We start from the raw sequence: 56389 nt of genomic DNA on the forward strand, positions 1-56389 counted from the left end.
CTAGCACGCTGCCCTCTCACGGCAGTAGCGCCGGTTCGAATCCGGTCGGGGGTACTGGTCCCGCAAGGGACCGCCTGGAAAGCCCCCGTTGTGTAGCGGCCTAGCACGCTGCCCTCTCACGGCAGTAGCGCCGGTTCGAATCCGGTCGGGGGTACTGGTCCCGCAAGGGACCGCCTGGAAAGCCCCCGTTGTGTAGCGGCCTAGCACGCTGCCCTCTCACGGCAGTAGCGCCGGTTCGAATCCGGTCGGGGGTACTGATTCCGCAAGGAATCGCCTGGAAAGCCCCCGTTGTGTAGCGGCCTAGCACGCTGCCCTCTCACGGCAGTAGCGCCGGTTCGAATCCGGTCGGGGGTACTGAAGCAGGAAGCCGATGGGCTCGCTCATCGGCTGATTGCTTTGTTGGGGTATGGTGTAATTGGCAGCACGAGTGATTCTGGTTCATTTAGTCTAGGTTCGAGTCCTGGTACCCCAGCCAGAAATTGAAGGCCCCGGTTCCCGGGGTCTTTTTTGATTTCCCGGTCCGGGAATCCCCGCGCCGCCCCGAGGGCTCCGGACGTCCGAAGGCCCCGCTCTCCGACGAGCGGGGCCTTCACGGTTTTCGGGTGGGGGAGTGGGGTGCGGGTGGGGATTGCGGGTGGGGTGGGGGAACGGGGGATTTCAGCTGCGGCGCAGGGCCTCGGTGAGGCGGTTGGCCGCCTCGATGATCGCCTGGGCGTGGAGCCGGCCGGGGTGGCGGGTCAGGCGCTCGATCGGGCCGGAGACCGAGACGGCGGCCACGACGCGGTTGGAGGGGCCGCGCACCGGCGCGGAGACCGACGCGACGCCCGGCTCCCGCTCGCCGATCGACTGGGCCCAGCCGCGCCGCCGGACGCCGCTGAGCGCGGTGGCGGTGAAGCGGGCGCCCTGGAGGCCGCGGTGGAGCCGCTCGGGCTCCTCCCAGGCCAGCAGGACCTGGGCGGCCGAGCCGGCCTTCATCGGCAGGGTGCTGCCGACCGGGACGGTGTCCCGCAGGCCGGAGAGCCGCTCGGCGGCGGCGACGCAGATCCGCATCTCGCCCTGCCGGCGGTAGAGCTGTGCGCTCTCGCCGGTGACGTCGCGCAGGTGGGTCAGGACCGGGCCCGCGGTGGCGAGCAGCCGGTCCTCGCCCGCCGCGGCGGAGAGTTCGGAGAGACGGGGGCCGAGGATGAAGCGGCCCTGCATGTCCCTGGTGACCAGACGGTGGTGTTCGAGTGCGACGGCGAGTCTGTGGGCCGTGGGGCGCGCCAGACCGGTGGCGGCGACCAGCCCCGCCAACGTGGCGGGGCCCGACTCCAGTGCGCTGAGCACCAGAGCGGCCTTGTCGAGCACGCCGACGCCGCTAGAGTTGTCCATGCCCTAAGACTGCAGTCTCATTCCGCGAGACGCAAGTTCAATCTTCGGCGAAAAGCGCCACTCTGGATGCAGCAGCCCGGGAGACATCCAGGATGCGACCCCGCCAAGGTGTTCGCATCGTGGACACCGATCCGGCGTGCAGGTCTCGCGACGCGTGCCGCACAGGGCCGCGACAGCTTTGACCTCGACGACACGAGAAGGCCGGCAACGCGGCCGGCTGGAGGGAATCCGATGGGACGGACACTCGCAGAGAAGGTCTGGGACGACCACGTCGTGCGGCGCGCGGAGGGCGAGCCCGACCTGCTCTACATCGACCTGCACCTGCTCCACGAGGTGACCAGCCCGCAGGCCTTCGACGGCCTCCGGCTGGCCGGACGCACGGTCCGCCGCACCGATCTCACGATCGCCACCGAGGACCACAACACCCCCACCCTCGACATCGACAAGCCGATCGCCGACCCGGTCTCCAGGGTCCAGTTGGAGACCCTGCGCAGGAACGCGGCCGAGTTCGGCGTGCGGATCCACTCCCTCGGCGACGTCGAGCAGGGCGTCGTGCACGTCGTCGGCCCGCAGTTGGGCCTTACCCAGCCCGGTACGACCGTGGTCTGTGGCGATTCCCACACCTCCACCCACGGCGCGTTCGGCGCGCTGGCGTTCGGCATCGGCACCAGCCAGGTCGAGCACGTGCTGGCCACCCAGACGCTGCCGCTGGCCCCGTTCCGGACCATGGCGATCACCGTCGAGGGCGAGCTGCCCGAGGGCGTCACCGCCAAGGACCTGATCCTGGCGATCATCACGCGGATCGGCACCGGCGGCGGCCAGGGCTACGTCCTGGAGTACCGCGGTTCGGCGATCCGCGGCCTCTCCATGGAGGCCCGGATGACCGTCTGCAACATGTCCATCGAGGCGGGTGCCCGGGCCGGCATGATCGCCCCGGACGAGACCACCTTCGCCTACCTGAAGGACCGCCCGCACGCCCCGCAGGGCGAGGACTGGGACGCCGCCGTCGCGTACTGGCGGACCCTGGGCACCGACGAGGACGCGGTCTTCGACCACGAGATCTTCATCGACGCCGCCGAGCTGACCCCGTTCGTCACCTGGGGCACCAACCCCGGCCAGGGCGCCCCGATCGGCGCCTCGGTGCCGGACCCGGCCTCCTTCGCCGACCCGCAGGAGCGGACCGCCGCCGAGAACGCCCTCACGTACATGGGCCTGGAGGCCGGCACCCCGCTGCGCGAGGTGAAGGTCGACGCGGTCTTCGTCGGCTCCTGCACCAACGGCCGGATCGAGGACCTGCGCGCCGCCGCCGACCTGCTGCGCGGCCGCCGGATCGCCGACGGCGTGCGGATGCTGGTCGTCCCCGGCTCCGTCCGGGTCGCCCTGCAGGCCGTCGAGGAGGGCCTGGACAAGGTGTTCACCGCGGCCGGCGCCGAGTGGCGGCACGCGGGCTGCTCGATGTGCCTGGGCATGAACCCCGACCAGCTCGCCCCCGGCGAGCGCTGCGCCTCGACCTCGAACCGCAACTTCGAGGGCCGCCAGGGCAAGGGCGGCCGCACCCACCTGGTCTCGCCCCAGGTCGCCGCCGCGACCGCCGTCCTGGGCCGTCTCGCGGCCCCCGCCGATCTGGCGTCCAGCGCCGCCGTGGAGGTCTGAGCAGCATGGAGAAGTTCACCACCCACACCGGGCGGGCCGTCCCGCTGCGCCGCAGCAACGTCGACACCGACCAGATCATCCCCGCCCACTGGCTGAAGAAGGTCACCCGTTCCGGTTTCGAGGGCGGACTGTTCGAGGCCTGGCGCAAGGACGAGTCGTTCATCCTCAACCGGCCCGAGCGGCAGGGCGCCACCGTCCTGGTGGCCGGCCCCGAGTTCGGCACCGGCTCCTCCCGCGAGCACGCCGTCTGGGCGCTGCAGAACTACGGCTTCCACGCCGTGATCTCCTCGCGCTTCGCGGACATCTTCCGCGGCAACTCGCTGAAGAACGGCCTGCTCACCGTCGTCCTCCCGCAGGAGACCGTGGAGCGGCTCTGGGAGCTCACCGAGGCCGACCCGCAGGCTGAGATCACCGTCGACCTGGAGGCCCGGGAGGTGCGCGCCGAGGGCGTCACCGCCCCGTTCGAACTGGACGACAATGTCCGCTGGCGGCTGCTCAACGGCCTGGACGACATCAGCATCACGCTGGCGAACGAGGCCGACATCGCGGCCTTCGAGGAGCGCCGTCCCGCGTTCAAGCCGCGGACCCTGCCGGCGGCCTGAGAACCCCTTCTGAACAAGCATTCTGACGAACCGCCGGATGGCCCGCCTCCCCCCTCGGGGGGGCGGGCCATCCGCCGTTCCGGGGCCGGAGTTGTGCCCGTCCGCGGGCCCCGGATTGACGATTCGGTTTTGCGACAGAGGGGCCCGCGCATGGACAACTGCGCGTAGATGGCACAATCAGTGCATGCACCGGCACCATGAACCTCCGTACGCGGGCGGCGAACCCGCGTCACCGGAGTCCACGGGCCGGGGATCCGAACGCCGAATTGACGATCGGCCGGACGCCGCCACCTCAGCTGCTGAGGGGCCGGACGACCCGGAAGTCGCAGCGCTCTTCGCGCTTGTGGCCGAGCGGTTGAAGCAAGCTCACGACCGCGTGCATGCGCTGAACGTGTCTGCCGATGCAAAGACCGCTCTCACCCGTCAACTGCTCATCGTCACCGAGGCCGCCAAGCGCGATCTTCCGGAGGCGGCGCGGCGGTTGAGTCGCTTTGTGCAGGACCTCGACGAGGGGCGCCCGCCCGTCGACTGAGGTCGCCGACGCGCAAATCCATTGCGACACTAGGGTGATTCGCGCGTTTGGTAATTGAAAGTCCGCAGATACATACCTAACGTGCGAAAAGAACGGATGGAATCATCCGGCGCCCGTTTCCGAAGGGGAAGACGTGAACAAGGCTCAGCTTGTCGAAGCGGTGGCCGAGCAGCTGGGCGGTCGCAAGGCTGCCGCAGAGGCCGTCGACGCAGTGCTCGACACCATGGTGCGCGCCGTCGTGGCCGGCGACCGCGTTTCGGTCACCGGTTTCGGCACCTTTGAGAAGGTGGAGCGCTCCGCGCGCTTCGCCCGCAACCCGCAGACCGGCGAGAAGGTCAAGGTCAAGAAGACCTCGGTGCCCCGCTTCCGTCCGGGCCAGGGCTTCAAGGACCTGGTCAGCGGCGCCAAGAAGCTGCCGAAGGAAGGCCCCTCGGTGAAGAAGGCCCCCAAGGGCTCCCTCACCCCGGGCAAGAGCGGCGTCGCCGCGACCCCGGCCGCCAAGCGTGCCGCCACCAAGCGCGCCGCCACGGCCGCCGCCGCCGCTGCCGCCGCTCCGGCGAAGAAGGTCGCTGCCAAGAAGACGGCCACCACGGCTGCCAAGAAGGCGACCACCGCCGCCGCCGCCAAGAAGGCGACCGCCACCAAGAAGACCACCACCGCCGCCGCGAAGAAGACCACCGCGACCGCGACCAAGAAGACGGCCACCACGGCCGCCAAGAAGGCGACCACCGCCGCCGCCGCCAAGAAGACCACCGCGACCGCCAAGAAGGCGACCGCCACGGCCAAGAAGACGGCGCCGGCGAAGAAGACCGCCACCCGCAAGACCACCGCGCGCAAGACCACCGCCAAGTAGTCGGTGCGCGTCGTCGTCGGACGGCTTTCGCGAGCCGTGGCACCGTCCTCTCCCGGGAATTCCCGGCAGGGCGGGGCCACGGCTTCTCGCTTTTCCGGGATTTCCCGTCGCGGCTGCCGTGACCGTCGTGGTCGCTGTGGCCGCCGCCGGGCCCGCTGAGCCCGGGGTCAGCCCGCGGCCGGGTCCGGGAAGGTCTGCAGCGTCACGAAGACCACCCGGCGGGCCTCGCCGGCGCCCTCGGTGCGGATCCGCACCCGCTGGCCCGGGCGCAGCAGCCGCAGGCCGCCGGCGTCGAAGGCGGCCGCGTCGAACGGCACCGGGGTCCCGTCGTCGAGCAGCACGGAGCCGGCCCGGGTGGCGGGGTCGAAGGTGAACGCGGTGGCCTGCATGGCAGCAGCATAGCGAGGGCCACCGACAGTCCCGGGCGGTGTCTCAGCCGGGCAGCGGTGCGCCGGACGGCCCCTGCCGCGGCAGGTAGCCGAGCCGGGCCGCCAGGGCGCGGGTGTGCCGGCCGACCCCGAGCACCAGGGCCTCGGCGAGGTCCTCCCCGGTGTCGACGTCCCGGCGGACCGACTCCACGCCGGACAGCCGCAGTTCGCGGGCGCCGCCGGCCGCGTGCCGGGCGCGCGAGCCGTCCCCGAACGCCGGAGCGAGCGGGCTGCCCGGGGCGCAGGCCAGCAGGGTGGTGCCCAGCCCGGGCGCGTCCGGCAGGAAGGCCCGGCCGGCCGTGGGCACGGCGGCCAGCACCCGGCCGAGTTCGGCCGGGCGCAGCGCCGGCAGGTCCGCCGAGAGCGCGGCCAGCGGCGCGTGCGGCGCCAGGGCGAGCGCGGTCGCCGCCCCGTGGGCGAGGGCCTCGTTGAGGCCGCCGCCCGGCTCGTCGTCGACCACCAGGGCGCCGAGCGCGGCCAGCCGCGCGCCGGCCGCGGCGTCCCGGGTGACCACCAGGACCCGGCCGACCCCGGGCGCGGTCAGCGCGGCGGTGACGGTGTCGAGGGCGAACGAGAGTGCGAGGTCCGGGCGGTGCGGGCCGGCGAACGGGGCCAGCCGCGACTTGGCCCGGGCGAGCGGCTTGAGCGGCAGCACCAGCGACCAGTCGGCGGCGGGTGCGGCGGGCGCGACGGGCCTGCCGGGGCGTACGGTGTCCTGGGTCATCGGCGTCATTGTGACGCCGGTCCCGGAGCCCTCGCCAGGCCGTCCGAGCTGTGCGGACGTGCGTTTGATCACGCCCGCCGGACGTCCGGGCGGGGTTGCTCGACAGCCGGCGAGCGGTCGGGCGAAACTGTTCGGCGCCCCGCGCCCCGAGAGGGCGGCGGAGGCGAGATCGACCGCGGCACCCCACGTGCCGCACGAATGAGGAGGACCTGGGGTGGCCCGCCGCTCGTACGCCAGCTTCGGCAACGCCGACTACGGATTCTGGTACCGCTTCGCGGCCGTGCTGGTGAAGCCGGTGAACACCGCGCTGGTCAAGCCCGACTGGCGGGGCTGGGAGCACCTGCCCAAGGAGGGCGGCTTCATCGCCGCGGTCAACCACAACTCGATCATCGACCCGGTCGTGTACGCGCACTGGCAGTACAACAGCGGGCGGCCGCCGCGGATCCTCGGCAAGTCCTCGCTGTTCTCGATCCCGTTCATCGGGTTCATGCTCCGCAAGACCGGCCAGATCCCCGTCTTCCGGGAGTCGACCGACGCGGCGCAGGCGTTCCGGGCGGCCATCGACGCCGTCAACGGGGGGCAGTGCGTGCAGTTCTACCCGGAGGGAACGCTCACCCGGGATCCGAACCTGTGGCCGATGACCGGCAAGAGCGGTGTCGCCCGGGTCGCGCTGATGACCGGCGCGCCGGTCATCCCGGTCGCCCACTGGGGAGCGCACGAGATCATCCCGCCGTACGGCAGGGGCGGTTCGGGCCGGAGCCGGTTCAACCTCTTCCCGCGCCACAGGGTGACCGTGGCGGCCGGGCCGGCCGTCGACCTGAGCAGGTACCAGGGCCAGGAGCTGACCTCCCAGGTGCTCAGGGACGCCACCGAGGACATCATGACGGCCATCACCGCCGTGCTGGCCGGGATCCGCGAGGAGGAACCGCCCGCCGAGCGGTACGACATGCGGGAGGCCGCCCGACAGCGGGCCGCCGCCGCGGCGGCCCGCCGACAGGTCGTGGGCCGCGACACCGACGAGGCCGGGGAGGCCGCCAAGTGACCCGCTGCGCAGTGTTCGGCACCGGCTCCTGGGGCACCGCGTTCGCGATGGTGCTCGCGGACGCCGGCTGCGAGGTGACCCTGTGGGGCCGCCGCCAGGAGTTGGCGGACGCCGTCAACGCCACCCACACCAACCCCGACTACCTGCCCGGGGTCCGGCTGCCGGACACCGTCCGGGCCACCACCGACCCCGCCGAGGCGCTGGCCGGCGCGGACTTCGCGGTCCTGGTGGTGCCCTCGCAGACGCTGCGCGAGAACCTCGCCGCCTGGGCGCCGCTGCTGGAGCCGCAGACCGTCCTGGTCAGCCTGATGAAGGGCATCGAGCTCGGCACCGCCAAGCGGATGAGCGAGGTCGTCGGCGAGGTCGCCAAGGTCGGGCCGGAGCGGATCGCCGTGGTCAGCGGGCCCAACCTGGCCCGGGAGATCGCCAACCGGCAGCCCGCCGCCAGTGTGGTCGCCTGCACCGACGAGGCGGTCGCCAAGCGGCTCCAGGCGGCCTGCCACACGCCGTACTTCCGGCCGTACACCAACACCGACGTGATCGGCTGCGAGCTCGGCGGGGCGGTCAAGAACGTGATCGGCCTGGCGGTCGGTATGGCCGACGGCATGGGGCTCGGCGACAACACCAAGGCGACGCTGATCACCCGCGGCCTCGCCGAGACCACCCGGCTCGGGCTGGCGCTCGGCGCGGACCCGTACACCTTCGCCGGCCTGGCCGGCATGGGCGACCTGGTGGCCACCTGCTCCTCGCCGCTCTCCCGCAACCACACCTTCGGCACCAACCTGGGCCGGGGCATGTCGCTGGCCGAGACCATCGCGGCCACCCGGCAGACCGCGGAGGGCGTCAAGTCCTGCGAGTCGGTGCTCGACCTGGCCCGGCGCAACGGCGTCGACATGCCGATCGTCGAGGCGGTGGTGGACGTCGTGCACAACGGCCGGCCCACCCAGGAGGCGCTGCGGGCCCTGATGTCCCGCTCGGCCAAGCCCGAACGGCACTGACCGACCCGGGGCGCCCGGGCGGTTTCGGGCGGTTCGGGTCGGTCGTCTCCCCGAAACCGGCCTCGGGGTAACCTTCGTCGCGATATGAGCATCGAACAGACCTCCCAGAACCCGTCCGCGAAGCCGCGGGTCGCCGTCGTGTTCGGCGGCCGCAGCTCCGAGCACGCCATCTCGGTCTCGACCGCGGGCAGCGTGCTCAGGGCGATCGACCGCGACAAGTACGAGGTGCTGCCGATCGGCATCACCCACGAGGGCCGCTGGGCGCTGGCCAGCGACGAGCCGGCCCGGATGGCCATCACCGACGGCCGGCTGCCGGACGTCGACCAGGTCGCCGAGGACACCGAGGGCCAGGTCGTGCTGCCGCTCGGCCCCGGCAGTCGCGAGGTGGTCAGGACCGAGCCCGGCACCGCCCCCAAGGCGCTCGGCGAGGTGGACGTGGTCTTCCCGCTGCTGCACGGCCCCTGGGGCGAGGACGGCACGCTGCAGGGCCTGCTGGAGCTCTCCGGCGTGCCGTACGTCGGCAACGGCGTGCTCGCCAGCGCGGTGGGCATGGACAAGGAGTTCACCAAGCGCCTGCTGGCCTCGCACGGTCTCGGCGTCGGGCGGTACACCGTGGTCCGACCGCGCGAGTGGGAGACCGAGGAGGGCCGCGCCGCGGTCCGCGAGCGCGTCGCGGGCCTCGGTCTGCCGGTGTTCGTCAAGCCCTGCCGGGCCGGCTCCAGCATCGGCATCAGCAAGGTCAAGGACCTCGCCGACCTCGACGCCGCGATCGAGGAGGCCCGCCGGCACGACCCCAAGCTGATCATCGAGGCGGGTGTCTCCGGCCGCGAGCTGGAGTGCGCGGTGCTGGAGTTCGAGGACGGCCCGCGGGCGAGCGTCCCGGCCGAGGTCCTGGTCGGCGGCGACTACGAGTTCTACGACTTCGAGGCCAAGTACATCGACTCCTCCGAGGTCCGGATCCCGGCCGAGCTCTCCGCCGAGGAGACCGCCGAGATCCGCCGCCAGGCGATCGAGGCCTTCGAGGCGCTCGGCTGCGAGGGGCTGGCCCGGGTCGACTTCTTCCTGCTGGAGGACGGCGGCTGGATGGTCAACGAGGTCAACACCATGCCCGGCTTCACCCCGATCTCGGCCTACCCGAAGATGTGGGAGGCCAGCGGGCTGTCGTACGCGGAACTGGTCGACCGGCTGCTGCAGGCGGCGCTGCGCCGCTCGACCGGCCTGCGGTAACCCGCGCCGGCGGCGTGACGGGGCGGTCCCGGGGTTCCGGGGCCGCCCCGTGGGCGTGCCGGTCCGGTCAGGAGGGGATGCTGGCGGCGACCACGGGGGAGAGCGCGGCGACCACGTCCATCGGGTTGGCGAACGAGCCCTCGGGCACGGTGAGCTCCACATAGGCCTTGCGCATCGTGGAGGTGTAGCGGTAGCCGCCGTCCCCCAGCTGCTGCGGCCACCAGGTCACGTCGTTGATCATCGGCGCGGTGTCCTTGGCGGCCGGGCCGTTCAGCGCCTCCGGCCGGTCCACGCCGCAGCGCAGCACCACCTTCGGCGAGCTGGCCCAGGCGGCCACGAACGGCGAGGCGGGGGTCGGGTCCGCGCGCGGGTGGCCGTACAGCTCCTGGGGGAGCGCGGCGGCGAGGGCCCGGCAGTAGCCGGCGGCCTTGGGGGCCGGGTTCGGCGTCTCGATCTTCTCGGGTGTGCTCCAGCTACCGATCAGCACGACGATGGTGCAGACGAGCGCGGTCGGCACCGCCAGCCACCGGACGGGGGCCGGCAGTGCCGCCAGGAAGCGGGGGGCGCGGAGTTCTCGGGTCACCCGCCGATGGTAAGCGGGCCCTACAGGTGGACGACCGGACAGGTCAGGGTGCGGGTGATGCCCTCGACCTGCTGGACCTTGGCGACGACCATGCGGCCGAGGTCGTCCACGGTGTCGGCCTCGGCGCGGACGATCACGTCGTACGGGCCGGTGACGTCCTCGGCCTGGAGGACTCCGGGGATCTTGGTGATGGACTCGGCGACGGCGCTGGCCTTGCCGACCTCGGTCTGAATCAGGATGTAGGCCTGTACCACGGGGACCTCCGGGCGGCTGGGTACGGGGATCGCGGCCGTGCTCGCCCGGTCGGGTGTCGGGTGGGGAACGGGCTCACCGGCAGACTGATCACCACGCTACCCCCCGGTGGGCCGGGGAGGGGAGACCTCTGCACCGCCGGAGGGCGTACGCTGCGCGCGGAGGCGGCGTGGCCGCAGGACGTACGCGCCCGGCCTGGGCGCAACCGGGAGGACGGCAGATGCAGGGGACCGTGGGCGAGCTCGGCGAGTTCGGACTCATCAGGGAGCTGACCGCCCGGGTGCCGCTCACCGACGCGGTCGACCTCGGCCCGGGCGACGACGCCGCGGTGGTGAAGGCCCCGGACGGCCGGGTGGTGGCCACCACCGACGTGCTCATCGAGAACCGGCACTTCCGCCGGGACTGGTCCACCGCGTACGACGTGGGCCGCAAGGCGGCTGCGCAGAACCTCGCCGACGTGGCCGCGATGGGCGCGGTGCCGACCGCGATCCTGCTCGGCCTGGTCGCGCCGGCGGACCTGCCGACCACCTGGGCCACCGAGCTGATGGACGGCCTGCGGGACGAGTGCCAGGTGGCGGGCGCGACGGTGGTCGGCGGCGACGTGGTGCGCGGGGAGACCATCACCCTGGCCATCACGGCGCTCGGGGACCTCCAGGGGCGCGCGCCGGTGACGCGCGCCGGTGCCCAGGTGGGCGACGTGGTCGCGGTCACCGGTTGGCTCGGCTGGTCGGCGGCGGGCCTGACGGTGCTGCAGCGCGGCTTCCGCTCCCCGCGGGCCTTCGTCGAGGCGCACCGCCGCCCCGAACCGCCGTACCACGCGGGCCCGTCCGGCGCGGAGCTGGGCGCCACCGCGATGATCGACGTGAGCGACGGGCTGGTGGCCGACCTCGGCCACGTGGCCAGGGCCAGCGCGGTGGACATCGACCTGCGGGCGGCCGACTTCGACGTGCCGGCGCAGATGGCGGACATCGGCCAGGCGGTCGGGGTCGACCCGCTGGTGTGGGTGCTCTCCGGCGGCGAGGACCACGCGATCGTCGCGACCTTCCCGCGCGGGGTCCAACTGCCCGCCCGCTGGCGGGTGGTGGGCGAGGTCGTCGGCCGGGCGCGGGCGGCCCGCGGCGGCCGGGTCACGGTGGACGGCGAGGCCTGGGACCGGGTCGGCGGCTGGGACCACTTCTCGGAGTGACGCCGGAGGGACGGCGGAGTCGCAATGGGGCTGCCCCGGCCGGTGGTTGACCGCCGGCCGGGGCGCCGCGACGCACCGGGCGGGGGCGCGCGCGACGCTCCCGGGCCCCGCGCGAACGGGATCCGGACGCGCGGTGTGCGTAGGCTTGACCCACAGCCGGGCCGCCCGCCCTCCATGCGAGTGGTCTGGACCACTTTGGTCTGAACCACTTTGAGCGGGAGAGCCACCGGTATGCGCATCGGAGTCCTGACCAGCGGCGGCGACTGCCCCGGCCTGAACGCGGTGATCCGCTCCGTGGTGCACCGCGGCACCGATGTGCACGGCGACGAGATCGTCGGCATCGAGGACGGCTTCCTCGGGCTGATCGAGGGCCGCGCCCGGCCCGTCTCGCACGACGACGTCACCGGCCTGCTGACCCTCGGCGGCACCATCCTCGGCTCCGCCCGGGTGCAGCGCGAGCGGATCGCCTGGGCGGTGGAGAACGCCAAGACCCTCGCCCGGGACATCGGCATCGACGCGCTGATCGCCATCGGCGGCGAGGGCACCCTCACCGCCGCCCGGCGGTTCAGCGAGGCCGGGCTGCCGGTGGTCGGCGTCCCGAAGACCATCGACAACGACATCGACGCCACCGACGTCACCTTCGGCTTCGACACCGCGGTGCACGTCGCGACCGAGGCGATCGACCGGCTCAAGACCACCGCCGAGTCGCACCAGCGGGTGATGGTCGTCGAGTTGATGGGACGCCACACCGGCTGGATCACCCTCACCGCCGGCATGGCCGGCGGCGCGCACGGGATCCTCATCCCCGAGAAGCCGTTCGACATCGAGGGCGTGGCCCGGATGGTCGAGGACCGCTTCACCCGGGGCAAGAAGTTCGCCATCATCGCCGTCGCCGAGGGCGCCTCCCCGATGCCCGGCACCATGCGCTTCGACCACGGCGAGGTCGACCGGTTCGGACACCGGACCTTCGGCGGGATCGGCAACCGCCTCGCCCACGAGCTGGAGGACCTGCTCGGCAAGGAGGCCCGCCCGGTCATCCTCGGCCACGTCCAGCGCGGCGGCACCCCGACCGCCCGGGACCGCGTCCTCGCCAGCCGCTTCGGCTGGCACGCGGTGGAGGCCGTCCACCAGGGGGCGTTCGGCCACTTCACCGCGCTGCGCGGCAACGACATCCGGCTGGTGCCCATCGCCGACGCGGTGACCAGGCTCAAGACCGTCCCCGAGGAGCGCTGGGCGGAGTCCGAGGCCGTGCTGTGACCGCGTAGGTTGGAGGCATGTCCTCCACCGCACCCCCTCGCGTGCTCACCGTCGCCGGCTCCGACTCCGGCGGCGGCGCCGGCATCCAGGCCGACCTCAAGGCGATGCTCGCCCTCGGTGTCCACGGCATGAGCGTCATCACCGCCGTCACCGCGCAGAACTCGCTCGGCGTCCAGGGTTACTGGGAACTGCCCGCCGAGGCCGTCCGCGCCCAGTTCCGCAGTGTGGTCGACGACATCGGCGTGCAGGCCGTGAAGACCGGCATGCTCGCCTCGATCGAACTGGTCGAGACCGTCTCCGAGCTGCTGGCCGGGGTGGCCGCGCCGGTCGTCGTCGACCCGGTCGGCGTCTCCAAGCACGGCGACGCGCTGCTCGCCGCCGAGGCCGTCGCCACCGTCCGGGAGCGGCTGCTGCCGGTCGCCACCCTGGCCACGCCCAACCTGCACGAGGTGACGCAGCTCACCGGCCGGGTGGTCGAGGACGAGAAGCAGATGCTGGACGCCGCCAAGGCGCTGCGCGACCTCGGGCCGCGCTGGGTGCTGGTCAAGGGCGGGCACCTGCCCGGCGAGGCGGCCGACCTGCTCTACGGCGGCGAGGGCGGCGCGGCGGAGGAGCACTGGTACCGGGCGCCGCGCTACGACAACCGGCACACCCATGGCACCGGCTGCACCCTGGCCAGCGCGATCGCGGCCGGCCTGGCCAAGGGCGAGGAACTGCCCGCGGCGGTGGCCTCGGCGAAGGATTACATCACCGGCGCGATCGCCGGCGGCTTCGCGCTTGGCGCCGGCATCGGGCCGGTCGACCACGCCTGGCGCTGGCGCTGAGCCCCGGCGCCGGGCTGCGCGCGACCGCGTCCGGACATGTCTGTGGGCGGGCCCGAGGGCCCGCCCACATCAGGTCGATCGGGTGCCGGAACAACAGAAAGCCGGTTCACCCGAGGATGAACCGACTCACTGGAGGACCGGCATACCGGTCTGCGCGTCAGCGCGAGACCTTACCGGCCTTGATGCACGAGGTGCAGACGTTGAGCCGCTTCGGCGTCCGCCCAACCACAGCGCGCACCGTCTGGATGTTGGGGTTCCAGCGACGGGGGGTACGGCGGTGCGAGTGGGAGATGCTGTTGCCGAAGCCCGGCCCCTTGCCGCAGACGTCGCAGTTGGCAGCCACAGGAGTCACTCCAAGACTTCAGATCATTTACGTGAGACAACCCGCCGGACCAGCGGAGCACTCACGTGAACCGAACCGGACCAAGGGGAGAGCCCGGAACAGTTCCAGGCAACCGGAAGAGCATACAACGCTTGCTTCCGTTCAACGAAACTACCATGCCCGGCCGGGTGAGCGCTCCGGTCGCCGCGTCCGCCGCCCCCTCCCGGCCCCCGATAACCTGCCGGTACGACCCCTCGCCACTTGCCTGAACGTGTTGGTGTCCCTCAGGCCATCACGGCGTCCCACTCCGGAGGAGACCTGGTGCTGCACACGCTCGACGCCCCGGCCGTGCGCAGCTGGTGCCAACTGGCGCTGCGCGCGCTCGGCCAGGCCCGCGAGGAGATCGACGCACTCAACGTCTACCCCGTCCCGGACGGCGACACCGGCACCAACCTGTACCTGACCGTGGAGTCGGCCGCCGCCGAGGTGGAGAGCCGCTTCGCCGACCCCGGCGCCGGCCCGGCGCCCGGCCTCGCCGAGACCGCCCGGGCGATGGCCCGCGGCGCGCTCCTCGGCGCCCGCGGCAACTCCGGGGTGATCCTCGCCCAGTGGCTGCGCGGCACCGCCGAGAAGCTCGCCGAGGGCGGCGGCGCCGACCAGCTGCGGGCCGCCCTCCAACGCGCCGCCGACTCCGCGTACCAGGCGGTCGCCGAGCCGGTCGAGGGCACCCTGCTGACCGTCGCCCGGACGGCCGCCCGGGGGGCCGCGCTGGCCGGCGACGGGCTCGGGCAGGTCGCCGAGGCCGCCCACCGGGCCGCCCGCGAGGCACTGCGGCACACCCCCGAACAGCTCCCCGTCCTCGCCGAGAACGGGGTGGTGGACGCCGGCGGCCGCGGCCTGGTCGCCGTCCTCGGGGCGCTCGCCGACGCGGTGGCCGGCCACCAGCCGATGGGCCCGGTCGCGCTGCGTGACGACCTCCGGCCGGTGGAGAGCTGCGAACTCCACCTGCGGCCGCCCGGCCCCGGCCACCCCGCCTTCGAGGTGATCTACCTGCTGGACGCGCCCGACGAGGCGCTGCCCGCGCTGCGCGAGCGGCTCGCCGGGCTCGGCGACTCGCTGGTGGTCGGCGGCGGCGACGGCCTGTGGAACGTCCACGTCCACGTCGACGACGCGGGCGCCGCCGTCGAGGCCGGGGTGGAGGCCGGGCGTCCGCACCAGATCCGGATCACCCACTTCGCCGAGGCCGCCGCCCGCTCCGGCGCCGCCGCCGGCCGCGGCGAGCCCGAGCGGCGGGTCCGCGCGGTGCTCTCGGTGGTCTCCGGCGCGGGCCTCGCCGAGCTCTGCGAACAGGCCGGCGCGGTCGTCCTGCACGCCGAGCCCGGCCGCCCGCCGGCCAGCGCCGAACTCACCGCCGCCGTGCGCCGCGCCGCCGCCCGCGAGGTGGTGCTGCTGCTCAACGACCCCGAACTGCGGGCCGCCGCCGGCGCGGCCGCCGACCAGCTGCGCGAGGAGGGCGTGCGGATCGCGGTGCTGCCCACCCGCTCGCCGGTCCAGGGCCTGGCCGCGCTCGCCGTGCACGAGGCCGGCCGGCGCTTCGACGAGGACGTGGTCGCGATGACCTCGGCGGCCGGTGCCACCCGGTACGCCGAACTGGCCGTCGCCGAGGGCGAGTCCTGGACGATGGCCGGGGTCTGCCAGGCCGGCGACGCGCTGGGGCTGATCGACGGGGACGTCGCGGTGATCGGCGGCGCCCTGGCCGAGGTCGGCGAGAGCGTGCTGGACCGGATGCTCGCCGGCGGCGGCGAGCTCGTCACCCTGATCCTCGGCGAGGGCGCCCCCGAGGGCCTCGCCGAGCGGCTGGTCGCCCGCGCCCGGCACAGCCGGCCCGAGGTGGACGCGGTGGTCTTCCACGGCGGCCAGGAGTCGGCGCCGCTGCTGATCGGCGTGGAGTGAGCGGCGGAGTGCGCGGTGGAGTGAGCGCTCGGCGCGGCGTGAGCGCCCGGTCTGTCGGTCCGGTGGTGTAAACAAGGCCCTGATGGGCGCTCTCGATGAACCACTGACCAAGCTCGTCGGCGACCGGACCGCCAAGGTGCTCGCCGACAGCCTCAAGCTGCGCACGGTCGGGGACCTGCTGCACCACTATCCGCGCCGCTACGTCGAACGCGGCCAGCTCACCAGCCTGGACGAGCTGGAGATCGACGAGCACGTCACCGTGCTGGCCCGGATCGAGAAGGTCACCCTGATCCCCTTCCGAGGCCGCAAGGGCGACCGGCTGGAGGTGGTGGTCACCGACGGCCGCAGCCGGCTCTCGCTGGTCTTCTTCAACCAGGGCTGGCGGCAGAAGGAGCTGCGACCGGGGACGCAGGGCCTGTTCGCGGGCAAGGTCGGGGTGTTCAACCGGGCCCGCCAACTGGCCTCCCCCGACTACCAGTTGCTCGACGAGGATGCGGGCTCCGACGCGGCGAAGCAGTTCGCCGGCCGGCTCATCCCGGTGTACGGCGCCAGCGCCCAGATGCCCAGCTGGAAGCTCTCGCTCTGCGTGGAGACGGCGCTCACCAAGCACCTGTCCGACGTCGGCGAGCCGCTGCCCGCCGAACTCCGCGACCGGCACGACCTCATCGCGCTGCCCGAGGCGCTGGAGCTGATCCACCGCCCGCGGAGCCAGGCCGACCGCGAGCGCGCCCAGGAGCGGCTCCGCTGGGACGAGGCGTTCGTCCTCCAGGTCGCCCTCGCCCAGCGCCGGGCCGCCGACTCCGCCCTCCCCGCCAAGCCGCGCGAGGCCCGCCCCGGCGGCCTGCTGGACGCCTTCGACGCCCGCCTGCCGTTCACCCTCACCGACGGCCAGCGGAAGGTCTCCGCCGAGATCGCCGCCGACCTGGCCACCGAGCACCCGATGCACCGCCTCCTCCAGGGCGAGGTCGGTTCGGGAAAGGCCCAGCCGCTCGACTCCCTGGTGCTGACACCCGACGGTTTCAAGACCATGGGCAGCGTGCGGGTGGGGGACCTTGTGGTGACTCCCTCGGGCGAGCTCGCTCCCGTCACCGGGGTGTTCCCGCAGGGCGAGCGCGAGGTCTGGCGGCTCCTGCTCTCGGACGGCAGTTCGGTGGAGTGCGACGACGAGCACCTCTGGATCGTCGCGACGAGCTGCGCGTGGCACCGGGGCGAACGGCCGAAGGTCCTGACGACGCGGGAGATCCGCCAGGACCTCCACAAACGGAACGGGTCGTCGAAGTGGTATCTGCCGCAGGCCGTGCCGGTCGACCTGGGCCCTGACGACGGACAGCCCCTCGATCCGTACCTGATGGGCCTCCTCCTCGGCGACGGGACGTTCCGCCACCAGCTGGGATTCTCCACGGCCGACACCGAGATCCGGGACGCCGTCGTCGCCGCCGTACCGGCGGAATGCGTGGTCGTCCCGTCGTCCAACAGGCCGTACGACTACGGGATCAATCTGGCCGGCCCGCGTGGTGGGGCACGCCGGAACCCGGTGATCCAGGCACTGAGGGACTTCGGCCTCTGGGGGCTGACCTCGCACGACAAGTTCGTGCCCGCGGGCTACAAGAACACCTCGGTCAAGCAGCGACTCGCCGTTTTGCAGGGTCTGCTGGACACGGACGGCACGGTCGGCCGCGGTGGCCACGACGTTTCGTTCTGCAGTGCCTCGCCCCGACTCGCGGACGACGTCGCCTGGTTGGTGCGGTCGCTGGGCGGCCACGCCCGGGTGCGGCCGAAGAAGGCCGCCTTCGTGGTGTCGGTCGCGCTGCCGGCGGAGTACCCGCCGTTCCGCCTGTCCAGGAAGGCCGGGCGGGTGGCGGAGCGGCCCACGTACAACACGTTCCGCCGGGGCATCCGCCAGGTCGAGCACGTAGGCCGCAAGCCGGTCCAGTGCATCAGCGTCGGGCACCCGGACGCGGCGTACGTGACCGACAACTTCACGGTCACACACAACACGCTGGTGGCTCTGCGGGCCATGCTGGCCGTGGTGGACGCCGGGGGGCAGGCGGTGCTGCTGGCGCCCACCGAGGTGCTGGCGCAGCAGCACCACCGCTCGATCGTCGAGATGATGGGCGACCTCGCCGAGGGCGGCATGCTCGGCGGCGCGGACCTGGCCACCAGGGTGGTGCTGCTCACCGGGTCGATGGGCGTCCCGGTCCGGCGGCAGGCGCTGCTCGACATGGCCTGCGGGGACGCCGGCATCGCGATCGGCACCCACGCGCTGATCGAGGACAAGGTGCAGTTCCAGGACCTCGGCCTGGTCGTCGTCGACGAGCAGCACCGGTTCGGCGTCGAGCAGCGGGACGCGCTGCGGGCCAAGGGCGAACAGCCTCCGCACCTGCTGGTGATGACAGCCACCCCGATCCCGCGCACCGTCGCGATGACCGTCTTCGGGGATCTGGAGACCTCGGTGCTGGACCAGCTGCCGGCCGGGCGCTCGCCCATCTCCACCCATGTGGTGCCGGCCGTCGAGAAGCCCAACTTCCTGGCCCGGGCCTGGGAGCGGGTCCGCGAGGAGGTGGCCAAGGGCCACCAGGCGTACGTGGTCTGCCCGCGGATCGGCGACGAGGAGCCGGAGGAGGCCAAGGGCGCGAAGGGGGCGAAGGGCGCGAAGAAGAAGCGCCGGGCCCCGGAGGACTTGGAGGAGCTGCTCGACGACGCGCCGGACGAGGGCGCGGCGCCCGACGGCGACCGGCGGCCCCCGCTGTCCGTCGTGGAGACCGCCGGGAAGCTGCTGGCCGGCCCGCTGGCCGGGCTGCGGGTGGAGATCCTGCACGGCCGGCTCGCCCCCGACGCCAAGGACGAGGTGATGCGCCGGTTCGCCGCCGGGGAGGTGGACGTGCTGGTCGCCACCACGGTCATCGAGGTCGGCGTCAACGTCCCCAACTCCACCGCGATGGTCATCATGGACGCCGACCGGTTCGGCGTCTCCCAGCTGCACCAGCTGCGCGGCCGGGTCGGGCGAGGCTCCGCCCCCGGGCTCTGCCTGCTGGTCACCGACATGCCGGCGGCCAGTGCCGCCCGGGCCCGGCTGGACGCGGTGGCGGGCACCCTGGACGGCTTCGAGCTCTCCCGGATCGACCTCGAACAGCGCCGCGAGGGCGATGTGCTGGGCCGGGCGCAGTCCGGGGTGAAGTCCTCGCTCAAGGTGCTCTCGGTGCTGGAGGACGAGGAGGTCATCGTGACCGCCCGCGCCGAGGCCACCCGGCTGGTCGCCGAGGATCCGGACCTCGCCGCCCACCCGGACCTGCGCACGGCGCTGGAGAGCCTGCTCGACGAGGACCGCGCCGCCTACATGGAGAAGGGCTGACCGGCCCGCCCGCGCCCGCCGACCGGATCCTCGGCCGGGCCCGATTGTCAGACCCTCGGGAGAGAATGAAGGTGTTCAGGACGCACCCCCAAGGTGCGTTCCTGGCGCGACACTTGGGGGTTTTGCCATGGCATTCCGTCATCTCAACGAGCTCCCGCTGGGCGACAAGGTCTTCCGGATCGAACTCGCCAGCGACGACGACCGCGAGGTCACCCTCACCCTCGCCGGCTGGCGCGAGGGGGCGGCCGCCACCCCGCTCGCCTCCGGCAAGCTGCGGCTGCCGGTCGAGGACGTCGCCTCGCTGCGGATCGCGCTCAACCGCGCCCTCCGGGCCCTGGCGATCGTCGCCGACGTCTCCGAGCCCATCCCCGACCGCGACGTGCTGCGCGAGCTCTACCCCGGCCACGGCGCCCCCTGGGTGCCGCAGCACGAGGAGGAGCTGGTCCGGCGCTTCCACGAGACCGAGACCGTCGCCCGGATCGCCGCCCGCTTCGGCCGTACGCCCGACTCCGTCCGCACCAAGCTGCGCGAGCTCGGCCACGACCCGCGCCGCCCCGAGTACTGCCCGCCCGACGGCTGCCTGTCCTGGTCCCGCTACGCCTCGCCGTCGCTGCTCGGCGCGGCCGTCCCGGCCCAGTCGGCGGGCTCCGAGGCGAGCTGACCCGACCCGGGGGGAATCGAGGGGGAATCGAAGGGGCGTCCCGCGCGGGGCGCCCCTTCGGCGTGAGCGGAGGGCGGTGATCGGGATAGCGTGGTCGGGCAGCGACGAAAGGACCCTCCACCACCATGACCCGCGTGATCGCCGGGGCGGCCGGCGGCCGCCGGCTGGCCGTACCGCCCGGCCGGGGCACCCGACCGACCTCCGACAAGGCCCGCGAGGCGATGTTCTCCACCCTGGAGGCGCTGCGCGGCACCCTGCACGGCGCCCGGATGCTGGACCTGTTCGGCGGATCGGGCGCGGTCGGGCTTGAGGCGCTCTCGCGCGGGGCCGAGCACGTGCTGCTGGTCGAGGCGGACGCCCAGGCGGCCCGGGTGATCCGGGAGAACGTCCGGACGGTCGCCCTGCCGGGCGCGCTGGTGCAGGCCGCCAGGGCCGAGAAGGTCATCGCCGGGCCCGCCCCGGAGGCGCCCTACGACCTGGTGTTCCTCGACCCGCCGTACGTCGTGACCGACGACGAGGTCCGCGAGATGCTGCTCACACTGTCGGCCGGGGGCTGGCTCGCGGAGGACGCGCTGGTCACCGTGGAGCGCAGCACCCGCGGCGGCGAGTTCGGCTGGCCGGAGGGTTTCGAGGTGCTGCGGTCCCGTCGCTACGGCGAGGGCACGCTCTGGTACGGTCGCGCCGCCGACGAGACCCGCCACCACCCCTAGCGGGCCCGGGCCCGCAGCATTCCCGTCACCCCACGAGGGAGCACACACGCCATGCGCCGCGCCGTCTGCCCCGGGTCCTTCGACCCGATCACCAACGGTCACCTCGACATCATCGAGCGGGCCTCGAAGCTGTACGACGTGGTGCACGTCGCGGTCGCGATCAACCGGAACAAGCAGGGCATGTTCACCATCGAGGAGCGGATCGCCCTCATCGAGGAGACCACCGCCCAGTACGGGAACATCGTGGTCGAGTCGCACCTCGGCCTGCTGGTGGACTTCTGCCGGGAGCGGGACATCCCGGCGATCGTCAAGGGACTGCGCGCCGTCAGCGACTTCGACTACGAGCTGCAGATGGCCCAGATGAACCACGGCCTGACCGGGGTCGAGACGCTCTTCCTGCCGACCTCGCCGACGTACAGCTTCCTCTCCTCGACCCTGGTGAAGGAGGTCGCCTCCTACGGCGGCGACGTCTCCCACCTGCTGCCGGAGACGGTGCACCGCCGGCTGGTCGAGCGGATCGCCGAGCGGCGGGCCCAGCAGTAGGTCCGGGCGGTCCGGCCGACGGTGACCGGCGGAGGTTGACCGGCGGAGGTTGACCGGCCGAGAGTGACCGGCCGTCCGATTCTGCCGGTTCGTCACGGTATGCCCGGCAGGTGGCGGGGCGGCCCCGTCCGGGCGTTGTGACCACGCCCGGCGGTGGCCGTACAGTCTGTATTCCTGCCCTGCGGTGACGTCCACCGCGCCGGGCGCTGCCTCCGCCGGACCTCGGCGGCACACGGAAAGACGAATCCCCGTGGACGTGCAGAACAAGGTCGACGAGATCGTGGCGGCCGTCGAGAACGCCCGCTCGATGCCCATGTCGGCCTCCTGCGTGGTGAACCGTGCCGAGCTGATCGCTCTGCTCCAGGACCTCCGGGCGGCCCTGCCGACCGAGCTGGCCCAGGCCCAGTCGGTGATGGCCGACCACGAGTCGATGGTCGCCGGCGCCCAGGCCGAGGCCGACCGGATCATCCAGGGCGCGCACGCCGAACGCGGTTCGCTGATCTCCGACACCGAGGTGGTCCGGCGCGCCCAGGCCGAGGCGGACCGGATCCTCGCCGAGGCCCGCGCCGAGGTCGACACCAAGCGCGCCGAGGCCGACGACTACGTGGACAGCAAGCTGGCCAACTTCGAGGTCGTGCTCACCAAGACGCTCGGCGCGGTCGGCCGCGGCCGCACCAAGCTGCGCGGCGACGCGAGCGTCTTCGAGACCGAGTACGAGGGCGAGACCGACGGCGAGGAGTTCCAGCCGCAGCGGATCAGCCCGAGCCCCGAGGTCGACGAGTACGTCGATGTGAAGCTCGCCACCCTGGAGAACGTGCTCGGCGCGACCCTGGAGGCGGTCGGCAAGGGCCGCGACAAGCTGCTCGGCAAGCGGTCGATCGACGAGCTCGGCGCCTACCTGGCCGCCGCCGACGAGGCGCAGCACGCCAAGGAGCGCGCCGAGGCGGTCGCGGCCGGCTTCGCCGCGGACGCGGACGGCAGCGAACTGGCCTGGTACCGCGAGGAGGTGCCGCAGCAGCAGACCTGGCCGGAGCAGACCCCGGCCGCGGCCGGCTGGCAGGCGCCGGGAGCGGACCAGTACGCGGTCGCGCAGCAGGGCGGCGCCCAGTACGCCGAGGTGTACGGCGGCGGCTTCGACCCGGCCGGCGGCCAGAACGCGGACCCCTACGGCGGGCAGTGGGGCCAGCCCGGGCCGGAGGCCGGGGGCGGCTACCCGCAGCAGCACCAGGGCTACCCCGAGGGCCAGCAGGCCGGCTACGGCTACCCGCCCCAGCAGCAGGGCTACGACCAGCAGCAGCAGCAGTACGGCGGGGGCGGCTACGACTACCCGCAGCAGCCGGCCCACCCGCCGGCGCCGGTGCCGCAGCAGAACCAGGCCGGACTGGACGAGACCAGCTTCTTCGACACCAGCATGATCGACATGACCAGGCTGCGGGAGCTCGGCGGCCGCTAGAGCCTGCCCGGCCGCCGGCGGAGCGCCCGCTCCCCGGCGACCGGGAGCACGGTCGGGAGTGCGGCCGGGAGCGAAGTTGGGCCTGGCGGGAGACTCGGGTAGTCTGACCACTCCGGCCTCTCCGTGTCGGGCTGTCGGTCTGCCCGCGCATCGCCCGACGAGCAGCGCCGCGCATCAGAAGATCCCCCCAGGAAGTCAGGACACCTTGAACCGCCTCGACCACCGCGACCCCCTCGTGTTCGACACGCACGAGCTGGGCCGTCGTCCGGGTGCGCTGCGCAAGGTGTCCCGCACCCTGGAGGCCCCCGAGGGCCTCGGGATCATCGATGTGATCGGCGTTCCGGAGAAGAGCGAGCTCACGCTGGAACTCCGCCTGGAGTCCGTGGTCGAGGGCGTGCTGGTCACCGGCGTCGCCGAGACCCTGGTCGAGGGCGAGTGCGTCCGGTGCCTGGAGCCCGTCGAGTTCGACCTCGACGTGGACTTCCAGGAGCTGTACTACTACCCGGAGTCCGACGAGCGCCACCGCGCCCGGACCGCCGGGACCGAGGACCTCGACGAGGACTCGGAAGAAGAGACTTACCGCCTGGAGGGCGATTTCTTCGACCTCCAGCCGGTGCTGCGTGACGCGGTGGTGCTCGCACTGCCGCTGCAGCCGGTGTGCCAGGAAGACTGCCTGGGTCTGTGCTCCGAGTGCGGGGCGCGCCTGAGCGACGACCCGGCGCACCACCACGATGCCGCCGACCCCCGGTGGGCGGCTCTGCAGGGACTCTCCGCCGCCCCCGGCGACGAGGGTGACGGAACCGAGAACAGCGACACCCGTGAGGGTCTCGCCGAGAACCAGGAGAAGTAGCCGTGGCTGTTCCGAAGCGGAAGATGTCGCGCAGCAACACGCGCCACCGCCGTTCCAACTGGAAGGCCGTTGTCCCGGCCCTCGTGGCGTGCGACCGCTGCCACGAGCCGAAGCTGGGCCACATCGCGTGCCCGAGCTGCGGCACGTACAACCGCCGCCAGGTCCTCTCGGTCTGATCGGCGGGGTGCACGGATCGATGTCGGACGGTAACTCCTCCCGCAAGGCGACCACCGCCCCGAAGGCTCCTTCGGGCGGCGGAAAGGCCGGCGGGCCGGCTTCGACCGAATACGACGTCCTGGAAGGGCGCCTCGGGTACACGCTCGAGCGCGCCCTTCTGGTACGTGCCCTGACCCACCGCTCGTACGCGTACGAGAACGGTGGCCTGCCCACCAACGAGCGCCTGGAGTTCCTCGGCGACTCGGTGCTGGGCCTGGTGGTGACCGACACCCTCTACCGCGTCCACCCGGACGTCCCGGAGGGCACGCTCGCCAAGCTGCGCGCCGCGGTGGTCAACTCGCGCGCGCTCGCGGACGTCGGCCGGGGCCTGGAGCTCGGGACGTTCATCCGGCTCGGCAAGGGCGAGGAGGGCACCGGCGGCCGCGACAAGTCGTCGATCCTCGCCGACACCGTCGAGGCCGTGATCGGCGCTGTCTACCTGGACCAGGGTCTGGACGCGGCCACCGAGTTCGTCCACCGCCTGTTCGACCCGCTGATCGAGGAATCCTCTCAGCTGGGCGCCGGCCTGGACTGGAAGACCAGCCTCCAGGAGCTCACCGCCTCGGTGGGCATCGGAGTGCCGGAGTACGTGGTCGAGGAGTCCGGTCCGGACCACGAGAAGACCTTCACCGCCGCGGCCCGGGTGGCCGGCGAGGACTTCGGCAGCGGCGTCGGCCGCTCGAAGAAGGAAGCCGAGCAGAAGGCCGCCGAGAGCGCCTGGCGGGCGATCAAGGAGAAGTACGCCGACCGCCTGCCGAGCGGCGCCTGAGCACGCAGTAGCCTTCCTCCTGCAGAGCCGAGTCCGTTCCGCAGGAGGCGTGTTCCCGTGCCCGAACTTCCCGAGGTCGAGGTCGTCCGCCGCGGTCTGGCGAACTGGGTCGCCGGGCGGACCGTCGCCGGCGTGGACGTGCTCCACCCGCGCGCGGTGCGTCGGCAGCCGGCCGGCGCGGCGGACTTCGCGGCCCGGCTCACCGGCACCACGCTCGGCGCAGCTCAGCGCCGCGGCAAGTACCTCTGGGTGCCGCTGGCCGGCCCGGGCGAGGGATTCTCGCTGATCGGCCACCTGGGCATGAGCGGCCAGCTGCTCGTCCAGGACCCGACGGTGCCCGACGAGACGCATCTGCGGGTGCGGCTGCGGTTCACCGACGGCGGGCGCGAGCTGCGCTTCGTCGACCAGCGGACCTTCGGCGGGCTGGCGGTCGAGGAGGCCGAGGACGGCGACCCCGAGGGCACCCCGGTCTCCATCGCGCACATCGCCCGCGACCCGCTCGACCCCCGGTTCGACGACGCCGTCTTCGTCGCGGCGCTGCGGGCCCGGCGCACCACGGTCAAGCGCGCGCTGCTGGACCAGACGCTGATCAGCGGGGTCGGCAACATCTACGCCGACGAGGCGCTGTGGCGCTCCCGGCTGCACTACGACCGCCCGACCGCGACGCTGACCCGGCCGCAGGTGGCGCTGCTGCTGGCGAACGCCCGGGCCGTGATGTCGGCGGCGCTGGCCGTCGGCGGCACCAGCTTCGACAGCCTGTACGTCAACGTGAACGGCGAGAGCGGCTACTTCTCCCGGGACCTCGACGCCTACGGCCGGGAGAACGAGCCCTGCCGGCGCTGCGGCACCGCGATCCGGCGGGCCGCCTGGATGAACCGGTCCAGCTACTTCTGCCCCCGCTGCCAGCGCGTACCGCGGCCGCGCAACGGGGGCTGACCCGCCCGCCCGGGCGGGCTCAGTGCTTGGCGAGCTCGGGCTTGGTCGGCTCCTCGGCGTCGGGCAGGCCGCCGTGGGTGTCCTGGCCGAAGTAGGCGACGCCGACCGCCGAGACCACCGCGAGCAGGAAGCCGGCCACCCCGAGCCAGCCCAGCCCGGCCTTGGAGGAGTCGCCGAGCCAGAGCACCCCGACCGCGCCGGGCAGCACCGTCTCACCGACCACCAGGGCGGCGGTGGCGCCGTTCACCGAACCGATCTGCAGGGCCACGGTGTGCACGTACATGCCGCCGATGCCGCCGACCAGGATCGCGTACAGCGCCGGGTCGGAGAGCAGGCTGCCGAGGTCGAAGGGCTCGACGCCGTTGAGGATGCGCACGCCGACGCCGAGCGCGCCGAAGCCGAGGCCGGAGAGCAGACCGGCGACGATCGCGCCGTTGGCGCCCATCCGGCGCACCAGCAGGCTGCCGCCCACCAGCAGCACGGTGGTGATCCCCAGCAGCCACCAGTGGAAGGGCATCGCGGCGTGGTGGCCGCCCTCCGGGCCTGCGGAGACCGCGAGCAGCACGAGCGCCGAGCAGAGCACGCCGATCGAGGCCCACTCCAACTGCTTGAGCCGGATGCCGAGCAGCTTGATCGACAGCACCGCGGTGATCACCAGGTTGGCGCTGATGATGGTCTGGGAGAGGAACAGCGGCAGCAGCCGGGCGGCCAGCGCGCCGAGCCCGAAGCCGATGAAGTCCAGCACCGTGCCGAGGATGAACTCCCAGGTCACGGCGGCCTTGGCGGTGGAGGAGAGGCTCGGCCCGCCGTGCTCGGTGGTGCCGGTGGAGGCGCCGCCCTTGGCGGCCTCCTCGCGGGCGGAGCGCCGGGATCCGACGGCCTGCAGGACCGAACCGGTGCCGTAGCAGGCGGAGGCCGCCACAGCGGTGACGAGGCCGATGATCACGCGGTGCTCCGATCAGGAGGGGTGGGGCGGGATGGTCAAGAGGGCGGGATGGTCAAGAGATGGTCATGGGGCGGCGGTACGGCCACCACTATGCCTGGTCGCGGGGTACGGTCGGGACGCCCCGTGGAGCCGTCCGGGCCCGCCGGGACACGCCGGGAGCGACGACCGGGCCGCCGACCGGGTTCCCGACCGGGTGCGCTTCGGGGGCGGCCGGCCGAAAGATCATCCCGGAGAAGGGGTCCCACCCCGGCGGACGGTGGGGGTCCCCGCGCGGACCGTACCCGATCGGTATGCCGTGACCGGGGGTCGGTGGAGGTAGCGTCGATGGCATGAGAACCCTTGCTCGACGAGGTTCCCGAGGCGCCGGGCCGCTGGCCCTCGTGGCGGCGCTGCTCGGGCTGCTGCTCCTGCTGGCGCCGACGGCCTCGGCGGCGGGCGGCCTCGACGAGGCCGCCGCCACGCTCAAGCAGGGCCGGGTGTACGTCGACCCGGCCATGGCGGGCCGGTTCGGCCAGGCCCAGGCCGACGCGCTGACCGAGAAGATCCGCGAGGCCGACAAGCCGATCTTCGTGGCGGTGGTCCCGGCGGCCGACCCGTACGGCGCCCGGACCGTCTTCGACGACCTGCGCACCAAGGTCGGGATCACCGGCACCTACGCGATCTGGCGCGGTGACCAGTTCCAGGCCCGCTCGGACAAGGCCGCGCTGCCCACCGCGAGCGCCGAGCGGATCGCCGGCGCGGCCTTCCGCGCGCACTCCGGCGACATCGACGCCACCCTGAACGACTTCGTCGACACCGCCGCCCCGCAGATCAAGGGGCACGGCGTGAACAGCGAGGCGGGCGGCGTCTCGATCGCCGCGGTGGTCGTCCCGCTGGCCCTGCTGGCGCTGGCCGGCGCCGGGGTGTTCCTGCTGTTCCGCCGCTCCAAGCGGCGCAAGGAGGAGCAGCGCCGGGCCGAGCTGGCCCAGGTGCGCCGGGTGGTGGACGAGGACATCACCGCCTACGGCGAGGAGCTGGACCGGCTCGACTTCGTCCCGTCCGCGCCGGACGCCGACGACACGCAGCGCGGTGACTACACCCACGCCCTGGACTCGTACGAGAAGGCCAAGCGCCTGATGGACGAGGCCAAGGGGCCGGCGGACGTGAAGCCGGTCACCGAGGCGCTGGAGGACGGCCGGTTCGCGCTGGCCACCCTGGAGGCGCGGCGGGAGCGGCGCCCGGTGCCGGAGCGGCGTCCGCCGTGCTTCTTCGACCCGCGGCACGGCCCGTCCGTGCGGGACGCCGACTGGGCCCCGGCGGGCGGCGCCGCCCGCTCCGTCCCGGTCTGCCCGGCCGACGCGGACCGGCTGGCGGCCGGGCAGGACCCGGACATCCGGACGGTGCCGACCGAGCACGGCCCGCAGCCGTACTGGAACGCCGGCCCGGCGTACGGCCCGTGGGCCGGCGGCTACTTCGGCGGCTTCGGCGGCGGCGGTCTGCTGCCGGGGCTGCTGGTCGGCACCATGCTCGGCTCGATGATGGCCACCCCCGCGTACGCGTACGGCCCGGGTGACGCCGGCGCCGGCTACGAGGGCGGGGACCAGTCCGGCGCCGACTACGACTCCTCCGACTTCGGTGGCGGCTTCGACGGCGGCGGCGACTTCGGCGGGGGTGGGGACTTCGGTGGCGGCGGGGACTTCGGCGGGGGCTTCTGACCCCGGCACCCGGCCGGGCTCCCCGGCCCCGGGTGGACGGTGGCGGGCCCCGCCGCCCCGTGACGCGGGTGCCCGCCCCGGCGGATAGGGTCGGGGGCATGCACGGTCGCGACGCCCACAGCGAGGAGCCGGTCCGGGTCACCGCCTGGGTGCGCGGCAAGGTCCAGCAGGTCGGCTTCCGCTGGTGGACCAGGGCGCGGGCGCTGGAGATCGGCCTGACCGGCTACGCGAGCAACCTCGGCGACGGCCGGGTGCAGGTGGTGGCCGAGGGGCTCGCCCCGGAGTGCGAGCAACTGCTCGCGCTGCTCAGGGGCGCGGACACGCCCGGCCGGGTCAGCGGAGTGACCGAGATCTGGACCGCCGTCGGCCCTGGTTACGAGGGGTTCGAGATCCGCTGAACACCCCTGCGGCCCGGGCGCCGCGCGGATCGATCGAAAACGAATGGCAACCGGCGGTGTCGTACGGTTGCCATCCGGGCAGACTCGTGGTTGACTCCGCATCGAACGATGATCCACGAGCCTGTGGTGGACCTTCCTCCTCGGCCGCCGGGCGTGACGACACCGCCAGGCAGGTGACAGGGGCGCGGTAGCGTGCGGTGATCGTGTTGACCCGTACCGTCTTTGGTGAGACGCTGGAAGCCCGCGCACACGATCGCGTCATTCCGGTAGGTGCATGCCCTCGTGAGCCCAGCTCACGGTGGCTGTGCCGTAGTGCCCAGCCAGCACTGCCGGTGCGCGCCGCGCGTGCGTCCCCCTTCCCCCTAGACCTGTACCGTTCCGGTTCGGTCACTCAGCGTGGAGGACCATTCATCATGGCAAAGGCGCTTCTCGGGTACGTCGGCGGCCCCGACCCGCGAATGCTCTCCGAGATGCGACGGCTGCAACAGCGCGTCCAGGATCTCGAAGCCGAACTCATCAAGATGCAGGCTGAGAACGACGCGCTCTCCGCTGTCGCCAACGAGCACTCGCTGCTCAGCAGCATCGATCTGGATCAGCGGGAGCCGGCTCTCACCTGAGTCCCGCCCGATCTCCCGGTCGACGCCGCTGTGCACTGAGCCGCCCCGAAAGGGACGCAGCTTGCAAGGGACGCCCCGCGTGGCGTCCCTTCGTCGTGTCCGGCGGCGCGTCGTGTCCGGCGGCGATCGCCGCAGGTGCGGGCGGATACAGTCGCTCGCAGGGCCCCGGCCAGGGCCCGGCGGGCGACGTGAGGAGACCGGCGCGTGCACCTGAAGAGTCTGACGCTGCGCGGGTTCAAGTCCTTCGCCTCCGCGACCACCCTGCGGTTCGAGCCCGGCATCACCTGCGTGGTCGGACCCAACGGCTCCGGGAAGTCCAACGTCGTCGACGCGCTCTCCTGGGTGATGGGCGAGCAGGGCGCCAAGTCGCTGCGCGGCGGCAAGATGGAGGACGTCATCTTCGCCGGCACCAGCGGGCGCGCCCCGCTCGGCCGTGCCGAGGTCAGCCTCACCATCGACAACACCGACGGCGCCCTGCCGATCGAGTACGCCGAGGTGACCATCACCCGGACGATGTTCCGCAACGGCGGCAGCGAGTACGCGCTCAACGGCGACACCTGCCGCCTCCTCGACATCCAGGAACTGCTCTCCGACTCCGGCATCGGCCGCGAGATGCACGTGATCGTCGGCCAGGGCCGGCTCGACTCCGTCCTGCAGGCCGACCCGATGGGCCGGCGCGCCTTCATCGAGGAGGCGGCCGGCGTCCTCAAGCACCGCAAGCGCAAGGAGAAGGCGCTGCGGAAGCTCGACGCGATGCAGGTCAACCTCAACCGCGTCCAGGACCTGGTGGCCGAACTCCGCCGCCAGCTCGGCCCGCTCGGCCGACAGGCCCGGATCGCCCGCCGGGCCGCCGGCATCCAGGCCGACCTGCGCGACGCCCGGCTGCGACTGCTCGCCGACGACCTGCTCGGCCTGCGCCGGGCCGTCGAGGCCGAGATCGCCGACGAACTGGCCCTGCGGCTGCGCCGCTCCACCGTCGAGCAGGAGCTCGGCCGGGCGATCGGGCGGGAGGCCGTACTGGAGGCGCAGGTCCAGCAGCTCGGCCCCGGCCTGGAGACGGCCCGGCAGACCTGGTACCGGCTCTCGGCGCTCGCCGAGCGCACCCGCGGCACCCTCGGACTGGCCGAGGCGAGGGCCCGGCACGCGGCCGCCGGCGGGCAGGCCGAGGAGCGGCGCGGCCGGGACCCGGAGGAGTTGGAGCGCGAGGCCGAACGGGTCCGGGAGGAGGAGGCCGCGCTGACCGAGGCCCTGAAGCAGGCCCAGGAGGCGCTCGACGAGGCGGTCGACGCGAAGGCGGAGCTGGAACGCGCCCTCGCCGCCGAGGAGCGCCGGCTCAAGGACGCCGCCCGGGCCATCGCCGACCGCCGCGAGGGGCTGGCCAGGCTCCAGGGGCAGGCCGCCGCCGCCCGCTCCAAGGCCGCCGCCGCCGAGGCCGAGATCGGCCGGCTCGCCGAGGCCCGGGACGAGGCCCTGCTGCGCGCCGGGGCCGCCCGGGAGGAGTACGAGGAGCTGAAGGCCCGGGTCGACGCCGAGGCCGAGGACGGCGAACGCGCCGACGGCGCGCACGAGGGCGCCCGGGAACGGCTCGCCGCCGTCGAGCAGGAGCTGGCCGCCGCCCGCGAGACGGCCGCCGCCGCCGAGCGCGAGCGGGCCGCGCTGACCGCCCGGCGCGACGCGCTCGCGCTCGGCCTGCGCCGCAAGGACGGCAGCGGCGCGCTGCTCGCCGCCGGAGACCGGCTGACCGGGCTGCTCGGCCCGGCCGCCGCGCTGCTGCGGATCACCCCCGGCCATGAGAGCGCCGTCGCCGCCGCGCTCGGTGCCGCCGCCGACGCGGTGGCCGTCGACTCGCCCGGCGCCGCCGCCGAGGCCTTGCGGCTGCTGCGCAAGGAGGACGCCGGCCGGGCCGCCCTGCTGATCGCCGACGCCCCCGAACCCGGGGCTGCGGCGGGGGAGTTGCCGCCGGGCGCCCGCTGGGCCGCCGAACTGGTGGACGGGCCGCCCGCGTTGCTGCCCGCCGTCGGCCGGCTGCTGGCCGGGATCGCGGTGGTGGACACCCTCGACCTGGCCGTCCGGCTGGTCGCCGCGCACCCCGCGCTGAGCGCCGTCACCGCCGAGGGCGACCGGCTCGGCGCCGCCTTCGCGCACGGCGGCTCCGGCGCCGCGCCCAGCCTGCTGGAGACCCGGGCGGCCGTGGACGAGGCCGCCCGGACGATCGCCGAACTCGACGTCCAGTGCGCCGAATCGGCCGAACGGCTGGCCGAACTCACCGAGCGGCGCCGCGAGTCGGCCGCCTCGGTGGAGCAACTCGCCACCCGGCGGCGGCAACTGGAACGCGCACGGGCCGAGGTGGCGGGCACCCTCGGGCGGCTCGGCGGACAGTCCAGGGCCGCCGCCGGCGAGGCCGAACGGCTGGCCGCCGCCGCCGACCGCGCCGAGGACGGCCTCGCCCAACTGCTCGCCACCGCCGAGGAGCTGGCCGAGCGGCTGGCGGTCGCCGAGGAGACGGCCGCCGACGGCGAGGACGAGCCGGACACCGCCGAGCAGCAGCGGCTGGCCGCCGCCGCCACCGCGGCCCGGCAGACCGAGCTGGAGTCCCGGCTCGCGGTGCGCACCCACGAGGAGCGGGTCCGCGCCCTGGCCGGGCGGGCCGACCGGCTGGACCGGGCCGCCCGCGCCGAGCGCGAGGCGCGCGCCCGGGCCGCCGAGCGCCGCCGGCGTGCCGAGCACGACGCCGCGGTGGCCGTGGCGGTCGCCGCAGGCGCCCGGCAGCTGCTCGCCTGCCTGGAGGTGTCGCTGGCCCGCGCGGACGCCGAACGCGCCGCGTTCGAGGAGACCAGGGCCGCCCGCGAGGCCGAGCTCAAGGAGCACCGCGGGCACGGGCGCGAGCTCAAGGACGAGCTGGACAAGCTGGTCGACGCCGGGCACCGCGACGAGGTGCTGCGGGCGGAGAAGCGGCTGCGGATCGAACAGCTGGAGGGCCGCGCGCTGGAGGAGTTCGGCATCGCCGGCGGCGAGCTGCTGGACTCCTACGGGCCGGACCGGCTCGTCCCGCCGTCCACGCCCGAGGAGGGGCGGGAGCCGGACGAGCCGCGCCCGTACGTCCGGGCCGAGCAGGAGAAGCGGCTGCGCGCGGCCGAGAAGGCGTACCAGCAGCTGGGCAAGGTCAACCCGCTGGCGCTGGAGGAGTTCGCGGCGCTGGAGGAGCGCCACCGGTTCCTCGGCGAGCAGCTGGACGACCTCAAGCGCGGCCGCCGCGACCTGCTCGACATCGTCAAGGACGTCGACCAGCGGGTCGAGCAGCTGTTCACCGCCGCGTACCACGACACGGCCGCGCAGTTCGAGGGCGTGTTCTCCCGGCTCTTCCCCGGCGGCGAGGGCCGGCTGGTGCTCACCGACCCGGACTCCATGCTCACCACCGGCGTCGAGGTGGAGGCCCGCCCGCCCGGCAAGAAGGTCAAGCGGCTCTCCCTGCTCTCCGGCGGCGAGCGCTCGCTCACCGCGGTGGCGCTGCTGGTCTCGATCTTCAAGGCCCGGCCCAGCCCGTTCTACGTGATGGACGAGGTCGAGGCGGCGCTGGACGAGACCAACCTGCGCCGGCTGATCGGGATCATGGAGGAGCTGCGGGAGAGTTCCCAGCTCATCGTGATCACCCACCAGAAGCTGACCATGGAGTCCGCCGACGCGCTGTACGGGGTGACCATGAAGGGCGACGGCATCTCCCAGGTGATCAGCCAGCGGCTGCGGGACGACCGGAGGGAACGCCGCTCCTGATCCACTTCGGATCCACGGCCGATCCGTTCCTGATCCGTTTCCGATCCGCTTCGCCGCCTGCGGTCCGCGCGGACCGGTGTCGCGGATACTGGGGGGATATGGAATACGTGATCCTTGCCGTAGTCATCGCGGTGGTCGCCGTCGGAGCGATCGCCGGACTCGTCGTTTCCGGCAGACGACGCCAGCAGCTGCCCCCGAAGTCGCAGGCGCCCGTCATCACGGCGCCCCCGACCCCGCGCGAGCCCGCCGTCGGCGAGGAGGCCGCGCCGCCCACCGAGGAACCGCGCCGCACCGTCGAGGAGGTGGAGCTCCCGGCCGCCCCCGAGGAGGAGGCCGAGGCGCCCGCCGAGCCGGCGGCCCCCGCTGTCGAGGTCCCCGAGCCCACCGCCGGCCGGCTGGTCCGGCTGCGCTCGCGGCTCTCCCGCTCCCAGAACACGCTGGGCAAGGGCCTGCTCTCGCTGCTCTCCCGCGAGCACCTCGACGAGGACACCTGGGAGGAGATCGAGGAGACCCTGCTGACCGCCGACGTCGGCGTGGCTCCCACCCAGGAGCTGGTCGAGCGGCTGCGCACCCGGGTGAAGGTGCTCGGCACCCGCACCCCGGACGAGCTGCGCGGCCTGCTGCGCGAGGAGCTGGTGGAGCTGATCGGCAAGGACGCCGACCGCACCGTCCACTCCACCAAGCACGAGGAGGGCCCCGCGGTCGTCCTGGTGGTCGGCGTCAACGGCGTCGGCAAGACCACCACCACCGGCAAGCTGGCCCGGGTGCTGGTCGCCGACGGCCGGACGGTGGTGCTCGGCGCGGCCGACACCTTCCGCGCCGCCGCCGCCGACCAGCTGCAGACCTGGGGCGAGCGGGTCGGCGCGCGCACCGTGCGCGGCCGCGAGGGCGGCGACCCGGCCTCGATCGCCTTCGACGCGGTCAAGGAGGGCATCGCCGAGGGCGTGGACACCGTACTGGTGGACACCGCCGGGCGACTGCACACCAAGACCGGCCTGATGGACGAGCTGGGCAAGGTCAAGCGGGTCGTCGAGAAGCACGGCCCGGTGGACGAGGTGCTGCTGGTGCTGGACGCCACCACCGGTCAGAACGGGCTGGTCCAGGCCCGGGTCTTCGCCGAGGTGGTCGACATCACCGGCATCGTGCTGACCAAGCTGGACGGCACCGCCAAGGGCGGCATCGTGGTGGCGGTCCAGCGGGAGCTGGGCGTGCCGGTCAAGCTGATCGGCCTGGGCGAGGGCGCCGACGATCTGGCGCCGTTCGAGCCGGGCGCGTTCGTGGACGCGCTGATCGGGGACTGAGGACCGCCGGTCCACCGAGGAAGGGTCCGCTCCCGCGAGGGGCGGGCCCTTCGGCGTACGCCCGGCGGTCCGGTGCCGGAGAGAGGTGCTCAGGCGATCCAGGCGGGTTCGGGGGTGCGCTCGCGGCCGCGGTGGCAGGCGTAGGCGAGGGTGCCCAGCAGCAGGCGGGCCTCGGGCGGGCAGCCCGCGTTGTCCCGGGTGGGTCGGCGCAGCCAGCGGACCGCGCCGAGGCCGGCCAGCACGGTGGGAGGCGCGGCGACGAAGCTGCCCTCGCCGTGACAGGTGAGGTCGAGCGCGGCGTCGTCCCAGCCCATCCGGTAGAGCAGGTCCGGCAGCCGGCGCGCGGTGCCGGCCGCGACCAGGAACTGCAGCCGCCCGGTGGGCGCGGCGAGCACCGGGCCGACCTGGGTGCCCATCCGCTCCAGCCGGACCAGCGCCTGCAGGCCGGCCTGCTCGGGGACGTCCAGGACGTCGAAGGCGCGGCCGGTGGGGAACAGCACGGAGACGTCCGCGCCGGGGCGGGCGGCCGGCCCGGCGCCGGGGACGGGGTGCAGGCCGGGCGCGGCGCAGCGCGGAGTGCCGCAGTGGCAGCGTTCCGGGGCGGTGGCGGCGGCGCGGGCCGGCTCGCCGACGACGACGGCCCAGCCCCACCGGCCGGTGTACTCCGCGGCCGCCTGGCTCGCGGTGACGCGGGTGCGGCGGCGCGCGCCCAGCGGTGCCAGCCGCAGGTGGCCCAGTCGAAGTTCGCCGAACAGGTTGTCCATGCCTCCCCCAACAGGTTCTGGTTGCCGATGGTTACGGGATGGTGACTTTGTGTTGATTGTCCGTTGCGTGGTGCGTTGTGCGGTGGCGGCGCGCAGCGCCCGGTGTGCGCCAGTTGCGGGGATGTGCCTCGGGCGCCGCCTTGTGGGGGCGGTGCGGATGCCGGATCGTCGTGTGCGCGGGTCGGCCGTCGATCGGTGCGGGCGGCGAAATCGCCTGTGGCGGCGGCGATTCGCCCGAAGGGCCGGGAGCCGGTGGGGACTTGGCGACCCGCATATGCCGGGCCGTCGGGACCTCCTTAGTGAACCGTCTGCCAACCCTGTTCGGTTCACTCCTGGGGGTGGCGAAAGGTGGCGTTTCGCCAGGGCCGCTCCCCGGGGCGTGGCCGGGGCGTTACGTTCAGCACACGGACCTCGTCGGCGAGTCCGCTCCGGGCCCTGGGGAGCCGGGAGTTGGGGAACTGACGGTTCGTCTGCGACGGCGGCGCCGAAGTTCGGTCGGCACCGCCGGCAAGAGCCCGCGACCGTCGGGCGTCACGATCGGGGGCCCCGCGGGGCCGGGCGGGATGGGGACGGACCCATGGCAGAGAAGCAACCCAACGAGAAGCTGACCACGTGGTTCGCCCGCAGCGGCTGGTCCAAGGGGGAGTTGGCCCGCCAGGTCAACCGCCGGGCCCGCCAGATCGGCGCCCACCACGTCTCCACCGACACCTCGCGGGTGCGCCGCTGGCTGGACGGCGAGCAGCCCCGCGAGCCGATTCCGAAGATCATGTCCGAGCTGTTCTCCGAGCGGTTCGGCTCGGTGGTCTCCATCGAGGACCTCGGCCTGCGCGCCGCCGTGCCGGTCTCCACCGTCGGCGGCGGCGTCGACCTGCCGTGGAGCGGCCCGCAGACCGTCCAGCTGATCAGCGACTACTCCCGCAGCGACCTCATGCTCAACCGGCGCGGCTTCCTGGGCACCTCGCTCGCCCTGACCGCCGGCGCCGCGCTGATCGAGCCGATGCAGCGCTGGCTCGCCCCGGGCCCGAACGGCACCCCCACCCCGATCCTGGCCGCCGCCAACGGCGGCGAGCCGTTCACCGGCCGGCTCTCCGAGCCCGAGCTGGAACTGTTGGAGCAGACCACCGTCATGTTCCGCCAGTGGGACGCGCAGAACGGTGGCGGGCTGCGCCGCAAGGCCGTGGTCGGCCAACTCCACGAGGTCACCGACCTGCTCCAGGAGACCTACCCGGAACAGACCACCAGGCGGCTGTTCCGGCTCACCGCCGAGCTGGCCCACCTGGCCGGCTGGATGTCCTACGACGTCGGCATGCACCCCAGCGCGCAGAAGTACTACGTGCTGGCGCTGCACGCCGCCAAGGAGGCCGGCGACCGCCCGTTCGGCGCCCTGATCCTCACCGACATGAGCCGGCAGATGATCCACCTCAACCGGGGCGAGGACGCGCTGGAGCTGATCCACCTCGCCCAGTACGGCAGCCGCGACACCGCCACCCCGCGCCAGCAGTCCCTGCTGTACGCGATGGAGGCGCGCGCGTACGCCACGATCGGCGAGGTGAACCGGTGCGCCCGGGCGATCCGGCTGGCCGAGGACACCTTCACCGACATCCGCGAGGGCGACGGCGACCCGGACTGGCTGAAGTTCTTCTCGCCGGCCGAGCTGAACGCCGAGAACGCCCACTCCTTCCGCGACCTCGCCTACCACTCCGACAACGCCGCGCTGTACGCCTCGATGTCGGCGCCGGTGATGGAGCGGGCCGTCGACCTGTTCCGCCAGGACGGCGACCACGTCCGCTCGTACGCCTTCAACCTGGTCGGCATGGCCAGCGTGCACCTGCTGCAGAACGAGCCGGAGCAGGCGGCGGTCTTCGCCGAGCAGGCGGTGGACATCGCGACCAAGGTCCGCTCCGAGCGGCTCAACTCGCGGGTGCGCAAGACCACCGAGGCGGCCTCGGACCGCTACCGGGGGGTGGACGCGGTCAGCCGGCTCAAGGAGCGGGTGGTTCAGGACATCCCGGAGTACGTCTCGGTGGTCTGAGCCGCCGCCGCGCCCCGTCCCCGTTCGCCGACCGTGCCGACCACCGACGGCGCGGTCGGTGCCCGTACCGGCGCCCGTTCGATACCGTTCTGTGCCCTTCCGTTCCGTGCCGTCGCGGGCACACCCCGTGTGTGGCGGAGGTACGGTAACCCGTCCCGGCCTGTGACATGGCCGTGGTTCACGTGGGTGTAACCCTGTCGTCGCCCCTGTCACGGCGGCGAAACAACCGGCCGCATCGGCCGAAATCAGTCTTCGGCACGCTCCTCCTCATCGCCGACGCCCCGGGTACACGGGACAGGAACCCGGGTGCGGATCGGCTCCAGTCAGGAGGAGACGCCGATGCCGGACGGCTTCAGCGCGGGTGACACCGCCTTCGTACTCATCTGTGCGGCCCTGGTCATGGTGATGACCCCGGGCCTCGCGTTCTTCTACGGGGGGATGGTCAGGGTCAAGAGCACGCTCAACATGCTGGCGATGAGCTTCCTCGCGCTGGGCATCGTCAGCGTGCTGTGGGTCCTCTACGGGTACTCGCTCAGCTTCGGGCCCGACGCGGGCGCCGGCCTGATCGGCAACCTGGACTTCATCGGGATGAAGGGGATCGGCCTCAACGACCTCGCCGGGACGATCCCGGTGACGGCGTTCTCCGCCTTCCAGTTGATGTTCGCCATCATCACCCCCGCGCTGATCAGCGGGGCGATCGCGGACCGCGCGAAGTTCACGGCCTGGGGCCTGTTCATCGCGCTCTGGGTGACCGTGGTCTACTTCCCGGTCGCGCACTGGGTGTTCTTCTTCGACGGCGGCAAGGGCGGCTGGCTCGGCGACCGCAACGGCGTGATCGACTTCGCCGGCGGGACGGCCGTCCACATCAACGCCGGTGTCGCGGGCCTGGCGCTCTGCCTGGTGCTCGGGAAGCGGATCGGCTTCCGCAAGGACCCGATGCGCCCGCACTCGCTGCCGCTGGTGATGCTCGGCTCCGGTCTGCTGTGGTTCGGCTGGTTCGGCTTCAACGCCGGCTCGGCGCTGGCCGCCAACGGCGTCGCGGCGATGGCCCTGATCAACACCCAGGTCGCCACCGGCGCAGCGCTGGTCGGCTGGCTGATCTACGAGAAGCTGCGGCACGGCGCGTTCACCACCCTGGGCGCCGCCTCCGGCGCGGTCGCGGGCCTGGTGGCCATCACCCCGGCCTGTGGTTCGGTCTCCCCGATCGGCGCGGTGGCCATCGGCCTCATCGCCGGAGCGGCCTGCGCGGCGGCGATCAGCCTCAAGTACCGCTTCGGCTTCGACGACTCGCTCGACGTGGTCGGGGTGCACGCGGTCGGCGGCGCCATCGGCTCGCTGCTGGTCGGCCTGTTCGCCACCGGGACGGTCGGCCAGACCGCCAAGGGCCTCTTCTACGGCGGCGGCTTCGGACAGCTGGGCAAGCAGGCGATGGGCGTGGCGGTGGTCGCCGTCTACTCCTTCGTGCTCTCCTGGCTGCTGGCCAAGGCGATCGACAAGACGATCGGGTTCCGGGTCTCGGAGGACGTCGAGGTGGCCGGTATCGACCAGGCCGAGCACGCCGAGTCCGCGTACGACTTCAGCGCGCTGGGCGGAGGCCTGGGCCGGTCCTCCGCCCCGGTGGCCGCCGCCACCGCCGCGAAGAGCACCGAGAACAGCACCGAGAAGACCGAGGTGGACGCCCGATGAAGCTCATCACCGCCGTCATCAAGCCCTACCGCCTGGACGAGGTGAAGGCCGCCCTGCAGGCCTTCGGCGTACACGGCCTGACCGTCTCCGAGGCCAGCGGCTACGGCCGGCAGCGCGGGCACACCGAGGTCTACCGGGGCGCGGAGTACACCGTGGACCTGGTGCCCAAGGTCAGAGTCGAGGTCCTGGTCGAGGACGAGGACGCCGAGCAGCTGATCGACGTGCTGGTCAACGCGGCCCGGACCGGGAAGATCGGCGACGGCAAGGTCTGGTCGATCCCGGTCGACACCGCCGTCCGGGTCCGCACCGGGGAACGCGGCCCCGACGCCCTCTAGCTCCGGGGAGAGCCGCCCGGTCACCCGGGCGCCCCGGCCGGACCACCCGGCAGGAGCGTTCGGCGGGACCACCCGGCGGTAACACTGGGCAGAACCTCAGCGGGCCTGCGACCTCCACGGTCGCAGGTCCGCCGACGGCGTTCCGGCGCCGTCCGACCGACCCGCACGACCACGGACGGGGACTTCGCATGGCCACCCACACCGACGACGCCCACTCCGGTCCGGCCGACCCCGGCCAGGACGGCCCCGCCGCCGCCCGGGCCCGGCTGCTCGCCGCCCCCGGACCCGGCGGCCGGACCCGCCGCACCGAACTGTCCGCGCGCACCGACGACTGGCTGGCCGGCCTGTTCGCCGACGCCGGCGCGCCCGCCGGGGTCGCCGTGGTCGCGGTCGGCGGCTACGGGCGCGGCGAACTCTCCCCGCGCAGCGACCTCGACGTGCTGCTGCTGCACGAGGGCCGGCTGGACCCGGAGCTGCCCGAGCGCCTCTGGTACCCGGTCTGGGACTCCGGCACGTCCCTGGACCACGCCGTTCGCACTCCGGCCGAGGCCCGGGCGGTGGCCGCCGCCGACCTCAAGGCGCAGCTCGGCCTGCTGGACGCCCGGCACGTGGCCGGCGACCCGGCGATCACCGCCGCGCTGCGCTCCACCGTGTTCGCCGACTGGCGGGCGGGCGCGGCGCAGCGGCTGCCCGAACTGCGCGAACTGGGCCGGGAGCGGGCCGAGCGGCACGGTGAGCTGTCCTTCCTGCTGGAGCCCGATCTGAAGGAGGCCCGGGGCGGGCTGCGGGACGTGGTCGCGCTCAACGCGATCGCCGCCAGCTGGCTGGCCGACGCGCCCCGGGAGGGCCTGGACGCCGCCGCCCTGCGGCTGGCCGACGTCCGCGACGCCCTCCACCTGGTCACCGGCCGGGCCACCGAGCGGCTCTCCCTCCAGGACCAGGACCAGGTCGCCGAGCGGCTCGGGGTGCTGGACGCGGACACCCTGCTGCGGCAGGTCTACGAGGCGGCCCGGACGATCGCCTACGCCTCCGACGTCACCTGGCGGGCGGTGGACCGGGTGCTGGCCGACCGTTCGACCCGGGGCCGCCGTCCGCACCGGCGCGCGTTCCCGTTCACCGGGCCGTTCGGCGGCCCGTTCGGCGCGGCCGGTCGCGGCGCGGGCGGGGTGGCCCGGGGCACGGTGGAGCGCCGGCCGCTCGCCGAGGGCGTGGTCGAGCAGGACGGCGAGGCGGTGCTCGCCCAGGGCGCGCGCCCCGCCGCAGACCCGGTGCTGCCGCTGCGCGCCGCGGCCGCCGCCGCGCAGAACGGGCTCACGGTCTCCTACGCGACGGTGCGCCGGCTGGCCGCCGAGTGCCGTCCGCTGCCGGTGCCCTGGCCGGACGAGGCGCGCGAGCAGCTGGTCACCCTGCTCGGCGCGGGCGAGGCCTGTCTGCCGGTCTGGGAGGCGCTGGAGGCGGAGGGGCTGATCACCCGGCTGCTGCCGGACTGGGAGCGGGTCCGCTGCCGGCCGCAGCGCAACGCGGTGCACCGCTGGACGGTGGACCGGCACCTGGTGGAGACCGCGGTGCAGGCCGCGGCGATGACCCGCCGGGTGGCCCGGCCGGACCTGCTGCTGGTGGCCGCGCTGCTGCACGACATGGGCAAGGGCTGGCCCGGCGACCACAGCGAGGCGGGCGAGGTGATCGTCCGCGACATGGCCGCCCGGATGGGCTTCGACCCGGAGTCGGTGGAGACCCTGGCGGTGCTGGTCCGCCACCACCTGACCCTGGTCGACACCGCGACCCGGCGCGACCCGGACGACCCGGCCACCGTCGAGGCCGTCGTCAAGGCGGTCGCCACGCTGCCGCGGCTGGAGCTGCTGCGGGCGCTGACCGAGGCGGACGCGCTGGCCACCGGTCCGGCCGCGTGGAGCCGCTGGCGGGCCTCGCTGGTGGACGGTCTGGCGGAGCGGGCCGCCGCCCGGCTGGCCGGGGCGCAGCCCTTCGCCGACCCCGGCCCGGAGAACCCGGCGGCCGGGGAGGCGGAGCCGACCGCCGAGCAGGAACGGCTGGCGGTGGAGGCGGCCAGGACCGGCGGACCGGCGCTCTCCCTGCTGGCCCAGGCCGAGCCGGACGCGACGGGCACCGAGGCGATGGGCGTACGGCTGCTGCTGGCCGTCCCGGACCGGCCCGGGCTGCTCGGCACCGTCGCCGGGGTGCTGGCCCTGCACCGGCTGGCGGTCCGCTCGGCGGGGCTGCGCGAGCTGGACCCGATCGGTGCCGGGCCGGTGCTGCTGCTGTCCTGGACGGTGGCCGCGGAGTTCGGCGAGCTGCCGGAGGCGGCGCGGCTGCGGGCCGACCTGCGCCGGGCGCTGGACGGCTCGCTGGACGTCGCGCGCCGGCTGGCGGAGCGGGACGCGGCGGCGCCGCGCCGGCGGGGGATCCCGACCCCGCCGCCGGTGGTCGCGGTGGCGCCCCCGGTCGCCTCGGCGAGCGCGACGGTGCTGGAGGTGCGGGCCCACGACGCCCCCGGGCTGCTGCACCGGATCGGCCGGGCGCTGGACGGCGCGGGGGTGCGGGTGCGGACCGCGCACGTCTCCACGCTGGGCGCGGACGTCGTCGACGCCTTCTACCTGACCGACGCGGAGGGTCGTCCGCTCTCCGCGCAGCGGGCCGGGGAGGTGGCGGCGGCGGTGCGGGCGGCACTGGGCTGAGGGGCCTGCTCGGGGGCCGGTTCGAGTCCCTCCCGGAGTCCCTCGTGGACTTCCCCCCAACCCGGGTGGAGACCGTCCCCGGACCGGCCGGATACCCTTGGGGACGACGACCGTACTCAGACCGATGCCGCAGAGGACCCGCGACGACGTGTTCGACACCCTTTCCGATCGCCTCGCAGCGACGTTCAAGAACCTCCGGGGCAAGGGCCGCCTGAGCGAGGCGGACATCGACGCCACCGCCCGCGAGATCCGCATCGCGCTGTTGGAGGCGGACGTCGCGCTGCCGGTCGTCCGGGCCTTCATCAAGCATGTGAAGGAGCGCGCGCTCGGCTCCGAGGTCTCCGGCGCGCTCAACCCGGCGCAGCAGATCATCAAGATCGTCAACGAGGAGCTCGTCAGCATCCTCGGTGGCGAGACCCGCCGGGTGCGGTTCGCCAAGACCGGCCCCACGGTGATCATGCTCGCCGGTCTCCAGGGTGCCGGTAAGACCACCCTGGCCGGCAAGCTCGGCCACTGGCTGAAGCAGCAGAAGCACACCCCGCTGCTGGTCGCCTGCGACCTCCAGCGCCCCAACGCCGTCAACCAGCTGCAGGTCGTCGCCGACCGCGCGGGTGTGGCGTTCTACGGCCCGCAGCCGGGCAACGGCGTCGGCGACCCGGTCCAGGTGGCCCGGGACTCGATCGAGTACGCCAAGCAGAAGCAGCACGACGTCGTCATCGTCGACACCGCCGGCCGCCTCGGCATCGACGCCGAGCTGATGCGGCAGGCCGCCGACATCCGGGCCGCGGTGAACCCGGACGAGGTCCTGTTCGTCGTCGACGCGATGATCGGCCAGGACGCGGTCACCACCGCGCAGGCCTTCCTCGACGGCGTCGACTTCACCGGTGTGGTGCTCTCCAAGCTCGACGGCGACGCCCGCGGCGGTGCCGCGCTCTCGGTCGCGCACGTCACCGGCCGGCAGATCATGTTCGCCTCCAACGGCGAGAAGGTCGACGACTTCGACGCCTTCCACCCGGACCGGATGGCCTCGCGCATCCTGGGCATGGGCGACGTCCTCTCGCTGATCGAGAAGGCCGGGCAGACCTTCTCCCAGGCCGAGGCCGAGAAGATCGCCGCCAAGCTGCGCGGCGGTCCGAAGGCGTTCACGCTGGACGACTTCCTGTCCCAGCTGGAGCAGGTCCAGAAGATGGGCTCGATCTCCAAGCTGCTGGGCATGCTGCCGGGGATGGGCCAGATCCGCGAGCAGATCAACAACATCGACGACAAGGACGTCAACCGCGTCGGCGCGATCATCAAGTCGATGACCCCGACCGAGCGCGCCGAGCCGGAGCTGATCAACGGCTCGCGCCGGGCCCGTATCGCCAAGGGCTCGGGCGTCCAGGTCGGCGAGGTGAAGAACCTGGTCGAGCGGTTCTTCGAGGCCCGCAAGATGATGTCGGCGATGGCCTCCGGCAAGGGCGTCCCCGGGATGCCGGGCATCCCGGGCATGGGTGGCGGCGGCAAGAAGAGCGCCAAGAAGGCCCCGGCCGCCAAGGGCAAGCGCAAGAGCGGCAACCCGCTGAAGCGGGCGCAGGAGGAGGCCGCGGCCGCCGAGCGCCGCGCGCTCGGCCCGGGCCAGGCGCCCGAGCAGGGTGGCGCGTTCGGCCTCGGCGCGGGCAAGGGCCCGGCCGACTTCGAGCTGCCCAAGGAGTTCAAGGACCTCCTGTAGTCCTGCCGCGGTCCCGCTTCCCGCGGGTCCTCGGACGTGCGGCCCACCGCCCGGCTCCCCGGGAGGTGGGCCGTTCGCATGCCCGATGGTCATCCGAGATGATGGTCCGATGCGAGTGACGATCAGGGCCCCGCGGGCCGAGGACGAGGGCGCGTACGCCGAGGCGGTCCGGCGGTCCGCCGAGCACATCGGCCGGTGGAACCCGGTCGAGCCGGACGCGCTGCCGGACCTGCTGGAGCGCCAGGGACCGGGTCTGCAGACCTTTCTGATCGTCGACCTGGAGACCGGGGGACTGGTCGGCAAGGTCAACGTGGCCAACATCGTGATGGGCCGCTTCTGCAACGGCTCGCTCGGCTACGACTCGTACCTGCCGTTCGCCGGCACGGGGCGGATGACCGAGGGCATGCGGCTGGTGCTGGACCGGTGTTTCGCCGGGCAGCCGGAGGGCGGGCTCGGCCTGCACCGGCTGGAGATCAACGTCCAGCCGGACAACGGGCGGTCGATCGCGCTCGCCAAGCGGCTGGGCTTCCGGCACGAGGGGTTCACGCCGCGGATGCTGTTCCTGCAGGGGGCCTGGCGGGACCACGAGCGGTTCGCGCTGACCGCGGAGGAGTGGCCGGGGTCGGCCGCGGTGGACGACCGGGGCTGACCGGTGCGGGGCTGACCGGGGCGGGGCTGACCGGGGCGCGCGTCACGGTGACGCGTGCCCCGCCGTCGTGCTGTGACCGCCGGCCGCTGACCGCCGGCCGCCGGCTGCCGCTCCCGTTCCGGCTCCGGTGGAGCTGTCAGCGGGGCCGTTCGGCGATCAGGTAGCGGAAGACGTTCGCCATCCGCACCGTGCCGTCCGGCCGCAGGTACGGCTGCAGCGCCTCCTCCAGCTCCTTGGCGACCAGCGGCGGCCCGGAGAACTCCGCCGCCGCGTCGTACAGCCCGGTGGAGTGCAGCCCGCGCACCGCGCTGTCCACGTCCGGATAGGCGAACGGGCAGCCGACCCGCCCGCCGCCGGCCGGCCGCAGACCGGTCCCGGCCAGCAGGTCCTCCAGCGCCCCCGGCGGGCTCAGCTCGAACGGGTCGCGCGCGCCGCTGCGCCGGGCCATCCGCCGGGCGACGTCCAGCACGGTCGCGCTCTCGCAGCGCTCCGGCGGCCCCCAGGCGGCCAGCACCACGTGCCCGCCGGGCAGCACCAGACGGGCCGCCGCGGCGACCGTCCGGCGCGGTTCGCCGCCCGGCGGCGGCTGCTCGAAAACGGTGACCAGCGAATAGGCCGAGCGGGCGACGTCCGCCGCCGGTCGGTGGCCCGCGCCGACCCGCAGACCGCGCCGGCGGGCCAGCGCGCGCAGCTCGGCGTCGGGCTCCAGCCCGGCCACCTGCGCGCCCCGGCCGGCCGCCAGCAGCAGGGCCAGGCCCGAGCGGCAGCCCAGGCCCAGCGTGCTGGTCGCCGGACCGACCTCCAGGCGGTCGTGGACGGCCTCGTAGAGCGGTACCAGCATCCGCTCCTGGATCTCCGCCCAGTCCCGGGCCCGGGCCGTGGCCTGCCCGGCGCCCACGGGTCCTGCGGTCGTGCCGGTCACCCCAGCTGAAGCCATCGCGGCCTCCCATCCGGTCCTTGGATGTGCTGCTCCGAACCCCCCTCGATGCCCCGCCCCACTCCAGCGAACAGCGGCTCGGGCGCGGCGTCCAGAGGAGTGCGGGGTGGTGCGCGCGTGTCGGGGGCGTGCGCCCCGGGGCGGGACACCGACGACGGGTTCCGGACGGCACCGCGGATCGGATTCGAAGTCGGGGGCCCGCTCCCCGTACGATTCGCCCATGGCTAAGGCACCCGTTCTCACCCCCCAGGCGGAAGACTTCCCGCGCTGGTACCAGGACCTCATCAACAAGGCCGAGCTGGCCGACAACGGTCCGGTGCGCGGCACCATGGTCATCCGACCGTACGGCTACGGTCTGTGGGAGCGGATGCAGCAGGAGATGGACGCCCGGATCAAGAAGGCCGGCGCCCAGAACGCCTACTTCCCGATGTTCATCCCGCAGTCCTACCTGACCAAGGAGGCCGAGCACGTCGAGGGCTTCGCCCCCGAGCTCGCGGTGGTCACGCACGGCGGCGGCAAGCAGCTGGACGAGCCGGTCGTCGTCCGGCCGACGTCCGAGACGATCATCAACGAGTACTTCTCGAAGTGGGTGCAGAGCCACCGCGACCTGCCCCTGCTGATCAACCAGTGGGCCAACGTGGTCCGCTGGGAGCTGCGCCCGCGCGTCTTCCTGCGCACCACCGAGTTCCTCTGGCAGGAGGGCCACACCGCCCACGCCACCTACGAGGACGCCCGTGACTACGCCTCGATGATCCACACCCAGGTCTACGGCGACTTCATGACCAACGTGCTCGGCATCGACGTCGTGCTCGGCCGCAAGACCGCCAAGGAGCGCTTCGCCGGCGCCATCAACACCCTCACCCTCGAGGGCATGATGGGCGACGGCAAGGCGCTGCAGATGGGCACCAGCCACGAGCTGGGCCAGAACTTCGCCAAGGCGTTCAACACCACCTACCAGCTGCAGGGCGCCGAGCGCGAGTACGTCTGGCAGACCTCCTGGGGCGTCTCGACCCGGATGGTCGGCGGTCTGATCATGTCCCACGGCGACGACAACGGTCTGCGCGTCCCGCCGCGGCTCGCCGCCGTCCAGGCCGTCGTCCTGGCCATCAAGGGCGACGACGCCGTGATCGCCAAGGTCCGTGAGATCGGCGCCGCGCTGGAGGCCGCCGGCATCCGGGTGGTCGTCGACGACCGCACCGACACCCCGTTCGGCCGCCGCGCCGTCGACTGGGAGCTCAAGGGCGTTCCGCTGCGCATCGAGGTCGGCCCGCGCGACCTGGAGAACGGCACGGCCATGCTGGCCCGCCGGATCCCGGGCGGCAAGGAGCCGGTCTCGATCGACTCCCTGGCGGCGACCCTCCCGGGCATCCTGGAGGAGGACCAGGCCCTGCTGCTGCGTCAGTCGCGCGAGCGCCGCGAGGCCCGCACGGTGGACGTGGCCAACCTGGACGAGGCCGTCGAGGCCGCCGCCACCGGCTGGGGCCGGATCTCCTGGGCCGAGCTGGGCCCGGAGGGCGAGGCCAAGCTGGCGGAGCAGGGCGTTTCGGTGCGCTGCATCGTGGCCGCCGACGGCTCGGTGCCGCAGACGGACGACCAGGAGGGCAACGTCGCGATCGTCGCGCGCGCCTACTGACCGTTCGGTGGGTTCCTGGCGGCTTCCGCGGGGGCGTTCCGTGGAGGCGCTCCGTGGACGCGCTCCGTGGACGCCTTCTGCGGGCTTCCGCAGGGGCTTCCCATGGGGCTCGACGCGGGCTTCCCGTGCGCGAAGGATGGTGTCGTAAAACGATGTCCGACGACGCGTTCTGACGGTTCTTGACCTGCTTGGCAGGAAATTCGGACGTCCGTTGAGCGGCGTTGTTCCGCGGATGTCCGACCTGGCGGCACCCTACTGGTCGGTCAACTGCCGGTATTAACGGAATAGCGGTACGGTGTACGGCCCGTGGCCCTGTCAACTCGACAGGACCGCGGGCCGTACGTCCTGGGGGCGACAGCCCGTCCCCGGACGGAAATGACGGCGCCCGTCGAGCTCGACGGGGCCCAAACCTGCAGGGGGTTGGTCTTGCGTCAGATCCGGAACGCGCATTTCGCGCGAGGTCGCACATTCCTGAGAGCTTCCTGGGAATTCTCGGGGAACGGGAACACGCGGAACATCGGCTCCTACTCCATCGTTGGTCTAGCGTGAGCACGACACAGCCCCTCGTTCTCGCGGCCGAACTGGCCGCCGCCTGGAGTGACATCCAGGCCTACCACCAGGACCTCCCCGACCTCGCCTCGCCCGAGGCGCTGATCGGTGAGTCCTCCTCGGCCTGTGGTACCCGGCTCGGATTCGAGCGGCTCCTCCACGAGGCTGCCCACGGTCTGGCCGCGGCCCGGGACATCCGGGACACCTCGCGCGCCGGCCGCTACCACAACCGGCGCTTCCTGCTCCTGGCTTCCGAGCTGGGCCTGGCGCACCCGGTCGAACCGCACGCCAGTAGCGGCTTCTCCCAGGTGACCATGCTCAAGGAGACCCGCGAGCGGTACGCCGAGACCATCGAGCGACTGGACCGCGCCCTCGGCGCGCACCAGGAGGCGGTGGCCGGAGACGGTGCCTCCCGCGCGTTCCGCGGCCCGGCGGCCCGGCACGGCTCCTCCGGGGGCGGCGTCCGGGTGAAGGCCGTCTGCGGCTGCGGGCGCAACGTCCGGGTCGTTCCGTCGGTGCTCGCGCAGGCGTCCATCGTCTGCGGCGCGTGCCAGCAACCGTTCAAGATCGCGTAACTCGGGGAGCCTCACGGCTCGGGGAACCGAGGGAACCGGCCGGCGGCTGCGCGGGCAGTGGCCCGGTCGGAGCGATGGACGGCGACCGCCGTCCGACGAGTGAACGGCCGACGACCGAACGGCCGGCGAGTGGCCGGTCGACGGGTGGTCGGCCGGCGGGTGGCCGGTCGGTGAGCGACCGGTCGGCGAGTGGTCGGTGAGCGACCGGCCGGTGCGTGATCGGAAGGGTGATCCGCCGGCGGTCCACAGCGATCCGCCAGGGAGGTGCACCGCGACGGTGCACGTGTTGGGCTGACCGGGAGCGGGGGCTCCCGGTCGACCTGTTTTCGAGGGTCGGCGCCCTTGTGGCAGAATGGACCGCTGAGTACTCGGCAGCCGATCCGGACCCCTCTCTCCTACGGCTGGCGTGTCCCTTGAACGGCCCACCACGCAACCCCACGCGAGGGCGGGGCCGCTCACCCACGTCAACACCAGGAGAATCCACTCCCGTGGCAGTCAAGATCAAGCTCAAGCGTCTCGGCAAGATTCGCTCCCCGCACTACCGCATCATCATCGCCGACGCGCGCACCAAGCGTGACGGTCGTGCGATCGAGGAGATCGGCGTCTACCAGCCGACCTACAACCCCTCGAAGATCGAGGTCGACAGCGACCGCGCCCAGTACTGGCTGTCCGTCGGCGCCCAGCCGACCGAGCCGGTGCTCGCCATCCTGAAGCTGACCGGCGACTGGCAGAAGTTCAAGGGCCTGCCGGCCCCGGCGCCGCTCCTGGTCGCCGAGCCCAAGGTCGAGGACTTCTCGCACCTGTTCGCGAAGGCCGTCGCCGGCTTCGAGGACGCCACCACCGGTGTCGCCATCACCCCGAAGGCCAAGAAGTCGGACAAGGCCGAGGCTGAGGCCGACGCCGGCGCCGAGGCCTGAGCGTGATCGAGGACGCCCTCGACCACTTGGTGAAGGGCATCGTCGAGCACCCCGACGAGGTGCAGGTGCGCTCGCGCAACCTGCGTCGGGGGAACACCATCGAGGTGCGGGTGCACCCCGATGACCTCGGCAAGGTGATCGGCCGGGGCGGTCGTACGGCGCGCGCACTGCGCACCGTCGTCGGCGCCCTCGGCGGTCGCAACGTCCGGGTCGACCTGGTCGACGTGGACAGCATTCGCTGACCCGGCTGTTCGTTCAGCCGTCAGGGTTTCGAGGCCGGCCGGGACGCATGCGTCCCGGCCGGCCTTCGCCGTTCCGGCGGCGGTTCGCCGTTCCACCGGCAGCTCCGTCCGGTTCACCAGCAACTTTGCCGGTCCACCGGCAACTCCGTAGCACTCATCCAGGAGAACGATCACCGTGCAGCTCGTCGTCGGCAAGATCGGCCGCGCCCACGGCATCAGGGGAGACGTCAGCGTCGAGGTCCGCACCGACGAGCCGGAGCTCCGGCTCGGGCCCGGTGCCGTCCTGCTCACCGACCCTGCCTCGGCCGGTCCGCTGACCGTCGAGTCCGGCAAGGTGCACAGCGGGCGGCTGCTGCTGCGCTTCGCCGGCGTCAAGGACCGCAACGCCGCCGAGGCGCTGCGGGGCACGATCCTGATCGCCGAGGTGGACCCGGAGGAGCGTCCGGACGACCCGGAGGAGTACTACGACCACCAGCTGATCGGTCTGGACGTGGTCCTGCTCGACGGCACCCTGGTCGGTGAGCTCACCGAGGTGATCCACCTGCCCTACCAGGACCTGCTCACTGTGCGGAAGCCGGACGGGACGGACGCGCTGGTGCCCTTCGTCACCCGGATCGTGCCGACCATCGACCTGGAGAACCAGCGCGCCGTGATCGACCCGCCGGCCGGGCTGATCGACCCGGAGCAGGCCGAGGTCGTCCGCGGTGAGTCGGCGGAGGGCGCGGAGGACGGGGACGGCTCGGGCGGCTCGGATGGCGCGGAGGAGTCGCGGTGAGCGCCGCGGAGGCTGCTGAGGCCGCCGAGGCTGTGACGGTGGACGCCCAGCAGTCGGTGGAGCCGTCGGCGGAGCAGGACGGTCGGCGGTCCGTGCAGGACGGGATGCGGATCGACGTCGTCTCGATCTTCCCCGAGTACCTCGAACCGCTGAACATCTCGCTGGTCGGCAAGGCCCGTGCCCGCGGCCAGCTCGACGTGCACGTCCACGACCTCCGGGACTGGACGCACGACGTGCACCGGACCGTCGACGACAGCCCGTACGGCGGCGGCCCCGGCATGGTGATGAAGCCCGAGCCGTGGGGCGAGGCCCTCGACGCGGTGCTCGGCCAGGGCCCGGAGGGCACGGTGCCGACCCTGGTGGTGCCCACCCCCAGCGGCCGGCCCTTCACCCAGGAGCTCGCTCAGGAACTGGCCGGCCGGCCCTGGCTCGCCTTCACCCCGGCCCGGTATGAGGGCATCGACCGGCGGGTGATCGAGGAGGCGGCCACCCGGATGCCGGTCGTCGAGGTGTCGATCGGTGACTACGTGCTGGCCGGCGGCGAGGTCGCGGTGCTGGTCATGGTCGAGGCGATCGCCCGGCTGCTGCCCGGCGTGCTCGGCAACGCCGAGTCCCACCGGGACGACTCCTTCGCACCCGGCGCGATGGCCGACCTGCTGGAGGGGCCCGTCTACACCAAGCCCGCCGAGTGGCGCGGCCGCACCGTGCCGGACATCCTGCTCAGTGGGAACCACGGCCGGATCGCCCGCTGGCGCCGCGAGCAGGCCTTCGCCCGCACGCTGGACAACCGGCCCGACCTGGTCGCGCGCTGGCGGCACGCGGACTTCGACAAGAAGGACCGCGAGGCGCTGAGCCTGCTCGGCCTGGCCTGGGACGAGGGCCTCGGCCGATTTCGGTCCGTGGCCGATGATGTGGAAGAATAGGCCGCTGTTGTCTGTCGCTGGGCTCCTCCCGTAGGGGTCACGTGGTTCGGCGCCCCCGCCACGGGGGGACCGCCGCTAGCCGGTGCGGCCCGCAGCAAACCCCATTTGTGACGACTTCCGTGGGCGGCCCGTGGCGCCTGCGATGGAGAGCAACATGAGCAACAAGCTCGCTGCTGTCGACGCGGCCTCGCTGCGTAGCGACATCCCGGCGTTCCGCGCCGGTGACACCCTGAAGGTGCACGTCCGGGTCATCGAGGGCAACCGCTCCCGTGTCCAGGTCTTCCAGGGCGTCGTCATCCGCCGTCACGGCGCCGGCATCGGTGAGACCTTCACCGTTCGCAAGGTCAGCTTCAACGTCGGTGTCGAGCGCACCTTCCCGGTTCACACCCCGGTCGTCGAGAAGATCGAGGTCGTGACCCGCGGTGCGGTTCGCCGCGCCAAGCTGTACTACCTGCGTGACCTCCGCGGCAAGGCCGCGAAGATCAAGGAGAAGCGCGACCGCTGATCCGTCGGCCCCCGGCGTTGCCGGGGGATCGGATCGCTCTGGGGGGCCGGGCTGCCGCAAGGTAAGCTCAGCCCCCGATGAGCACGCAAGAACCACCCGCGGACCGCGACGGCCGTCCCGCACTCACCGGTGCGGACTCGCCGACGCGGTCCGCGGTCGTTTCCGCGCCCGGCCCGCCGGAGGCGTTGGACACGCCAGCCCTGCCCGACGCGCCGGACCAGCAGGACCAGCCGGATGTCGCGCACGACGCGGACGTCGCTGACGACTTGGCGGAGGGGGCGGACGGGCGCTCGCGTTCGCGGGACCTGCTGCTGCTCGCCGGCATCTGCCTGTTCTCGCTGCTGCTGGTGAACGCCTTCGTGGCGCGCCCCTTCTCGGTGCCCTCCGGATCGATGGAGAACACCCTGCGCCCGGGTGACCGCCTGATCGTGAACAAGCTGTCCTACGCCTTCGGCGGCCACCCGCACCGCGGTGACGTGGTGGTCTTCGACGGCACCGGCTCCTTTCTGCACAAGCCCTTCGAGCCCGACGGCTTCTGGAGCTCGCTGCGCTCCTTCGGACGGGACGTCGGGCTGGTCCCGGCCGGTGACTCGGTCTACGTGAAGCGGGTCGTCGGTATCGGCGGCGACCGCGTCACCAGCGCGGGACCGGGCCGCCCGATCACCGTCAACGGAGTGCCGGTCGACGAGTCCGGCTACCTATACCCGGGGGACGAGGCGTCCAACGTGGCGTTCGACGTGGTGGTGCCGCCCGGCAAGCTCTGGGTGATGGGCGACCACCGCAGTGCCTCCCGCGACTCACGCGACCACCTCGGCGAGCCCGGCGGCGGGTTCGTCCCGGAATCCAAGGTGATCGGGCGGGCCGCCTGGGTGGTCTTCCCGATCGGTCACTGGGCCGGCCTGGACCGGCCGGCGGCCTTCGCCGTGACAGAAGGGACGGGCGGCCATGGGGACCAGAGGTAGGGGGCGGCTCGCCGATCGCCCGGCCGCCGGCTCCGCCCCGTCGGCCCGTCCCGGCTCCCGCCGTGGCTCCGGGGCCGGCTCCGGTCCCGGTCCTGCGGCCGATCCCGATCCCGGTCCCGGCCCGGCTACCGGCTCCGGCACCGCGACCGGGCGTGCGGCGACGTCCGGCGCGTCCGCCGCGCCCAGGGCGCCGCGGACGCCTAGGGCGACCAAGGCGGCAGACGCTCCGACGGTGCGTGGTCGCGCCGACCGCCGGCGCACCGCCCGCCGGGCGGCCCGCCGCCGCAGGCGCTCCCGTCTGCGGGAGATACCGCTGATCATCGGGGTCGCGCTGATCGTCGCGCTGGTGATGAAGACCTTCCTGGTGCAGGTCTTCGTGATCCCCTCCGGGTCGATGGAGCAGACCATCCTGGTGGGGGACCGGGTGCTGGTCGACAAGCTCACCCCCTGGTTCGGCGCCGAGCCGGAGCGCGGCGAGGTGGTGGTGTTCAAGGATCCGGGCGGCTGGCTGGAGAACGAGCACGGGTCGTCGAAGGACGGCCCGGTCCTGCACGGGGCCAAGCAGGTGCTGACCTTTGTCGGACTGCTGCCCTCCGACAACGAGCAGGACCTCATCAAGCGGGTGATCGGCGTCGTCGGCGACACCGTGGAGTGCTGCGACGAGCAGGGCAGGATCAGTCTCAACGGCAAGCCGCTGGACGAGCCCTACCTCGCACCGGGCAACCCGCCGTCCCGGCAGCCGTTCAAGGTGAAGGTGCCGCAGGGGCGGCTCTGGGTGATGGGCGACCACCGGGACGTCTCCGCCGACTCCCGTTTCCACATGGGCAATCCGGGTCAGGGCACGATCCCGGTGAGCGGTGTGCTGGGGCGGGCGTTCATGATCGCCTGGCCGCTGGGCCGGATTCATCAACTTGATGTGCCGGTTTCACTCTCCTCGGTGGCGCGGGGCCCGGTGGACCGCGGAACTGCGATGAACCCGGTGGGTGTTGACCCGACTCCTGAGGAACCTCCGCTCGTTATGGGTGTGTTGGGCATCATTCCGCTTGTCGGCCGCCGGGCGGGACGGCTCAGGTCGTAGGCTCTGCCGGGCCGGTGGGCGGCCTGGCCGCGCGCGTGGGACCGCGAGCCGGATGCCCGGGAGTGATAGAGAAGTGCTGGGTGCGGCCGTGTCGACAAGTCGCGCCCGACGGCTGTGCCGGTGTCAGACGCTTCCGCCCCGGGGGCGGTTCTGACGGACGCGGCCGTCGGTGGAGCGTGGTGCCCGCTGTGCGGCACTGTCAGCGCGGACGCACAGGCGTCCGCACAGCAGGGAGGAGACGTTGTGGGGGATTTGGTGATCGGCGCCCGCTCTGGCGCCGGAGAGCCCGAGGGCTCCGGCGGCCGGGCGGCCCGGTCCGCGGAGACCGCGGTGCCTTCGGCCTCGGCCGAGGAGGCGGCGGCCCAGTCCGCGGACGAGCACGGCGACAGCACGGGTGACGCCTCGCAGCAACCCCCGGACAACGCGGAGCCGGCGGAAAGCACCGAGAAGCCGGAGCGGAGCGAGCGCAAGCCGCGGTCGTTCTGGAAGGAACTGCCGATCCTCATCGGCATCGCCCTCGTGCTGGCACTCGTGATCAAGACGTTCTTCGTCCAGGCGTTCTCCATTCCGTCGGAGTCGATGCAGAACACGCTTCAGGTCGGTGACCGGGTCCTGGTGGACAAGCTCACCCCGTGGTTCGGTGCCGAGCCGGAGCGCGGCGAGGTCGTGGTGTTCCACGATCCGGGCGGCTGGCTGGCCGACGAGCCCACCAGCCAGAGCAGCAACTCCTTCGTCCGGGGCGTCCAGGATGTGCTGAGCTTCGTCGGGCTGATGCCCTCCGAGAACGAGAAGGACCTGATCAAGCGCGTCATCGCGGTCGGCGGGGACACCGTCGAGTGCGAGGGCGAGGGCCCGGTGAAGGTCAACGGGATCGCGCTCGACGAGCCGTACGTCTACGCCGGCAACACCCCCTGCGGGACGAAGCCCTTCGGTCCGGTGAAGGTCCCGGACGGCCGGATCTGGGTGATGGGCGACCACCGTGCGGACTCGCTCGACTCGCGCTTCCACATGGATCAGCCGGGCGGCGGCACCGTCCCGGTGGACGACGTGATCGGGCGCGCGTTCGTGGTGGCGTGGCCGATCAACCGCTGGTCGACGCTGCCGGTGCCGGACACCTTCGACCAGAAGGGTCTGGCGGCGGCCTTGCCGGCGGCGCCGGCGGCGGCCGGTGCCGTGGGCGCCGTCGCCCTGCTCCCGCTGGTCCGCCGCCGGCGGAACCGGACGGACCACGACGAGCGGTCCTGACGAGGGCGGGAGGCTCCCGGGTCTTGCGCGGGCCGTGGTACCGACGAGTAATCTGCTCGGAGGTGCCACGGCCCGCCGGGTTTTCCGCCCGTGGCCCCGGTGCGCTGCCATGCGTGTTTCCGGGTCGGTCAGGGGTTGGACGGTGTCGATGAGCGGTGTCGTGGAACGGGCGACCGACAACCCGCCGGCCGTCGCCCGCCGTCGGCGCGGGCCCGCAGCCGTGGCCCAGGGCGTGCTGCTCGGCCTCGGGCTGGTGCTGCTGATCGGCGGCTTCGCGGTGATCGCCGTGAGCTACCGGCCGTACAGCATCCCGACCGCCTCGATGGCGCCCACCCTCCAGGCCCAGGACACCGTCCTGGCCCGGAAGAGCGACGGCTCGGACATCGGGCGGGGCGACGTGGTGATCTTCCGCGACCAGGCCTGGGGCGGCGAGCTCATGGTCAAGCGCGTGGTCGCGGTCGACGGGGACACCGTCGCGGTCGGTGAGGGCGACCGGCGCCTGACCGTGAACGGCAAGCCGGTGGACGAGCCCTACCTCGCGGCGGGGGGCGCCCAGGGCGCCTCCTTCAGCGTGGAGGTGCTGCCCGGCCGCCTCTTCCTGCTCGGCGACAACCGGCTCGGCTCGCTCGACTCCCGGGTCCACCTGGAGACGGACGGCGGGACCGTCCCGACCACCGAGGTGCAGGCCCGGGTGGAGGCCACCGTGCTGCCGCTCGGCCGGGCGGGTCTGCTGGCCGGCACCTCGGCCTTCGAGGCGGTCGGCGGGCACCGGCCGGCGGGCCCGGGACCGCTGGAGCCCGCGTTCTGGGCGAGCGTTGTAGGCGCGGCGACGATCCTCGTGACCACGGCGGTGGGCGGGGTGGCGGGCCTGACGCGCCGCCTGCGCCGTACGGCCTGACCCCGGCCGGCACCGTTCGGGCCGGGACCGCTCTGCCGAACCTCGCCCCGGACGGCCGCGCCGGGTGGCAGGATCGGGGGAACGACCGGGGCGGACGAAGGGAGCGTGGAGGCTCGTCATGGCGGCACAGCAGCGCAGGGCCTCACGGATCCTGCTGCTCGACGGGCAGGACCGGCTGCTGCTCTTCCACGGCTCGGACCCGGCGACGCCCGGCGTCACCTGGTGGTTCACCCCCGGCGGGGGCCTGGAGCCAGGGGAGAACGTCAGGGACGCCGCCGAGCGCGAGCTCGCGGAGGAGACCGGGTTGCGCGGCGTGGAGCTGGGACCGGTGGTCGCGTACGGCAAGGCTTCGTTCTCCTATCAAGGACAGCGTTACGAGCAGGATCAGTGGTTCCACCTGGCCCGGACGGCGGAGACGGTGCTGGACCACTCGGGTATGGGCGAGGACGAACATGCCCAGCTGCTCGCGGCGCGCTGGTGGACGGTCGAGGAATTGAGGTCCACCGCCGAGACGGTCTATCCGGTCGGGCTGGTGGACTTTCTGGAGCGGCTGTTGGCCGAGGGGCCGCCGATCGCCCCGGTACGGCTCTGAGGGTGAGTGCGGTGGTCCACAATGGGTGGACGCGACAAGTTGAGGGGACGCCTGGATGAGTGCCGAAGATCTCGAAAAGTACGAGACCGAGATGGAGCTCAAGCTCTACCGGGAGTACCGGGACGTCGTCGGCCTGTTCAAGTACGTGATCGAGACCGAGCGACGGTTCTACCTCACCAATGACTACGAGCTGCAGGTGCACTCGGTGCAGGGTGAGGTCTTCTTCGAGGTGTCGATGGCGGATGCGTGGGTCTGGGACATGTACCGGCCGGCCCGGTTCGTCCGTAAGGTCCGGGTGCTGACCTTCAAGGACGTGAACATCGAGGAACTCGCGAAGAGCGATCTGGAGCTGCCCTCGGACGAGCCCGGCTTCGGGAACTGACGTTGGACCGCCCGGTCCCCGGATGTCCAGGGGAATTTCGGGTATTCCGGCTTTCTCACTCCCGCGGGTGACAGGAGTTATCCACAGGCCCGGGTTTTCCACAGGAAATAACAACCTTCTGGTCCGCTCCCGGATCGCACGGCAGCCTCCCCGGCGGAGGTGGTCACCGTGCAGGACATCGAGCGCGCCACGCGCCAGCAGACCGCGAAGACCCGGCGGGACGGGCAGCCGCGCCGGCGAGCGGCGCGCGCCCCGGCGGGCGGCCCGCCCCCGTCGGCCGCCCCG

At 73.1% G+C, this 56389-nt stretch carries 54 protein-coding genes and 4 tRNA genes (1 of these 58 cut by a window edge); 49 read left to right on the forward strand and 9 right to left on the reverse strand.

The annotated features are described in order from the left end of the window. Positions 1–81: 81 nt before the first annotated feature. The 4 genes from ACFP3U_RS28700 (at position 82) to ACFP3U_RS28715 (ending at position 475) form a co-directional block, all read left to right on the forward strand. Positions 82–154, forward strand: a tRNA-Glu gene (locus tag ACFP3U_RS28700). Between the two features lie 27 nt (positions 155–181). Next, positions 182–254: transfer RNA gene (locus ACFP3U_RS28705), tRNA-Glu, on the forward strand. Positions 255–281: 27 nt separating this feature from the next. Beyond that, a tRNA-Glu gene (locus tag ACFP3U_RS28710) sits at positions 282–354 on the forward strand. Positions 355–400: 46 nt separating this feature from the next. Further along, positions 401–475 (forward strand) — tRNA-Gln (locus ACFP3U_RS28715). Between the two features lie 182 nt (positions 476–657). Here the strand turns inward: ACFP3U_RS28715 and ACFP3U_RS28720 are convergent. Then, positions 658–1371 (reverse strand): IclR family transcriptional regulator, encoded by a 714-nt coding sequence (locus ACFP3U_RS28720; RefSeq protein ID WP_030306825.1) that lies wholly within the window; start codon positions 1369–1371, stop codon positions 658–660. 231 nt (positions 1372–1602) lie between these two features. Between ACFP3U_RS28720 and leuC the strand changes: the two genes are divergently transcribed. From leuC to ACFP3U_RS28740, 4 genes are all read left to right on the forward strand, one after another. Further along, positions 1603–3024: a 3-isopropylmalate dehydratase large subunit gene (gene leuC, locus ACFP3U_RS28725; RefSeq protein WP_380228625.1), complete on the forward strand. Its 1422-nt coding sequence runs from the start codon at positions 1603–1605 to the stop codon at positions 3022–3024. A gap of 5 nt (positions 3025–3029) precedes the next feature. After that, positions 3030–3626 carry a 3-isopropylmalate dehydratase small subunit gene (gene leuD, locus ACFP3U_RS28730; protein WP_380228626.1) on the forward strand — a complete coding sequence of 199 codons (597 nt, stop codon included), beginning with the start codon at positions 3030–3032 and terminating at the stop codon, positions 3624–3626. A 184-nt stretch (positions 3627–3810) separates the two neighbouring features. Further along, complete coding sequence (locus ACFP3U_RS28735) at positions 3811–4158, forward strand: SCO5555 family protein (protein WP_380228627.1); 348 nt, start codon at positions 3811–3813, stop codon at positions 4156–4158. Positions 4159–4291: 133 nt separating this feature from the next. After that, complete coding sequence (locus ACFP3U_RS28740) at positions 4292–5011, forward strand: HU family DNA-binding protein (RefSeq protein ID WP_380228628.1); 720 nt, start codon at positions 4292–4294, stop codon at positions 5009–5011. Positions 5012–5178: 167 nt separating this feature from the next. On the opposite strand, the gene ACFP3U_RS28745 is transcribed toward ACFP3U_RS28740, so the two are convergent. Further along, complete coding sequence (locus ACFP3U_RS28745) at positions 5179–5400, reverse strand: hypothetical protein (protein ID WP_063347710.1); 222 nt, start codon at positions 5398–5400, stop codon at positions 5179–5181. A 43-nt stretch (positions 5401–5443) separates the two neighbouring features. Next, on the reverse strand, positions 5444–6163 hold the full coding sequence (gene cofC, locus ACFP3U_RS28750) for a 2-phospho-L-lactate guanylyltransferase (protein ID WP_380228629.1): 720 nt from the start codon (positions 6161–6163) through the stop codon (positions 5444–5446). Positions 6164–6377: 214 nt separating this feature from the next. Between cofC and ACFP3U_RS28755 the strand changes: the two genes are divergently transcribed. From ACFP3U_RS28755 to ACFP3U_RS28765, 3 genes are all read left to right on the forward strand, one after another. Beyond that, the gene (locus tag ACFP3U_RS28755; protein WP_380228630.1) at positions 6378–7205 is read left to right on the forward strand and encodes a lysophospholipid acyltransferase family protein; all 828 of its coding nucleotides are present in this window, start codon (positions 6378–6380) and stop codon (positions 7203–7205) included. Then, positions 7202–8203, forward strand: coding sequence for an NAD(P)H-dependent glycerol-3-phosphate dehydrogenase (locus ACFP3U_RS28760; protein WP_380228631.1), 1002 nt, complete (start codon positions 7202–7204; stop codon positions 8201–8203). Before ACFP3U_RS28755 ends, ACFP3U_RS28760 begins: the two co-directional genes overlap by 4 nt. 84 nt (positions 8204–8287) lie before the next feature. Then, entirely contained in the window at positions 8288–9430 is a 1143-nt protein-coding gene (locus tag ACFP3U_RS28765; RefSeq protein WP_380228632.1) for a D-alanine--D-alanine ligase family protein, read from the forward strand. A gap of 67 nt (positions 9431–9497) precedes the next feature. Here ACFP3U_RS28765 and ACFP3U_RS28770 read toward each other — a convergent pair whose 3' ends face one another. Both ACFP3U_RS28770 and ACFP3U_RS28775 read right to left on the reverse strand, forming a co-directional pair. Beyond that, a complete protein-coding gene (locus tag ACFP3U_RS28770; protein ID WP_380228633.1) occupies positions 9498–10013 on the reverse strand; it encodes a DUF3515 domain-containing protein in 516 nt (171 codons plus the stop codon). A 20-nt stretch (positions 10014–10033) separates the two neighbouring features. Further along, the gene (locus ACFP3U_RS28775) at positions 10034–10267 is read right to left on the reverse strand and encodes an Lrp/AsnC family transcriptional regulator (RefSeq protein WP_380228634.1); all 234 of its coding nucleotides are present in this window, start codon (positions 10265–10267) and stop codon (positions 10034–10036) included. 218 nt (positions 10268–10485) lie between these two features. On the opposite strand from ACFP3U_RS28775, the gene ACFP3U_RS28780 reads away from it, so the two are divergent. From ACFP3U_RS28780 to thiD, 3 genes are all read left to right on the forward strand, one after another. Further along, positions 10486–11451 (forward strand): thiamine-phosphate kinase, encoded by a 966-nt coding sequence (locus tag ACFP3U_RS28780; protein ID WP_380228635.1) that lies wholly within the window; start codon positions 10486–10488, stop codon positions 11449–11451. Positions 11452–11682: 231 nt separating this feature from the next. After that, on the forward strand, positions 11683–12708 hold the full coding sequence (locus ACFP3U_RS28785; protein ID WP_380228636.1) for a 6-phosphofructokinase: 1026 nt from the start codon (positions 11683–11685) through the stop codon (positions 12706–12708). 17 nt (positions 12709–12725) lie between these two features. Continuing rightward, positions 12726–13532 carry a bifunctional hydroxymethylpyrimidine kinase/phosphomethylpyrimidine kinase gene (thiD, locus tag ACFP3U_RS28790; RefSeq protein ID WP_380228637.1) on the forward strand — a complete coding sequence of 269 codons (807 nt, stop codon included), beginning with the start codon at positions 12726–12728 and terminating at the stop codon, positions 13530–13532. A 157-nt stretch (positions 13533–13689) separates the two neighbouring features. Here thiD and rpmB read toward each other — a convergent pair whose 3' ends face one another. After that, positions 13690–13875 carry a 50S ribosomal protein L28 gene (gene rpmB, locus ACFP3U_RS28795; protein WP_073813963.1) on the reverse strand — a complete coding sequence of 62 codons (186 nt, stop codon included), beginning with the start codon at positions 13873–13875 and terminating at the stop codon, positions 13690–13692. Between the two features lie 300 nt (positions 13876–14175). On the opposite strand from rpmB, the gene ACFP3U_RS28800 reads away from it, so the two are divergent. The 10 genes from ACFP3U_RS28800 to mutM all read left to right on the forward strand — a co-directional run bounded on the left by ACFP3U_RS28800 (position 14176) and on the right by mutM (position 25297). Next, complete coding sequence (locus ACFP3U_RS28800; protein WP_380228638.1) at positions 14176–15807, forward strand: DAK2 domain-containing protein; 1632 nt, start codon at positions 14176–14178, stop codon at positions 15805–15807. An 82-nt stretch (positions 15808–15889) separates the two neighbouring features. After that, positions 15890–19159 carry a helicase-related protein gene (locus ACFP3U_RS28805; protein WP_380228639.1) on the forward strand — a complete coding sequence of 1090 codons (3270 nt, stop codon included), beginning with the start codon at positions 15890–15892 and terminating at the stop codon, positions 19157–19159. Positions 19160–19286: 127 nt separating this feature from the next. Beyond that, positions 19287–19820 (forward strand): hypothetical protein, encoded by a 534-nt coding sequence (locus ACFP3U_RS28810; protein ID WP_380228640.1) that lies wholly within the window; start codon positions 19287–19289, stop codon positions 19818–19820. 125 nt (positions 19821–19945) lie between these two features. Further along, positions 19946–20530 carry a 16S rRNA (guanine(966)-N(2))-methyltransferase RsmD gene (gene rsmD / locus ACFP3U_RS28815; RefSeq protein ID WP_380228641.1) on the forward strand — a complete coding sequence of 195 codons (585 nt, stop codon included), beginning with the start codon at positions 19946–19948 and terminating at the stop codon, positions 20528–20530. Between the two features lie 51 nt (positions 20531–20581). Then, complete coding sequence (coaD, locus tag ACFP3U_RS28820) at positions 20582–21073, forward strand: pantetheine-phosphate adenylyltransferase (protein ID WP_380228642.1); 492 nt, start codon at positions 20582–20584, stop codon at positions 21071–21073. Between the two features lie 250 nt (positions 21074–21323). After that, positions 21324–22526, forward strand: coding sequence for a cell division initiation protein (locus tag ACFP3U_RS28825; protein WP_380228643.1), 1203 nt, complete (start codon positions 21324–21326; stop codon positions 22524–22526). Between the two features lie 205 nt (positions 22527–22731). Further along, positions 22732–23376, forward strand: coding sequence for a YceD family protein (locus tag ACFP3U_RS28830; protein ID WP_380228644.1), 645 nt, complete (start codon positions 22732–22734; stop codon positions 23374–23376). Between the two features lie 2 nt (positions 23377–23378). Next, on the forward strand, positions 23379–23552 hold the full coding sequence (gene rpmF / locus ACFP3U_RS28835; protein ID WP_030056747.1) for a 50S ribosomal protein L32: 174 nt from the start codon (positions 23379–23381) through the stop codon (positions 23550–23552). Between the two features lie 20 nt (positions 23553–23572). Beyond that, positions 23573–24361 carry a ribonuclease III gene (gene rnc / locus ACFP3U_RS28840; protein ID WP_380228645.1) on the forward strand — a complete coding sequence of 263 codons (789 nt, stop codon included), beginning with the start codon at positions 23573–23575 and terminating at the stop codon, positions 24359–24361. Positions 24362–24418: 57 nt separating this feature from the next. Beyond that, positions 24419–25297 (forward strand): bifunctional DNA-formamidopyrimidine glycosylase/DNA-(apurinic or apyrimidinic site) lyase, encoded by an 879-nt coding sequence (gene mutM / locus ACFP3U_RS28845; protein WP_380228646.1) that lies wholly within the window; start codon positions 24419–24421, stop codon positions 25295–25297. A gap of 19 nt (positions 25298–25316) precedes the next feature. Here mutM and ACFP3U_RS28850 read toward each other — a convergent pair whose 3' ends face one another. Beyond that, positions 25317–26243: a DMT family protein gene (locus ACFP3U_RS28850; protein WP_380228647.1), complete on the reverse strand. Its 927-nt coding sequence runs from the start codon at positions 26241–26243 to the stop codon at positions 25317–25319. A 329-nt stretch (positions 26244–26572) separates the two neighbouring features. Between ACFP3U_RS28850 and ACFP3U_RS28855 the strand changes: the two genes are divergently transcribed. From ACFP3U_RS28855 to ftsY, 5 genes are all read left to right on the forward strand, one after another. Beyond that, positions 26573–27937 (forward strand): hypothetical protein, encoded by a 1365-nt coding sequence (locus ACFP3U_RS28855; protein WP_380228648.1) that lies wholly within the window; start codon positions 26573–26575, stop codon positions 27935–27937. Between the two features lie 98 nt (positions 27938–28035). Then, positions 28036–28335, forward strand: coding sequence for an acylphosphatase (locus ACFP3U_RS28860; RefSeq protein ID WP_380228649.1), 300 nt, complete (start codon positions 28036–28038; stop codon positions 28333–28335). Positions 28336–28748: 413 nt separating this feature from the next. After that, the gene (locus tag ACFP3U_RS28865) at positions 28749–28952 is read left to right on the forward strand and encodes a hypothetical protein (protein WP_380228650.1); all 204 of its coding nucleotides are present in this window, start codon (positions 28749–28751) and stop codon (positions 28950–28952) included. A 204-nt stretch (positions 28953–29156) separates the two neighbouring features. Then, a complete protein-coding gene (gene smc, locus ACFP3U_RS28870; protein WP_380228651.1) occupies positions 29157–32723 on the forward strand; it encodes a chromosome segregation protein SMC in 3567 nt (1188 codons plus the stop codon). A 98-nt stretch (positions 32724–32821) separates the two neighbouring features. Continuing rightward, complete coding sequence (gene ftsY / locus ACFP3U_RS28875; protein ID WP_380228652.1) at positions 32822–34024, forward strand: signal recognition particle-docking protein FtsY; 1203 nt, start codon at positions 32822–32824, stop codon at positions 34022–34024. Between the two features lie 89 nt (positions 34025–34113). Here the strand turns inward: ftsY and ACFP3U_RS28880 are convergent, their stop codons facing one another. Beyond that, the gene (locus tag ACFP3U_RS28880; RefSeq protein ID WP_380228653.1) at positions 34114–34788 is read right to left on the reverse strand and encodes a bifunctional DNA primase/polymerase; all 675 of its coding nucleotides are present in this window, start codon (positions 34786–34788) and stop codon (positions 34114–34116) included. A 577-nt stretch (positions 34789–35365) separates the two neighbouring features. Between ACFP3U_RS28880 and nsdA the strand changes: the two genes are divergently transcribed. The 6 genes from nsdA to ACFP3U_RS28910 all read left to right on the forward strand — a co-directional run bounded on the left by nsdA (position 35366) and on the right by ACFP3U_RS28910 (position 43891). Further along, entirely contained in the window at positions 35366–36820 is a 1455-nt protein-coding gene (nsdA, locus tag ACFP3U_RS28885) for a transcriptional repressor NsdA (RefSeq protein ID WP_380228654.1), read from the forward strand. A 339-nt stretch (positions 36821–37159) separates the two neighbouring features. Continuing rightward, positions 37160–38506: an ammonium transporter gene (locus ACFP3U_RS28890; RefSeq protein ID WP_380228655.1), complete on the forward strand. Its 1347-nt coding sequence runs from the start codon at positions 37160–37162 to the stop codon at positions 38504–38506. Beyond that, positions 38503–38841, forward strand: coding sequence for a P-II family nitrogen regulator (locus ACFP3U_RS28895; RefSeq protein ID WP_380228656.1), 339 nt, complete (start codon positions 38503–38505; stop codon positions 38839–38841). Before ACFP3U_RS28890 ends, ACFP3U_RS28895 begins: the two co-directional genes overlap by 4 nt. Positions 38842–39029: 188 nt before the next feature. Beyond that, positions 39030–41534 carry a [protein-PII] uridylyltransferase gene (locus tag ACFP3U_RS28900; protein WP_380228657.1) on the forward strand — a complete coding sequence of 835 codons (2505 nt, stop codon included), beginning with the start codon at positions 39030–39032 and terminating at the stop codon, positions 41532–41534. A gap of 148 nt (positions 41535–41682) precedes the next feature. After that, the gene (gene ffh, locus ACFP3U_RS28905) at positions 41683–43242 is read left to right on the forward strand and encodes a signal recognition particle protein (RefSeq protein WP_380228658.1); all 1560 of its coding nucleotides are present in this window, start codon (positions 41683–41685) and stop codon (positions 43240–43242) included. 109 nt (positions 43243–43351) lie between these two features. Next, positions 43352–43891 (forward strand): GNAT family N-acetyltransferase, encoded by a 540-nt coding sequence (locus tag ACFP3U_RS28910; protein WP_380228659.1) that lies wholly within the window; start codon positions 43352–43354, stop codon positions 43889–43891. Positions 43892–44027: 136 nt separating this feature from the next. Here the strand turns inward: ACFP3U_RS28910 and ACFP3U_RS28915 are convergent, their stop codons facing one another. Then, positions 44028–44828 carry a class I SAM-dependent methyltransferase gene (locus ACFP3U_RS28915; RefSeq protein ID WP_380228660.1) on the reverse strand — a complete coding sequence of 267 codons (801 nt, stop codon included), beginning with the start codon at positions 44826–44828 and terminating at the stop codon, positions 44028–44030. Between the two features lie 220 nt (positions 44829–45048). Here ACFP3U_RS28915 and proS point away from each other — a divergent pair, with 220 nt between their 5' ends. The 14 genes from proS to ACFP3U_RS28985 all read left to right on the forward strand — a co-directional run. Continuing rightward, positions 45049–46461, forward strand: a complete 1413-nt coding sequence (gene proS / locus ACFP3U_RS28920) for a proline--tRNA ligase (RefSeq protein WP_380228661.1) — start codon at positions 45049–45051, stop codon at positions 46459–46461. Between the two features lie 545 nt (positions 46462–47006). Continuing rightward, entirely contained in the window at positions 47007–47585 is a 579-nt protein-coding gene (locus ACFP3U_RS28925; RefSeq protein ID WP_380228662.1) for a hypothetical protein, read from the forward strand. Positions 47586–48073: 488 nt separating this feature from the next. Next, positions 48074–48502: a 30S ribosomal protein S16 gene (gene rpsP, locus ACFP3U_RS28930; protein ID WP_030306742.1), complete on the forward strand. Its 429-nt coding sequence runs from the start codon at positions 48074–48076 to the stop codon at positions 48500–48502. Between the two features lie 2 nt (positions 48503–48504). After that, positions 48505–48744 (forward strand): RNA-binding protein, encoded by a 240-nt coding sequence (locus ACFP3U_RS28935; RefSeq protein WP_030306741.1) that lies wholly within the window; start codon positions 48505–48507, stop codon positions 48742–48744. A 175-nt stretch (positions 48745–48919) separates the two neighbouring features. Beyond that, positions 48920–49519, forward strand: coding sequence for a ribosome maturation factor RimM (gene rimM / locus ACFP3U_RS28940; RefSeq protein ID WP_380228663.1), 600 nt, complete (start codon positions 48920–48922; stop codon positions 49517–49519). Between the two features lie 104 nt (positions 49520–49623). Beyond that, positions 49624–50442, forward strand: coding sequence for a tRNA (guanosine(37)-N1)-methyltransferase TrmD (gene trmD, locus ACFP3U_RS28945; RefSeq protein WP_380228669.1), 819 nt, complete (start codon positions 49624–49626; stop codon positions 50440–50442). Between the two features lie 154 nt (positions 50443–50596). Further along, positions 50597–50947, forward strand: a complete 351-nt coding sequence (rplS, locus tag ACFP3U_RS28950; protein WP_030306736.1) for a 50S ribosomal protein L19 — start codon at positions 50597–50599, stop codon at positions 50945–50947. Positions 50948–51132: 185 nt separating this feature from the next. Beyond that, positions 51133–51909: a signal peptidase I gene (gene lepB, locus ACFP3U_RS28955; protein WP_380228670.1), complete on the forward strand. Its 777-nt coding sequence runs from the start codon at positions 51133–51135 to the stop codon at positions 51907–51909. A 232-nt stretch (positions 51910–52141) separates the two neighbouring features. Beyond that, a complete protein-coding gene (gene lepB / locus ACFP3U_RS28960) occupies positions 52142–52987 on the forward strand; it encodes a signal peptidase I (protein WP_380228664.1) in 846 nt (281 codons plus the stop codon). A 243-nt stretch (positions 52988–53230) separates the two neighbouring features. After that, positions 53231–54232: a signal peptidase I gene (gene lepB / locus ACFP3U_RS28965; protein ID WP_380228665.1), complete on the forward strand. Its 1002-nt coding sequence runs from the start codon at positions 53231–53233 to the stop codon at positions 54230–54232. Between the two features lie 148 nt (positions 54233–54380). Next, positions 54381–55130, forward strand: coding sequence for a signal peptidase I (gene lepB / locus ACFP3U_RS28970; RefSeq protein ID WP_380228666.1), 750 nt, complete (start codon positions 54381–54383; stop codon positions 55128–55130). 118 nt (positions 55131–55248) lie between these two features. After that, positions 55249–55722 (forward strand): NUDIX hydrolase, encoded by a 474-nt coding sequence (locus ACFP3U_RS28975; protein WP_380228667.1) that lies wholly within the window; start codon positions 55249–55251, stop codon positions 55720–55722. Positions 55723–55777: 55 nt separating this feature from the next. Beyond that, positions 55778–56104, forward strand: a complete 327-nt coding sequence (locus tag ACFP3U_RS28980; RefSeq protein WP_030306725.1) for a DUF2469 domain-containing protein — start codon at positions 55778–55780, stop codon at positions 56102–56104. Positions 56105–56272: 168 nt separating this feature from the next. After that, on the forward strand, positions 56273–56389 hold the 5' end (the start) of the coding sequence (locus ACFP3U_RS28985) for a YraN family protein (protein ID WP_380228668.1). It continues 501 nt past the right edge of the window; only the first 117 of its 618 coding nucleotides appear in the window; its start codon is at positions 56273–56275; its stop codon lies off the right edge, out of view.

The sequence above is a fragment of the Kitasatospora misakiensis genome, from assembly GCF_042656005.1.
GTDB classification, from domain to species: domain Bacteria; phylum Actinomycetota; class Actinomycetes; order Streptomycetales; family Streptomycetaceae; genus Kitasatospora; species Kitasatospora misakiensis.

Bases quoted from the DNA above. Each gene is read 5' to 3' on its own strand.
- rsmD (WP_380228641.1), top strand. From the start codon at position 19,946: ATGACCCGCGTGATCGCCGGGGCGGCCGGCGGCCGCCGGCTGGCCGTA.
- leuD (WP_380228626.1), top strand. From the start codon at position 3,030: ATGGAGAAGTTCACCACCCACACCGGGCGGGCCGTCCCGCTGCGCCGC.
- ACFP3U_RS28805 (WP_380228639.1), top strand. From the start codon at position 15,890: ATGGGCGCTCTCGATGAACCACTGACCAAGCTCGTCGGCGACCGGACC.
- proS (WP_380228661.1), top strand. From the start codon at position 45,049: ATGGCTAAGGCACCCGTTCTCACCCCCCAGGCGGAAGACTTCCCGCGC.
- ACFP3U_RS28780 (WP_380228635.1), top strand. From the start codon at position 10,486: ATGCAGGGGACCGTGGGCGAGCTCGGCGAGTTCGGACTCATCAGGGAG.
- ACFP3U_RS28785 (WP_380228636.1), top strand. From the start codon at position 11,683: ATGCGCATCGGAGTCCTGACCAGCGGCGGCGACTGCCCCGGCCTGAAC.
- leuC (WP_380228625.1), top strand. From the start codon at position 1,603: ATGGGACGGACACTCGCAGAGAAGGTCTGGGACGACCACGTCGTGCGG.
- ftsY (WP_380228652.1), top strand. From the start codon at position 32,822: ATGGAATACGTGATCCTTGCCGTAGTCATCGCGGTGGTCGCCGTCGGA.
- ACFP3U_RS28810 (WP_380228640.1), top strand. From the start codon at position 19,287: ATGGCATTCCGTCATCTCAACGAGCTCCCGCTGGGCGACAAGGTCTTC.
- lepB (WP_380228666.1), top strand. From the start codon at position 54,381: ATGAGCGGTGTCGTGGAACGGGCGACCGACAACCCGCCGGCCGTCGCC.
- ACFP3U_RS28915 (WP_380228660.1), bottom strand. From the start codon at position 44,828: ATGGCTTCAGCTGGGGTGACCGGCACGACCGCAGGACCCGTGGGCGCC.
- ACFP3U_RS28880 (WP_380228653.1), bottom strand. From the start codon at position 34,788: ATGGACAACCTGTTCGGCGAACTTCGACTGGGCCACCTGCGGCTGGCA.
- ACFP3U_RS28855 (WP_380228648.1), top strand. From the start codon at position 26,573: ATGAGAACCCTTGCTCGACGAGGTTCCCGAGGCGCCGGGCCGCTGGCC.
- cofC (WP_380228629.1), bottom strand. From the start codon at position 6,163: ATGACCCAGGACACCGTACGCCCCGGCAGGCCCGTCGCGCCCGCCGCA.
- nsdA (WP_380228654.1), top strand. From the start codon at position 35,366: ATGGCAGAGAAGCAACCCAACGAGAAGCTGACCACGTGGTTCGCCCGC.
- rplS (WP_030306736.1), top strand. From the start codon at position 50,597: ATGAGCAACAAGCTCGCTGCTGTCGACGCGGCCTCGCTGCGTAGCGAC.
- ACFP3U_RS28900 (WP_380228657.1), top strand. From the start codon at position 39,030: ATGGCCACCCACACCGACGACGCCCACTCCGGTCCGGCCGACCCCGGC.
- thiD (WP_380228637.1), top strand. From the start codon at position 12,726: ATGTCCTCCACCGCACCCCCTCGCGTGCTCACCGTCGCCGGCTCCGAC.
- ACFP3U_RS28980 (WP_030306725.1), top strand. From the start codon at position 55,778: ATGAGTGCCGAAGATCTCGAAAAGTACGAGACCGAGATGGAGCTCAAG.
- ACFP3U_RS28765 (WP_380228632.1), top strand. From the start codon at position 8,288: ATGAGCATCGAACAGACCTCCCAGAACCCGTCCGCGAAGCCGCGGGTC.
- ACFP3U_RS28910 (WP_380228659.1), top strand. From the start codon at position 43,352: ATGCGAGTGACGATCAGGGCCCCGCGGGCCGAGGACGAGGGCGCGTAC.
- ACFP3U_RS28720 (WP_030306825.1), bottom strand. From the start codon at position 1,371: ATGGACAACTCTAGCGGCGTCGGCGTGCTCGACAAGGCCGCTCTGGTG.
- coaD (WP_380228642.1), top strand. From the start codon at position 20,582: ATGCGCCGCGCCGTCTGCCCCGGGTCCTTCGACCCGATCACCAACGGT.
- ACFP3U_RS28895 (WP_380228656.1), top strand. From the start codon at position 38,503: ATGAAGCTCATCACCGCCGTCATCAAGCCCTACCGCCTGGACGAGGTG.
- ACFP3U_RS28735 (WP_380228627.1), top strand. From the start codon at position 3,811: ATGCACCGGCACCATGAACCTCCGTACGCGGGCGGCGAACCCGCGTCA.
- ACFP3U_RS28860 (WP_380228649.1), top strand. From the start codon at position 28,036: ATGCACGGTCGCGACGCCCACAGCGAGGAGCCGGTCCGGGTCACCGCC.
- ACFP3U_RS28890 (WP_380228655.1), top strand. From the start codon at position 37,160: ATGCCGGACGGCTTCAGCGCGGGTGACACCGCCTTCGTACTCATCTGT.
- ACFP3U_RS28975 (WP_380228667.1), top strand. From the start codon at position 55,249: ATGGCGGCACAGCAGCGCAGGGCCTCACGGATCCTGCTGCTCGACGGG.
- ACFP3U_RS28745 (WP_063347710.1), bottom strand. From the start codon at position 5,400: ATGCAGGCCACCGCGTTCACCTTCGACCCCGCCACCCGGGCCGGCTCC.
- rnc (WP_380228645.1), top strand. From the start codon at position 23,573: ATGTCGGACGGTAACTCCTCCCGCAAGGCGACCACCGCCCCGAAGGCT.
- trmD (WP_380228669.1), top strand. From the start codon at position 49,624: ATGCGGATCGACGTCGTCTCGATCTTCCCCGAGTACCTCGAACCGCTG.
- ACFP3U_RS28865 (WP_380228650.1), top strand. From the start codon at position 28,749: ATGGCAAAGGCGCTTCTCGGGTACGTCGGCGGCCCCGACCCGCGAATG.